Raw genomic sequence first — 56,327 nt, 5'->3', positions numbered from 1 at the left:
CCCGACACGGCCGTCGCCGTCGTGTCCGGACGGGCACTGGGTGTACTGTCGGAGCTGTCGGGCCTGGCCGTGCCGGTGGTTCTGGTGGGCAGTCACGGCAGCGAGTTCGACTCCGGTTTCGCGGTCGAGATCACCGACGACCACCGCGCACTGCTCGAGCGCCTCATTGCCGAATTGCGTTCCATCGCAGCCGATCACCCGGGTTCGACAGTGGAGACCAAACCGGCGAGCACCGTACTGCACGTCCGCAACGCCGCGCCCGCCGACGCCGACGCCGCGCTCGACAGGGCTCGGACGGGCCCGGCCGCGTGGCCGGGCGTCGAGGTCACCGAGGGCAAGGCCGTCATCGAACTCGCGGTCATCGAGACGAGCAAGGGTCACGCGCTCGACGTCCTTCGTGAACGCTTCGGCGCCGACACCGTCGTCTACCTCGGCGACGACGTCACCGACGAGAAGGCCTTCGCCCACCTGCACCCCGACTCCGGTGACGTCGGCATCAAGGTCGGTCAGGGCGACACCTGCGCCGCCTACCGCATCGAGGACACCGACGACGTGGCCACCGTGCTCGAGTTCGTGACCGCCCGTCGTCGAGAGTGGTTGTCCGCCCGGCCCTGACACCGATCCGCGGACCAGGTCCAGCTCCTCGCCGACTGTGCTCTGGATTTCCGCCGACTGTGCCCTGGAATTCGCTGACTGTGCCCTGGTCGGGTCAGGCGGGAGCCGGAGTGTCGACGAGCGGGTCGACGACGGTCGACCGCCGTGCCGACTCCCGGATCACCCGGTGGACGAATCCGAGTTTGCGGACCACTGGTTGCGGGATCTCGAAGGGGTACAGCGGGCGACGACCCATCGCGGCGTTCACCCGATTGAACATGGTGGACAACCATTTCCAATCGTAGAGAAGTCTCTCGATCGGCTCGTCGGCATACGACTCCAAGGGCACGATGTCCCGATTCATCGTGAACCTGACCTGATCACTCTCCAGCATGAGACCGGACTCGCGTGCGGTGTCGATGGTCCCGGTGATGTGTAGGTAATGCGCGAAGCACTCCGCGAAATCCTCCCACGGATGCATCGTGGCGTACTCGGAGATGTAGGACTTGCGCCAGTCGCGCGGCGCCCCGAATCTGTAGTGGCGGTCGATGGCGTCGGCGTAACTCGCCCGCTCGTCACCGAAGATCTCTCGGCACTTGTCGAGGTATTCCGTGGCCCCATTGCCCGTTTCGACGAGGATGTGCTCGTAGTAGTGGCCGACTTCGTGGCGAAAATGGCCGAGCATGGTCCGATACGGTTCGCCGAGATCCACCCGCAGTCGCTCCCGGTAGGCATCGAGCGACTCGGCCAGATCGATGGTGATGACCCCGTTGGCGTGCCCGATCAGCACCTGCTGCCCGGCCGTCTGACTGGACAAGAGATCGAAGGCCAGCCCGCCGTCGGTGCGCCAGAACGGTTCGACCGGCAGACCCAGATCGACGAGCTGATAGATCAGCATCCGCATGTCCCGCGACGTCGAGGTGAGCTTCTCGAGGGCGATCGTGTCGTCGGCGTCGGGGTGACGGCGTACGAGTGATCCCGGAAAGCACCTGCCGCGCAGTCCGATCGAGCTGTCGTCGACCTCTGCCAGCGTCAGCCAGTTGCAGCCGGTGGTGTCCCAGTTCGAGCACCGCACCCAACGTCGGCCGCCGACGTCGACGCCTTCCTCGGACGCGACGAGCAACGAGCGCGACGGCAGATGGACCCCTACGGTGGTCCCGCATTCCGGGCATCGTTGATTGACGAAGCCCGACAACGCATTGCAGATCGGGCACGTGAGCGCATGCATGGCCTCAGCCTATGCTGATGCGCTCCCCTCCGGTGTCCGTCGGCAGATCCCCCCGCACGGTGGCGGTGACCTTGTAATAGTTCAGGTTGATCGTCCCACGATGGTTGTCGAGGAACGCGGTGTCCGCGGCGTCGCGGCCGGTGGCGATGCGCACCAGGCTCTGTCGCGGCGCGAGCCGGGTGGCGTCGACGGCGACCCACTGATCGTCGATGATCGCCTCGGCGACGGCATGGAAGTCCATCGGATCGCAGCCCGGGGCATACACCGCGACCAAGCGCGCCGGGATGTTCAGCGCCCTCAGCAGTGCGACGACGAGGTGGGCGTAGTCGCGGCAGACCCCGGCACCCGCGAGCAGGGTGTCGGCGGCACCGTCGATCGGATCGCTCGCGCCCGGGATGTAGCTGAGCCGGCTCTCGACATACGCGGTCACCTGCTCGAGCAGTGCGGCCGGCGACAGGTCCATGTCGAACTGCCCCGCGACGAAGCCGAAGAACTTGTCCGCCTCCGCATATCGGCTGGGACGCAGGTAGATCGAGCGGTCGGTCTCCGACACCGGGATCGGGTCGGCAGGTGTCTCGACGCTCGCCGTGTAGTCGATCGCGACGAGCCCGGAGTCCACCTGGAAGCGGTGGATGCGGCTGCCGTGGTCGGCGACGATCTCCTCGAGTTCCACCGGCTCGCCGTCGACGCTCACCGTCAGGTCCTCTGTCAGTGTCAGCCCCGGTAGTTTCGCCACGGCGATCTGCAGCTCGAGCTCGGTGGCAGCGGAGACGTACACCTCGAGGGAGGCGGCGACGTCGCGCGGAGGCGTGGTCATGCCCCTACGGTAGGTCATGTCGGCAGCGCGGTCGCGGCGGGAGTGACCGCGACCGGCCGCGTCGCCGTCAATCGAGAACGGTGGCCGCGACCGGGTCGGTGTAGATGACGCTGAGCGCGACGACGACGGCGGCGCTCTCCTGGATCCGAATCCCGAAGCGCGACGGCGCGATCTCGAGCGGACGCCGGATCGTCGTCGCGGAGTCGAAGGCCGCCTGCACGGGGGCGAGCCCGTGCGGATGGGCCGCGAAGGCGTCGCCGGCGACCACGATGGCGTCGGGGTTGATGACGTCGCGCAGCATCGCCACGGCGGTCCCGAGCACCTCGGCCCGCTCGTCGACGATGAGTGACGAGTTCTCCGCCACGCCGAACCGTTCCGCCGCGCGACGCGCCGCCGCACTGCCGACCACCTCCTGCAGGCAGGTACGTCCGCCCGGAGCGAGGTGCGGTGCGTCGACGGGAAGGTGCGCGATCGATCCGGCACCACGCAACGGCATGTGCACCTTGCCGTCGATCGACAGTGCCATGCCGACGGTTTCGCGGGCGTAGAAGAACAGCCCGGTGCCCTCGAACTCCCGCGGATGGGTGAGCATCAGCTCGGCGGCGGCCATCGCCTGCACGTGTTCACACACCGACACCGGTACACCGAGCTGATCGGCGAGCTGCGCGCCGACCGCCACCCGCCTCCATCCCAGCACCGGGTGATCGATGACGCCGGTCGTCGCGTCGACCACACCACCGGAGGCGACACCGGCCCACAACAGCCTCCGGCCACTGAAACGTGCTGCCAGATCCCGCAATTGGGAACACAGATCAGCGACACCGGCGGCGTCGTGCGGGGTGAGCACCGCGTGGCTGTAGAGAGTGCGCCCGCCGAGGTCGGCGATGGCCAGCAACGTCCGGCGGGCACCGATGTGCATCCCGGCGACGCAGAGCCGGTCCCGATCGAGGGTCAGCGGGTTCTTCGGTCTGCCGATGCCGCCGGGGTCGACGAGATCGGGACGTTCGACGACCAGCCCCAGCCGCGACAGCGTGGTGACCTGGCGGTTGATCGTCGCCGGCGACAATGTGGTCGCCGCGGCGAGATGATCGCGCGTCACCGGACCACTCACGCGGATTGCCTGTAGCACCGCCGCCGCGGGGATCGAACCCACTTGGAGCGCCGCGGGCACGACTCCGGTCAACGACATGGGACGAATGTAGCAACGCGCGACCCGTCGTTAAGCTGAACACATGAGCAGCAGCACGGCACAGCCAGGTTCGTCGACGTCCGAGAAGAAGGTCGCTGTGGTGACCGGGGCAAGCTCCGGCATCGGCGCCGCGACTGCCCGCCAGCTCGCCGCGCAGGGCTATCACGTGGTGCTGGGAGCGCGCCGGACCGACCGCATCGAGGAGCTCGCCGCCGAGATCGGCGGCACCGGTCGCCCGCTCGATGTCACCGACGAGACCTCGGTGAATGCGTTCGTGGAGGGTCTCGACACGGTGCACGTCCTCGTCAACAACGCCGGCGGCGCGAAGGGCCTGGATCCCGTGGCGACCGCCGACCTCGACGACTGGCGATGGATGTGGGAGACCAACGTGCTCGGCACCCTCCGGATGACCAAGGCGTTGCTGCCGGCACTGGTCGCGTCGGGAGATGGACTCATCGTGACGATAACCTCCATCGCCGCGCTCGAGGCCTATGACAACGGTGCCGGCTACACCTCGGCCAAGCATGCGCAGGGCGTCATGCACCGGACGCTGCGCTACGAACTTCTCGGAAAACCGGTGCGGCTGACCGAGATCGCACCCGGCATGGTCGAGACCGATTTCTCGCTGGTGCGATTCGAGGGCGATCAGGAGCGCGCCGACGCCGTCTACCAGGGCCTTACCCCGCTGACCGCCGACGACGTGGCCGAGGTGATCGGTTTCGTCGCGTCACGACCGCCCCACGTCGATCTGGATCAGATCATCATCAAGCCGCGCGATCAGGCCTCCGCGCGCCGCAACGTCACGACCGGCTGAGGATCCGAGCGCACGCCACGGGCAGCGACTCGGCACCGAATCACGCTCGGCACCAACGACTTTCCCCCTCAGCCCGCCGGTGCCGGGGCCGGGGCGTTCGAGGTCGGGGCGCCGGACGGCGTGGCGGGAGCGCTCACCTGGTCCGGGTCGCCCTTGATCGCCGACATCCCGGTCCAGGACGACCAGTCGAAGATCCAGTCGAAGATATCGCCGTCGGCCTCCGACAACGCGATCCGCGTGCCGGTCACCTCGACCGGGTCACCATAGATCGCGGACTCGAAGTAGCGCTGCGCGTTCTCCAGCGACAGGTTGACACATCCGTTGGTGACGTTCGACGATCCCTGCACGCCAACGGTTTCCGGGTTCGCATGGATGAACTCACCGTTGTTCGAGATGCGGACGGCGAACCGCTCGCGGATGTTGAAGTACCCCGCGGCGGGGTTGCTCATGAAGAAGTCCTCGTACTTCTCGGTCACCACGTGGATGCCCGATCGCGTGACGTTGCGGTCGAGGTCTCCCCCGCCGTAGCTGCACGGCAGGGTCATCAGCACGTCGCCGTCACGGACGACGACGATCTGGTGCGACGACGCCTCGGCCTTGACGATCTGCGAACGCCCGATGGTGAAGTCGCTCGTGACGTCGGCGGCGCCGTAGGCACCGTCGCCGTGATCCACGCCGTAGAGTTTGGCGTCCATGTGGACCTTGGTGCCGGGCTTGTAGTACTCCTTCGTGCGCCAGTGCGCGCGGGAGCCGTTGTCCTCACCCAGCCACGCCCACGCGCCCTCGGTCGGCGGGTCGGTGGTGACCTCGAGCGCCTTCTCGACGGCTTCCTTGTCCTGGACGGTGTCGTTGAACTTCAGGATGATCGGCGCGGCGATGCCGACCTCCTGTCCGTCTCCGATGTTGACCACGACGTTGATCTGCGACTTCGGCGACAACGTCGTGAACGACCCGCTGATGGGCGTGGAGACGCGGTCGAAGCCGACCGCGCTGCCCTGCCATGTGTACTGGGAGCCGTAGCCCAGCGGTTCGGTGATCGTGAACGTCTTCTGGTCGTCCGACATCGTGCCCGCGACTGCCTTGCCACTCGCATTGAGCAGCTTCACGTCCGGGTTGAGCTGGCCGTTCTCTGCTCGCACCGACACGGTGGCGGTGGGGTTCGGCGCGTCGTCGGAATCCAGGGCTGGCGTGTAGACGATGTCGACGGTCGGCGACTTCGGTGTGCCGTCCTCGGTCGTCGTGCCGCCACGCGAACATGCCGCGGCGGCGAGGCCGACGGCGCCGAGCCCGGCGGCGGTCAGCACGGACCGGCGGGTGAGAGGGGGATTCGCACTCATAACGTCTCCAGCGTACCGATCTGAGCGCCTCGAACCGGCTCTGCCAGCTGTGATGTGTCTGAGTAGTCAGTCGGACACACGACCCGACTTGTCTGGCGGTCATCCGGGGATGTGCACCCGCTCGCCCTCGTGGTCGAAGATCGACACGATCTCGGCGGGCCCGTCGACGGCGGTCATCCCGTGCGGGATCATCGTCGAGAACTCCGCCGCCTGCCCGGGCGGCACCAGGATGACCCGGTCGCCGAGGTAGAGGCGGATGGTCCCGGAGATCACCGTGAACCATTCGCGTCCCGGGTGGACGCCGAGATGATCCGGGTCGACGTGATGCTCCGGGGTGACCCGCATCTTCGCCACGGTCACCCCGCCGGGCGTGTTGTCGCGGGACAGCTTCCACACCGTCATCCCCGACGACGAATGCGGCTCGGGCCGGATCACGACGTCGTCGTCGCCGACGGGTTCGACGAGCTGATCGAGCGACGTTCCCAGCGCACGGGCGATCGGGACCAGCTGGTCGAGCGCGACCCGGCGATGACCGGTCTCGATGCGGCTGAGAGTCGACGGGCTGAGGAAGCATCGGGCCGCCATCGAGTCCAGCGTCCATCCTTTGGCCACGCGTAGGCCCCGAATCCGCTGGCGGACGACTGCATCGATTTCTTGCTCCATACGCAAGAGCGTATGCCCTTGGCGCATTCCGCCGCTAGCCTGACACTCATGGCACACACGCACCACGCCCACACACACGGCCACCCGCACGGCACTCCCGGTCACGACCAGCCCGACGCCGGGTCGATGGCAACGCTGCTCGACCTCGACGCCGCGGTGACCGGCCACTACCTCGACGACGTGGCCGATCGGATCGAGGGGCTCTCCCCGCGTCCCGCGCGCATCATCGACCTGGGTTCGGGCACCGGCACCGGCACCCTCGCGTTGGCCCGTCGGTTCCCGACCGCCGAGGTCGTCGCCCTGGACAACTCGACCGACCTGCTCGAACGGGTGGCGGCAGCGGCGTCCCGCGACGGCATCGCCGACCGGGTGCGCACCGTCACCGCCGACCTCGACAGCGCCCTGCCGGCCGAGGTGTGCGACGTCGACGTCGCGTGGGCCTCGTCGACCATGCATCACTTCGCCGACCCCGGCGCCCTGCTGTCGTCGACCTTCGCAGCGATGCGTCCGGGTGGCGTGCTGGCGGTCGTCGAGATCGACGAACTGCCCACGTTCCTGCCCGCCGGCACCGCCGAGGGCGAGGTGGAGCGCCGACTGCGCGCCACCGCCAACGCTCGCCACTGGAACGCACATCCCGACTGGTCGTCGACCATCGCTGCCGCCGGGTTCGACCTCGTCGACACCGCCGACATCGTGACCCACATCGACAACCCACCGGGCACGTCCCGCGACTACGCAGCGTTCTGGATCGGCCGGGCCCGCGACGGCCTGGCCGACGAGATCCCCGACGACGATCGCGCAGTCCTCGATCGTCTGCTCGGCGACGGTCCGACCTCCCTGGCCGCCCGCGACGACCTCGTCGTGCAGGCGCGCCGCGTCGCTTGGCTGGCCCGTCGGCCGGCCTGACCTGATCCCTTCATCCGAGAGGAAAGCCCATGAGCACCACCAGTTTCGACGTCGCCGTCATCGGCGGCGGACCCGCAGGCCTGAGCGCCTCGACAACCCTCGCGCGCTCCCGCCGATCGGTCGTTGTCATCGACGCAGGCTCCCCCCGCAACGCACCGGCCGGCGCGGACGGGCCCGCTCGCTTCGCTCCCGGCGCCCACGGAGCTCACAATGTCCTCGGCCACGAAGGCATCGGACCGCTGGAACTCCTCGAACGCGGTCGCGCGGAGGCCCGGGCGTACGGGGTGGAGATCCGCACGGGCGAGGTCATCGACGCTGCGCTGTCCGACGACGGCCGCTTCACGGTGACGCTCGCCGACGGCACGGTCATCGACGCGCGTCGTATCCTGCTCGCCGCCGGCCTCGTCGACGAACTGCCCGATGTCCCAGGGGTCGCAGACCTGTGGGGTTCGACCGTCTTGCACTGCCCGTACTGCCACGGGTGGGAGGTCCGCGGGCGACGGATCGGCATCCTGGCGACCGGTCCGATGTCGGTCCACCAGACCCTGATGTTCCGCCAGCTCAGCGACGACGTGACATTCCTGGCACACGACGTCGAACTCGGGGCCGACGAGGCGAAACAGCTCTCGGCGCTCGATGTCCGTGTCGTCGACGGCCCTGTAGATCACCTCGACAGCGTCGACGGCGCACTGCGAGCGGCCGTGCTGTCCGACGGCTCCGAGGTCGAACTGGATGCGGTCGTCGTCGCACCCCGATTCGTCGTCCGGTCCGAACTGTTCACCCGACTCGGCGGCACGCTCGCCGATCACCCGATGGGCGGACAGTACGTCGCCACCGGCCCGATGGGGATCACCGACGTCCCCGGTGTGTGGGCGGCCGGCAACGTGGCGGACCTGGCGGCGACGGTCGCCGTGTCGATGGGTGCCGGGGTGAGCGCGGGCGCCGCCATCAACGCGGACCTCATCGCCGAGGACACCCGCGCAGCGGTCGAGGCCAGGCGGACGCGGGTCGACGCCTGAGGCCTGGTCGAGAGGGTCAGTCCCGGAAGCCGTCGAGCACGGCACGCGAGCCCGACAGTCCGAGGCGGGTCGCACCGGCCGCGATGAGTTCGGCGGCGAACTCCGCGGTCCGGATCCCGCCACTGGCCTTGACCCCGACGCGGTCGCCGACGGCCGCGCGCATGAGGCGGACTGCCTCCACGCTCGCGCCGCCCGACGGGTGGAATCCGGTGGAGGTCTTCACGAATGCGGCGCCGGCCTGCGCCGCCCGCTTGGAGACCTCGGTGACCGTGTCGGATCCGGCCAGCTCCAGTAGCGCCGCGGACTCGATGATGACCTTGAGCACGGCGTCGTCGCCGACGGCCTCCCGGACCGTCAGCACGTCGGCGAAGACCTCGTCGAACCGGCCGTCGACCGCCGCGCCGACGTCGATCACCATGTCGACCTCGTCGGCGCCGGTGTCGACGGCCAGCCGGGCCTCAGCGGCCTTGACCAGCGAATGATGCTTTCCCGACGGGAACCCGGCCACCACGCACGTCTTCTGCGCCCCCGTGTCGATCGGCAGCATCGACGGCGACAGGCAGACCGCGTACACACCGAGGTCGGCCGCCTCGGCGGCGGTGGCCTCGGCGGCCGATCGGGTGGCCTCCGGCTTGAGCAGCGTGTGGTCGACGATGGCCGCGACGTCGCGGCGGGTCAGGTCGGTGGTGATCACACAGACGAGCTTGGCACACTGGCTGTCGTGCCCGTACCAGAGACGACCCGCGCCGAGACGACCGTGACCGACGCTGCCCGATCCGACGCCGACCGCCGCTACGTCCTGACGCTCGGGTGCCCCGACCGCACGGGCATCGTCGCCCGGATCTCCGGTTTCCTCGCCGAGATCGGCGGTTGGATCACCGAGGCCGGCTATCATTCCGATCCCGAGACCGGGTGGTTCTTCACGCGCCAGACCGTCCGCGCGGGGTCGGTCGCGATGGACGTCGACGAGATGCGCGCACGATTCGCCGCCGAGGTCGCGGCCGAACTCGGCGACGGCACAGAGTGGCGGCTCACCGACACCGGCTCCCCGAAGTCGGTGGTGCTGCTGGTCAGCAAGGAGACACACTGCCTGGTCGACCTGCTGGGTCGGGCGCACCGCGGCGAACTGCCGGCCACGGTGTCGGCCGTCATCGGCAACCATCACGATCTCGAGGATCTGGTCACCCGGTTCGACGTGCCGTTTCATCACGTCCCGTTTCCGGCGGGTGAGAAGGGGGCGGCGTTCGAGGAGCTCGCACGCCTCGTCGACGGCTATTCACCCGATGCGGTGGTACTCGCGCGATTCATGCAGATCCTGCCGCCGCAGCTCTGCGAGACCTGGGCGGGACGCGCCATCAACATCCACCACAGCTTCTTGCCGAGTTTCATCGGCGCACGGCCCTACCACCAGGCATTCGCACGAGGGGTGAAGCTGATCGGGGCGACCTGCCACTATGTGACCGCCGACCTCGACGCCGGACCGATCATCGAGCAGGACGTGATCCGGGTCGATCACAGCGATGCGGTCGCCGACATGGTCCGCCAGGGCCGCGACATCGAGACGCTCGTGTTGTCGCGCGGGTTGCGCTGGCACCTCGAGGACCGGGTCCTCGTGCACGGCCGCAAGACCGTCGTCTTCAGTTGAGGCGCAGAACATCTTGGGGCACTAGTCCGCGCGGTGCGCGGACTAGTGCCCTAGTGCCCCAAGATGACGTCAGGTCAGAAGTCGAATCCGCCGAAGTCGCCGCCGCCGTCGAAGAATCCGCCGCCGTCGCCACCGCCGCCGTCGAAGAAGCCTCCACCGTCGCCACCGCCGTCACCACCGGCATCGCCGCCCATGTCGCCGCCGGCATCGCCTCCGTCGCCGCCATCGAGAGCCCCGGCATCCGATCCGTCACCGGCACCGCTCTCGAAGGCATTCGCGTCGTAGTTGACTCCCGCCATGCCCGAGAACATCGCCGAGAACAGGAACATCGAGCCGATACCCCACGCGCCGGCCACGAGCGCCGGCTTCCACCACGGCTCGGAGTACCAGCCGGCGGGGACGGGGCGCCCGGCCACACGGCCGCCCGGATAGTAGTTGGGGGTCCGCTCCGACGGCCCGGGCGACGCCTCGATCTGGCGCCCCTCGAAGTCGACGGTCCGGTCCTCGGTGACAGCACCGGCACTCTTCTGCCCGTCGAGTTCCGGGATGGCGGGACCGGGATCGAGGTTCATCGCCGACCGCGCGGCGCGGATGTAGTAGAGACCCTCGATGGCGGTCTGCTTGGCCAGTCGGGCCTGGGCAGGAGACGTGGCCTGCTCGATCTGGGACCCAGCCGCGGTGTAACGCTCACCCGCGTCGGCCAGGGCCTGCTTGGATGCCGGGCCGTCGCCGACCAGCATGAACACCTGGCCACCGAGACGTTCGATCGCCTGGCGTGCGTCGGCCTTGGCGTCGTCGAGCGATCGGGCGGCATTGGCCCCCGACCTCTGCTGCGACACCACGATGACGCCGACGACGATCACGACCACGAGAGCGATCAGGATCAGTGCGCTCATCTTCTCCTCCGTTGTGGGTACACCTCACCTGTCCCCTCGGGCACCATGCGGGCGGCCCGGCAAGACCGGCAAAATCGGACATCCCCCAGCGTACCGGCGATTCCGTGGGGACCTCGGGGCCGACGATCGGTGCAGGTGGGCGGCCACCGATCGCGAGGATCCGGGAGCGCAGTGTCCGCTAGGCCGCCGAGCACTCCCCGGAGCCGCCGGTGACCTGACCGCTCAGCGCGACGTCGCGGCCGTCGACGGCGAAGTCGACACCCTGGTCGGTGACCTCGAGGTCGGTCACGGTGACGTCGTCGAAGAAGGAGCCGAGCATCGATCCGGACACCTGGTCGACGACCTGCTGCGCGTAGTCGGCGGGGATGCCGAAGATGAACGCGTTGGCCTTGACGACCTCGAAGCGCACCCGGCCGTCCTGCAGCACCGGCTTGATGGTGGTGGAGACCGGGATCGGCAGGAAGGCGAGCTGGACCGCGGAGTCGACCTGGATGGTTCCCTCGGCGGCGTTGCCGGTCACCGACTCGATGGTCGCGCCCTGCATCAGGCCGGAGGCTCCCTCGCCTGTCCCGTTGCCCGGCGACGTCGCGCCGGTCTGCGCCGTCTTGCTCATCGCGACGATGCGCTCGAACGGTACGTACCCGGAGCCGACGAGCGAGCGGATGCTCGACTGGTCACCGTCCTCGTGGATGCCCTCGGCGCGCGCGTGCAGACGCATCTGTCCCGGCTGGTCGACGGTGTCGACCTGGACGAACGGGATGTCGTTGCCGAAACCCTGCAGCAACATCGGTTTCCGGCTCAGCGACACGTTGGTCTCGGTGCCGGTGAGTTCGGTGAAGGCGCTCTCCATGCAATCGGTGGCCTTGTTACGCAGGTACAGTTCGCTGCCGACCGCGGCAATCACGAGAACCAACACGACGGCGGCCGCGATGGCACCGATGATCTTTCCGCGGCTGCGTCGCGACGGTGCGGTCGAGACGACGCCGGGCTGTGTGCCGGTGTGGGCGCCCGGCGGGATCGGCGCGAAGCCGTCGTCATGGCCGAACTGTGCGGTGTGGCCGGGGTCCTGGAACTGTGCCGTGTCGGTCCGACCCACCTGTGAGTATGCGCGCGGCGACTCCTCGGTCGGCGTCGCCGTGTCCATCCGCTCGGTGTTCAGCTTCTCGGTCGCGTCGGTGGGATCGCCGCTCGGCGCCGTTCGCGGGTCCGGCTGCTGATCAGCGTGCCCGGACTGCGCGCCGTCGGCCGGCCCGTTCGGATTGTCGCCGCCACCGGTGGCGTTCTTGTTGGCGTTCTCGCTGTCGTCGGTCATGTCGTGAGGTCCTCAGCTGGTCAAAGGTTCCGAGGCCTGTCGAATAGGCCGTTGATTGGTCAGCACGGCAAGAGCGGCGCGTGCCTTCTCCACTGCGCGGACGTCGACCTCGTGGACTCCGACGTGCACGCCTTCGTCGTATGCGGCGACCACGCTACCGAAGGGATCTGTGAGTTGGCTGTGACCTGTTCCGGTGGGCGCGGACGACTCTCGCACCGAGTCGTCGGCCGGTACCGCCTGTCCGACGGCCGCGACGAACGTCGTGGAATCCAGGGCCCGGGCGGTCGCGAGGACCTCCCACTGGTGCACCTTGCCGGGACCCGCTCCCCATGACGCGGGCACCACGATGACCGCTGCGCCGCGTGCTGCGAGCTCGGTGAACAGCGCCGGGAACCGGATGTCATAGCAGGTCGCCACCCCGACCGTGACCCCGCCGACGTCGAAGGTCACCGGCTCGGCACCGGGGGCGACCGTGCGTGACTCGGCGAACCCGAACGCGTCGTAGAGGTGGATCTTGTCGTAGGAGCCGATTGCGCCGTCCGCTCCGGCGATGATCAGCGTGTTGCGCACGCGATCGCCGTCGGGGGTGAACATCCCGGCGACGACGGTCACCCCGTGCCGCGCGGCGATCGCGGACACCGCGGTCGCCCACGGACCGTCGATCGGTTCGGCGATCGGGCCGAGCGGCACGCCGAACCGGCACATCGTCGCCTCCGGGAACACCACGAGGTCGGCACCGCCGGCGGCGGCCTCAGCTGTCGCGGTCTCCACGATCTCCAGGTTCGCGGTCGGATCGGTGCCCGAGCTGATCTGCGCCATCGCGATTCTCATGCGACTCAGCGTAGTGACGGTCCCCGCCGGGTCACCCGCGTTCTCGCGACGCGAGAGGTCAGCGCGGCGCGACCGCCGGCCACGGCACGGTCAGGATGTTGTCGACGGTGCGGCCGCGGGGGATCGCGACGTCGACACCTCGGTCGCGCAGCAGGGTCAGCGCGTGCCGCCAGCGCAGGCGCGGCCCGTAGGCCGCGTGGGTGGCGGCGACGTCCCAGCAGTGGTCGGCCAGCACCAGCAGTTCATGGATGCGTTCACCGTCGACGTTGCGGTGGATGAGCGCCTTGGGCAGCCGCTCGGCGAGATCGGAGGGACGATCACTGTGATCCGGCGCCCAGCACAGGGTCAGGCTGCGCGGGCCGTCGGCGTCGAGGACGATCCAGCAGCATCGGCGGCCGATCTCGTCGCAGGTGCCCTCGACGATGAGTCCGCCGGGTGCCAGGGCGGACCGCAATTGCGTCCAGGCGGCGTCGACCTCGGATTCGTCGTACTGCCGCAACACGTTGAAGGCGCGCACCAGGTGCGGACTCAGTCCGGCCATCTCGAAGCCGCCGAGGGCGAACCGTACCCCGTCGACGTCGTCAACGACCCGTTCCGGATCGATCTCGAGGCCGACCATCTCCAGGTCAGGGGTAACCCGTCGGAGTCGGCGGGCCATCTCGACGGTGGTGTCGGGACGAGCACCGTAGCCGAGGTCGACGACGAGGGGGCGTGCGACGTCGGTCAGCGCCCGGACGATCCCGGGATCATGTGCCATCCACCGATCCACCCGGCGCAGCCGGTTGATGTTGGTGGTGCCGCGGGTGATGCGGCCGGCCGGTGTGGACCGGCGGGATCGGTTCAGAGGTTCTTCTTCACCCAGTCGGCCGCGTACTCGGCCTCGGCGCGGAACAGGTCGACGAGGTTGACCAGCATGAGCTGTTCGAGCTTGCCGTTGACGAAGGGGATGAAGACCTTGACCTCGGTGGTCTTGCGGATGGTGCATCCCGTGTCGGTGGGGAACAGTTCCTGCCAGCCGTCGAGGCTGCCCGGCCCGGCGGGGATGGAGGCGTTGTAGGTGCCCTTGGTGTTGTCGGTGTCGAACACACCGAACGACTCCTCACGCGTGATGACCATGTCCTTCTTGAGGACGGTCTGCGCGAGCGGCGGCAGCTGATCACGACCGATCGTCTGCTTGAGGACGACCCGCATGCCCGTTTCGTCGGAGACGAAGAAATCGACCTCGCAGTGCGGCGAGATCATCTGGAAGCCCGCCATCATGTCATCCCAGTACTGCCTGGTGTTCTGCGCCTTGTAGAGCGTCTCCGCGGGATGGGTGAAGCGCGCCGAATAGCTGAGCCGTCGTGCCATGGCGACCAGGCTACGTCAGCGATTCGTGTCCTCCCAAGTCGCAGCCTTTCGTGATGCTGCGCTCGTCAGTGATCGAACAGGCGACGCGGAGCCTGCGGAGCGTCGTCACCACCCGCCCCCCGGAGGCGACGCGGAGCCTGCGGAGCGTCGTCACGAAGGGTGCGCCGCCTCCCACGAGATCGTCTGGTCGCTCTCGGAGTCGAGGAGTTCGACGAGCTGGTCGATGATGGCCTTCTCGATCTTGCCGCCGACGAACGGCACGCTGACCTCGACGTCGGCCTTGTACGTCGTCGTCGCGGGATCACCGCTGGTCACCAGGGTGCCGTTCACCGTGGCGGGCGCTCCGGCGACCGTCGCGACGATCTCGCCGGTGATCTGATCGCCGGCGAGGGTGAAGGTGCTGCGGCGTGGGATCTCGAGATCGCCGGGCCGTACCTTGGTGACGATGGAGGGCAACTTCTCCTCGGGGACACCCTGCTGCATGGTGACGGTGATCGTGTCCTCACCGGCCGCGAACGATTCGAGCTTGCCGTGGCTGGAGTTGATCGCCTCGAGGAGATCGCGCCAATACTGTTCGGTCGACAGGACCTGCCAGAGCCGGGGTACCGAGATCGGATAGGACACCGCGTGTTCCATCTTGCTGGCCATGAGGGGAGAGTACCGGAGCGTCCGCGCATGAGGCCCGGTGTGTGAGCAGTGCGGTACGGCTACGGTTACACGGGTGACCCACTCAGGCCTCGACCGCACCACCGCACCGGATCAGGACACGCGCCTCGCCGCGCTGACGACACTGCATCTCGGTGGTCCGGCCCGGGCGATCGTCCGATGCGACGACACCCGCTCCCTGGTCGATCAGATCACCGCACTCGACGACGCCGGCGAGCGGACGCTGCTGATCGGCGGCGGGTCGAACCTCGTCATCGCCGACGAGGGGTTCGACGGCACCGCGGTCGTGATCGAGAGTTCACAGGTCGACTTCGGCACCGGCCGCGAGTCGGGCAGACCACATGTGACCGCCGACGCCGGGGTGAACTGGGATGAACTCGTCGCCGCCACCCTCGACGCAGGTTTCGGTGGGCTGGAATGCCTTTCGGGGATTCCCGGGGCGGCCGGCGCGACACCGGTGCAGAATGTCGGCGCCTACGGCGTCGAGGTCGCCGACCTGCTCCGCAGCGTCCAGGTGCTCGATCGGCGCGCGGGGGTGCTGCGGTGGGTGTCCCCGAACGAGCTCGGCCTGGACTATCGCACGAGCACCCTCAAGCACCGCGACGATCACGTGGTGGTCGCGGTCTCGTTCTGGCTCAACGACTCCCGGACGAGTCAGCCGCTACGCTACCGCGAGTTGTCGTCGACGCTGGGTATCGAACCCGGCGAACGGACCGATGCCGTCGCGGTCCGGGAGCAGGTGCTGGCGCTGCGCAGCGGCAAGGGCATGGTGCTCGACGCCGACGACAACGACACCTGGAGTGCCGGATCGTTTTTCACCAACCCGATCCTGACCGCCGACGACGCCTCCGTCGTGTTGTCGCGCATCCGGGAGAAGGTCGGCCCCGACATCACCGTCCCCACCTACCCGGCCGACGACGGCGTCAAGCTGTCGGCGGGATGGCTGATCGAACGCGCCGGTTATGCGCGCGGATATCCCGGGCCGTCGTCACCCGTACGCCTGTCGACCAAACACACACTCGCCCTGACGAATCGGGGTGACGCCACCACCGACGAACTACTCGACCTGGCGCGCGACGTGCGCGACGGCGTGCGTCAGGCGTTCGGCGTCTCCCTACATCCGGAACCGGTCCTGGTCAACTGCTCGCTGTAGACGTCGCCGAACTCGACACCGGGTCGTCCGTGCGGGTGGTGTCGGCGAGCACGCCGTCGAGCAACTCGTTGTAGCGGACATCGGCCTCGATGCTCGACATGTGCCCGACACCGTCGAGGATCACCAGGTCGCGAAGATTTCCGTTGCGCCGCAGCACATCTGCCATCTGCTCGGAGTGCAGCGGTGGGGTGAGCCGGTCGTCGGTGCCGACGACGACGGTCGTCGGGACGGTGAGTGCCTCGAGACCGGCGGTGACGTCGAGCTTGCCCATTGCCGACCCCCAGCCCGCCCGGGAGCGGGGCGGGCACGCCATGATCATCTCGTCGACGAAGTCCACGTGCGCCTTACGCGCGTTCGGCCCGAGGGCGATGTAGTGCGACAGCCGCGACCCGCGGTTGGTGCGCGGCAGCGGCACCGGCGCCGACGTGACGAGCTTGCCGACAGTCGCCTCGAACGGCTTGGTGTAGCGCGGCAGGTCGACCGGGATGAGCAGGTGATTCTGCATCACCGCCTTGGCCGCCGTGGAAGTGAGGACCACCTCGGACACGAAGCTGCCGACCTTCTCCGGGTGCTGGGCGGCCCAGGACATGATGGTCATGCCACCCATGCTGTGGCCGACGAGGACGGCGCGACGGCCTTCCGGCACGACCTCCGACAACACCGCGTCGAGGTCCTGACCGAGCATCGCGATGGTCGGTCGGGCTCGGCCGAGATCGCTGCTGCCGTGTCCGCGTTGGTCGTAGGCGACGACCTCCCGCTTCGACGCCAGGTGGTTGATCTGTGGGTACCAATACGCGATGTTGCACGTCCAGCCGTGGACCATTACGACGATGTCGCCGTCGGAGGCGGTGTCACCGTCTGTGGAGGTGCCACGGCCGGCGGTGCCGCCGTCTGTCATGTCACCGTCGGGTCCGTACGTCTCGACGTTCAGGCGAGCACCGTCGACGGTCCGCACCCAGCGACGTCGCGGAGCGTCGGCGGGCACCGTCAGCAGATCGTCGGGCCCGTCGTCGACGGCGCGTTCGGCGCGGAAGGCCGCGCGGACCAGTCCCGCGAAAATGGTTCCCACACCCACCGCGACGATCCCGACTCCGACGGCGGCGACCGCGCCCGTCGCGATCGTCGCGGTCTGCCGTGCCGCCGGTCGGGTGGCTCTCGCCCGTTTTCGGCTCTGTCGTGTACTCATCATTCCCCCTCGTGTCTGTCGGTCTCAGTCGGACCGGTCCCCCACGGCTCGTATGTCGTCGGTCGCGTCGCCGACGTCCTGATGGTCGGCGTCCGCCCCGTCGACGCCGGTACCCGGAACCGGGTCGTCGGCACCGGTGTCGTCGGGTGCCGACGCGTCGAAGTAGGTGCTGGCCTCTCCGATAGCCGCCGAGATCTGTTTGTCGAACGCGGTGCGGAACGTCGACTCGACGATCTCGTGCGCCATCGGGCGCACGGTCTGGATCAGCTCGGCCATCTTGCTGACCTGCTCTTCTCCCAGATCGGGCAGCTTCTCGTCGAAGTATTTGTCGGTGATGATCGAGACGAAGCTTCTGGCGACATCCTCGAGGTCGTCCTGCACGCGGACCCAGCGGTCGAGCAGCATGTCGATGTCGATGCCCGCCTTGACCAGCGTCTCGGCACCTTCGAGGAGCTCGGGGTTGCGGATGGCGTAGTGGGCGCCGTCCTTCGCGAGGAGGCCGAGTTTCTGGCTCAGGGCGATCGACCGGTCGCTGGCGTTGAGGGTCTTGCGCAGCTCGGTGATGGTGATCGTGGCGGCACGTTTGAAGTTGCGGAAGCGGCCGCTCTTCGGTGCGCCACGGAAGATCTGTTCCACCCGCATGCCGTGGTGAGCGGCGTGCAGGAGCTCGCTGATCGTCGCGAACGTATAGCCGCGTTCGAGCATGCGGGAGATCAGGTTCAGGCGGACCAGGTGCTCGTCGGAGTACCACCCGGTGCGCCCCCGGATCGTCGGCGGCGGCAACAGTCCGCGGTCCTGATAGACGCGGATGTTGCGCACACTGACCCCGGACGCCTGTGCCAGGTCGTTGATCCGATACTCGGCCACTTCGCCAGTGTATTCACGTCGGATTCCCGACCCCAACGAACCGCGCCGAAGGAGGCGTCGGTCACGCCCGCTTGCTGAACCAGCGCTTGCCTTGGATGTCGTCGACCCGCGGGCGCACATCCACCAGATAGACGAGCATCGCGACGACGCCGATGAGCCCCAGGAAGTTGACCGCGCCGAACAGCCAGATGAACAGCGTTGCCACGGCCAGGATCGAGACCCAGATGACCTTGCTCTGCCGATCGACGGCCGGGAACGCATCGGACCGTTGCAGCGCGGCATGCACCAGGGCCACCGCGGACGCGACACCTGCGACCACCGTGAGGAGGAGCAGGATCAGATTCTGCCCGTAGGCCATGACACTCAGGAGATCCACGCCACCAGCTTAGACATGTCGGCCGCGGGTGCGACCCGGGCGAAGCGGTCAGGCGTTGCGACCTGGCGACTTCTTCGCGGGAGCCTTCTTGGTGGCGGTCTTCGTTGCCACAGTCTTCTTGGCGGCGGTCTTCGTCGCGGCGGTCTTCTTCGCGGCGGTCTTCGTCGCGGCGGTCTTCTTGGCCGGCACCTTCTTCGCAGCTGCCTTCTTGCCGGCAGTCTTCTTCGCAGCGGTCTTCCTCGCAGCGGCCTTCTTCGCGGGCTGCTGGACGGCGGCGGCCTTCTTGGCGGGCGTCTTTTTCGCTGCCGTCTTCTTTGCTACCGCCTTCTTCGCCGGCGCCTTCTTCGCTACCGCCTTCTTCGCCGGCGCCTTCTTTGCTGCCGCCTTCGTGGCGGGTGCCTTCCGTGCCGGATCGAGCGTGACCTCGTCGGGTTTGCCCGACGTCAGACCGGCCAGTACGGCGGCACGTTCGCCGACGGCACGGGTCTGACCGGAGATGGTTCCCAGCGCGTCCTCGGTGAGTCCGACGGCGTCGTTGTACACCTTTTCCAGTTTGGGCAGGTTCTCCTCGACGATGGGCTGAGTCTTGAGCCTCTCGACGACTTCCTCCCCGCGTTCGGACAGCGCGGTCAGCAGACCGGCCGCGACGGCCAGGTATGCCTCGGCCACCTTGCGCAGCTCCTCAGGGCTGAACCGCGTGAACAGGTCATCGATCTCGTCCGGCAGTTCCACCGGCAGGGCCGAGAGCTTGGTGCGCGCCTCCTCGAAGACCGCCAACGCCGACCCGCGGGTCTCGTCGACACGGATCTGCGCCTTGTTCTGCGCCTGGCCGAGGCGCTTCTGCGCCTCTTCGCCGGCGGCCTCACCTCGTGCACGCAGATCGTTCAGCAGTGCGGTGACTTGTTCGATGACGGTGGTCAACGGATTGTCGGGCATGGATTCACTCCTCGACGTCGGCGTTTTCTCTTCGGAACGACTCATAGATCTCGAGCAGCATCTGCTTCTGCCGCTCACTGATCGATCCGTCCGCGAGCAAGGCGTCGCGGACCGGACTGGCCGGGCGTTCCTCGAGAATCCCGGCACGCACGTAGAGCACCTCCGCGGACAATCGCAGGCCCTTGGCGATCTGGGCGAGGACATCGGCCGACGGCTTGCGGAGACCGCGTTCGATCTGGCTGAGGTACGGGTTGCTGACCCCCGCCCGTTCGGCCAGCTGTCGCAGGGACACCTCGGCGGCGACCCGCTGGGAACGGATGAACGCACCGATGTCCTGGACGGCATCCTGAGCGGCGTTCGCAACGGCCTCGACCGGTCCGTTCGAGCTGCCGTCGTCGTCCGACGGCAGCTCGAACCCGTCGACGCGGTCGGGCAGTTCGTTCTCGTCCGGTTCCATCACACTCCCGTTGAAGTTCCTGATGACCAGTATCAGCGGGTGTGCTAACAGGTGCAAGCAGGCTGCTAACCGAATATGAGGACTGACACCGTGTAGATGGTGAGGCCGGCCAGTGCGCCCACCACGGTGCCGTTGATCCTGATGAACTGCAGATCGCGCCCGACCTGCAGCTCGATCTTGCGGCTGGTGTCGTCGGCATCCCAGCCGCGCACGGTCTCGGTGATCACCGAGATGATCTCCTGCGAGTAGTTGACGGCGACGTGACGCGCGGCTCGGGCCACCCAGCCGTTCATCTTCTCCTGCAGCGGCCGGTCGTCGCGGATCCGGGTCGCGAGCTGGATCACCGCGTCCGACAACGAGTTCCGCAGGGTGCTGTTCGGGTCGGTGAGCATCTGCTCGATGACCGCCTTGCCCGTCTTCCATGCCGTCGACGACGCATCCGAGACCTCGTCGCGGCCGATCAGCTCCTGCTTGATGGACTCGAACCGTTCGATCATCGCGGGATCGTGCTGCAGGTCGTCGGCGAACTGCTCGACGAACTGGTGCATCGAACGCCGGAACTGATGGTCCGGATCGGTGCGCACCTTGTAGGTGAAGTCGACGAGTTCGCGGTAGATCTTGTCGCCCAGCAACGCATTGACGAACTTGGGCTTCCACGTCGGCCCGACATCCTGGTCGACGACGCGGTCGATCAGCTCCTGGCTGCCCAGCGCCCACTCGTGGGCCCGGTCGCAGGCCAGCTGGAACACCGGCTCGAGCCGGTTCTCGGCGATCAGCTGTTCGAGGATGCGCCCGAGCGGTTGCGCCCATTCCGGTTCACCCGCCCACTTGATGGCGTACATGATGAGCTTCTCGACGTCTTCGTCGCGGAGCATCTCGGCGGCCAGCGAGATCATCCGGGTCGCCTCGTCGGACACCCGCGGCGCGTTCGCGGGGTCGGCGAGCCAGGTCGAGAGCCGGCGTGGCAATTCGAGACTCGTGGCCCGATGTTCGATCACCTCGGGCGTCATGAAGTTCTCTTCGATGAATCCGCCGAGCTGATCGCCGATGTCGTCCTTCTTCTTGCGGATCAGCGCGGTGTGCGGGATGGGCAGGCCGAGGGGGTGCTTGAAGAGCGCCGTGACGGCGAACCAGTCGGCGAGCGCGCCGACCATGCCCGCTTCCGACGCGGCCCGGACGTAACCGACCCAGGCGCCGACATCGGTTCCGTCACGATGCTCGAGATAGCGGGTGAACAGATAGACGACTGCGGCGAAGAGCAGGAATCCGGTCGCGACGACCTTCATCCGGCGGAGGTCTCGGCGGCGCGACGCGTCGCCCGCCGTGTCGGCACCGAAGCCGAGTGAGGTCCGCGGCGGTTCGACCTCCGACGGCCGTTCCGGCTCACCGGATACGCCCGAAATGACTGTTGATGCCATTGGACCAGTTTTACCCGCCACCCACTACGCTAGCCAGGTGATGGCCAATCGCCCGAGTCCCGCCGCGGCAGCACGCGCCGCCGTGGCGGCCGCCACCAACGTGACGAGGGGGATCGAGCAGGCCCTGCTGAGCACCGTCACGGAGGCGGGCGCGAAGCCGGACGGTCGTCGCCAGCGGTGGGAGAAGCACAAGGCGGCGCGACGTACCGAACTGACCGACGGCACGATGGACGCGGTCCGCAACCTCGGCGCGGACGTCGGTATGGACGAGATCGCCGCGCACATCGGCGTCTCGAAAACCGTTCTCTACCGCTACTTCACCGACAAGAACGACCTCGGGATCGCCACGGCCGTGCGCTTCTTCGAGAAGAACCTGCTGCCGCGGCTCACCGAGGCGATCACCGACGACGTCGACGAGTACACCCTGACCCGCACCGTCATCGGCGTCTATGTGCAAGCCGTCGCCGACGAGCCCAACCTGTACAAGTTCGCGCTGACCGGTCAGCCGGCCGCGGCCGCGACCGCCGACTCGGAGAAATTGGTCGCGCAGTTGATGACCGGCGTTCTGGTGTTGCGGATGACCGAGCGCGATGCCGACATCTCGGGTGCCGAGGTGTGGTCGAACGCGTTGGTCGGCGGCATCCAGCGTGCAGTGGACTGGTGGATGACCGACCGCCCGATCCCGGTCGACGCCCTCATCGACTACCTGACGATGATGTCGTGGAGCTCCATTGTCGGGATCGCCGCGGTCAACGGCTCCCGCGAGGCGTTCACCGCGGACCCTCCGCCGCTGCCGGAGCCACCCGAAGTCGGGGATGATCTCCACCATGACGGGAACGGGGAATCGTGATGGCGCGGACAGCTCTCGTGACCGGCGGCAGTAGGGGTGTCGGACAGGGCGTGGCCACCGCATTGCTCGCAGACGGGTGGACCGTCTACGTGACCTCTCGTCGCGGCACGGGCCCCGACGGCACCATCGCGCTGGCCTGCGACCACACCGACGACGACGCGGTCGCCGGTGTCTTCGAGACGATCGCGCGCGATGCCGGCGGCCTGGACCTGCTCGTCAACAACGCATGGACGTCCCCGGAGGGCTTCGGCGGATTCTCCGACACCTTCTGGGAACGACCCGTCGACGACTGGGACACCCTGATCGGGGTCGGGCTGCGCGCACACTACGTGGCGTCGGTGCATGCGGCGCGGCTGATGGTCCCGACCGGCCGCGGACTGATCGCCTCCATCTCGTCGTTCGGCTCACGCGGACATCTGCATTCGGTGCTCTACGGCATGAGCAAGGCCGCCCTCGACAAGATGGCCTTCGACATGGGCCACGACCTCGACGGGACCGGGGTGACCGCGGTGTCGTTGTGGCCGGGGCTGATCCGCACCGAGTTGTTGCTCTCTCTGGGTGTCGACGAGTTCGCCGGCTTCTCCCTGCAACGCGCCGAGGATCCCGAGTTCGTCGGCCGCGTGATCGCCGCGCTCGCCGATGATCCCGCCCTGGCCGACCACAACGGCCGCACACTGGTGACCGCCGAACTCGGCATCGCTTACGGGGTCACCAACAACGACGGAACACCACCGGACTCCCACCGCGGGGCCTTCGGGGGTGGTCCACTCTTCCCGCCGGACGGTGGACCCGCGAGGGCGATCAGCTGAGCCTCTGTCACCACGCGACAGGGCATCCCACGCATCAGGAGGTCGATCAGATGGGCAAGCACGACGCGGCACACGGCTGGATCACGCCAGCCGCCCGATCCCTGCGGGTGACCGAGACCGGCCCCATCGCCGAGTTCGACCCGGCGTCGACACCGGGTTTCGACGGCGACAAGGTCCGCGGCGCCGACCTTCTCGTCGAACGCGGCGAGACGCTCGCCGATCTGCAGGAGCTCCTGTACGCCAACGGCCGCGCGGGCGATCACCGGTCGGTTCTCCTGGTGCTGCAGGGCATGGACACCGCGGGCAAGGGCGGCATCGTGCGTCACGTCGGCGGTCTCGTCGATCCGCAGGGTCTCGCCATCCGCGGCTTCGGCAAGCCCACTCCCGAAGAGCTGCACCATGATTTCCTGTGGCGCATTCACCGGGCTCTGCCCGCGGGCGGGCGCATCGGGATCTTCGATCGGTCCCACTACGAGGACGTCCTGCCGGTCCGGGTGCACAACCTGGTGCCACAGGCGGAGTGGGAGAAGCGCTACGAGATCATCAATCGATTCGAGCGCGACCTCGTCGCGAACGGGACGACGATCATCAAATGCGCGATGGTCGTGTCGAAGGCGGAGCAGAAGGCACGGCTCACCGAGCGCCTCGACCGCCCGGACAAACACTGGAAATACAACCCCGGCGACATCGACGAACGTGGCTTCTGGGACGAGTATCTCGAGGCCTACCAGGCGATCTTCGATCGCTGCGACGACGATCAGGCACCGTGGTTCCTGATCCCCGCCGACCGCAAGTGGTTTGCCCGCCTGGCCGTCTGCGAACTCCTCATCAGCGCCCTCGAGGGGCTCGAACTGGACTGGCCGAAAGCCGATTTCGACGTCGAGGCGGAGAAGCGGCGGGTCGCCGCCCTGACGGAGTGAGCCCTGACGGAGCGAGTCAGTGCCCGGCGTCGGCAGACCGCCGGCCCGAGTGGAGCACGGCGTGGGCGATCAACCCGATCACGAGTCCCCAGAACGCCCCGCCGATACCGAAGAACGTGACCCCGGAGGCCGCTGCGATGAAGGTCAGGGCGGCGGGCACGCGGGTGCCGGCGGCGGTGAACGCACCGACGACCGCGGCCGCGAAGGTACCCAGGAGCGCCAGTCCCGCAACGGCTTCGATGAGACCACCGGGCGCGATGGCGGCGACGGTGACGAGCACGCCGGACAGCGCCGCGAGGACGAGATAGCTGATCCCGGCGGTGACCGCGGCGATCCAGCGTCGTGAGCGATCCGGCCCGGCCTCCTCCCCCGCGGACAGCGCCGCCGACAGCGCCGCGAGATTGATCGCGTGCCCGCCGAACGGTGCGGCCAGCAGGGTTCCCGCGCCGGTGACGGTCATCGCCGCCCGCCACGGGGTGACGTAGCCGAACGACGACAGCACCGCGACACCCGGGATGTTCTGCGACGCCATGGTCACGATGAACAGGGGCACACCGATGCCGATGACTGCCGCCGGGTCGAACTCGGGGACGGTGACCTCCAGCGTCGGAAGCCAGGTCGCCGACGCCACGTCGGCACCGGCGACCGCCACGTGGATCCCGATCGCCACGAGCGCGGTCAGCACTGCGAGCGGCAACGCCGACCGCGGCACCCATCGCGTCGCGGCCAGCCAGATCACCACCACGGGGATGGCGAGCGCCGGCGCGTCCACGAGCGACCGCATCGGCGCCAGACACAGCGTCAGGAGCACGCCGGCCAGCATGGCCTGCGCGATCGGCGTGGGTATCCGGGAGATCGCCTCCCCGAGCGCCGGCACCAACCCGGTCACGACGATCAGCACACCGACAACGAGGAACGCCCCGACCGCGGCCGGCCACCCCGCGTGATACGAGGCGCCCATGCTGACCAGCATCGCCGCGCCCGGAGTCGACCACGCCAGGGTGATCGGGGCCCGCGTCCGCAGACTCAACACGATGATCCCGAGTCCGAACACCACCGTGAGCGCCAGCAGCCCCGACGCCGCCTGTTCCGCGGTCGCGCCGACGGCCCGCAGACCTGCGACGACCACGGCGAACGACGACGTGAAACCGACGAGCGCGGTCACGATGCCCGCGACGATCGGCTGCTGGCGACCGGTGTGTGCTGTGATGGTCACCCGGGCCACCCTACCGGAATCGTTCTGTAAACAGAACGTTGCGTGTGGCGAGTACCGACGTGGAAGTGAGCACCAGTGACGGTCGAAGAGCGGCGCCGAGCCGTCGGCAGCCGGATCGCGACGATCCGTGGCGATCGCGGGATGTCTCTGTCGGAGCTGGCCCGTCGAGCCGGGATCGGCAAGGGCTCTCTCTCCGAGATCGAGTCGGGTCAGCGCAACCCGACGCTGGACACCCTCTACGCGGTGGCGGGCCCGCTCGGGGTGCCACTCACCGCCCTGCTCGGTGAGGCCGCAGGCACCGAGGGCAGCGGCGAGTTCCTGCATGCGCAGATCCTGCACGTCGAGCACCACGACGACGGCGCCACCACCGAGGTCGTCTGGTTACGAGTCCTACCCGGCGGAGTGCGCACATCCCCGGCGCACGGACCGGGCGTCGTCGAGCACGTCCACGTGGTGACCGGGGATCTGCGCGCCGGTCCCGTCGGTGCCGAACAGGTTGCCACTCAAGGTGAGTCGCTGCAGTGGATCAGCGATCGTGAGCACACCTATCGCAGCGCGGCGGGCGCGACAGCGGTCCTGACCATCCACTCCCCCGGCTGACGTGCCCGCACCATCCCCCGCTCACTCCCGCAAGACGACTCGGTCCCGCCCACCGGGTGTGGTGAGCGGAACCGAAATCCGTTGATGGCTGGGCGATCTCAGATCAGCTGGTCGCCTTCTTGGCCGGAGCCTTCCTGGCCGGAGCCTTCTTGGCGGGGGCCTTCTTGGCGGCGGCGATCTTCTTGGCCGGCGACGCCTTGGCGGTGCGACCCTTGGCCTCGACAGTGCCTGCGGCGCCGTCGATCTCGGAAGCAGCGTCCGCGGCCTCGGCCTTGATGGTCTGTCCGGCCTCTTCGATGTCGGCGGCAACGTCCTCGACGCGGCTGCTGACGCGGCCGGTCAGCTTCGCGGCGCGCTCCCCCACGAGGCGGGTCTGCGACGACACCACGCCGAGGGTGTCCTCGGTGAGGTCGACGGCGTCGTTGTACACCTTCTCCGCACGGTCCAGGTTCTCCTGGACCAGCGGCTGCTGGCGCAGACGCTCGACGGTCTCCTCGCCACGCTCGGCGAGCGAGTTGTAGAACCCGGTGGCCGACTCGAGGTACCCCTCGGCGACCTTGCGCAGCTCATCGCCGGCGAGCTTGCCGCGGAGGTCCTCGATCGACGCCGGGACCTCTTCGGGCAGGGTATTGATGCGGGCACGGGCCTCGTCGAGGCGTGCCTGCGCGTCGCCGCGGGTCTGCTCGAGGCGGGCTTGCGCGGCCTCGGTCGCGGACTCGGTCCGCTCACGCAACTGCGCGACGATGTCGTTGAACTGCGCGACGACGTAGTCGCCGGCACCGACAGCAGCGTAGATCGGGTTGGCCAGGGTGCGGGTGGATTCACTCACAGCGAACTCCTCCAGATAGATTGTGTGTGGTCGATCTTGCGGTCATCGCATCGACAGTTGCCAAAAATGTTGCGGCACAATAACCATCGGATGATCACCCCCCAGACCATCCGGTGCAGCCGGTGTCGGTACCGATGGCGCATCGAGCCATTTCTGTGGTTCCGATACCCAGTATCCACGTTCTGCTAACAAATGCAAGCATTCTGCTAGCGCAGGTGGCACATGTCACCCGGAGTTGATCTGCCGTCTACACGCACGACAAAGGCGCACCGCTGTTCGCGTGCGACGGGTCGTGCGGGAGGGTCAGTCGCCGGAGGCGTTCTCGGCGTGGCGGTAGAAGCCCTGGCCGGTCTTCGTCCCGAGCCGGCCGGCCTCCACCATGCGCAACAACAGGGGCGGCGGCGAGTAGAGCGGTTCCTTGAACTCCTCGTACATCTTGTCGGCGATCGCCTTGACGGTGTCGAGGCCGACGAGGTCGGTGAGTTTCAGCGGCCCCATCGGGTGGGCACATCCGAGGACCATCGCCTTGTCGACGTCCTCCACACTGGCAAAACCGCCCTCCACCATGCGGATCGCGGACAGCAGGTAGGGCACCAGGAGCGCGTTCACGACGAAACCGGAGCGGTCGGCGGACCGCACGACCTGCTTCCCGAGCACGTCATGTGCAAAGGTCTCCGCGCGCTCGCTCACGTCGTCGGACGTCATCGGTGTGGTGACGACCTCGACGAGGGGCAGCACGGGGACCGGGTTGAAGAAATGCATGCCGATGACACGATTCGCATTCTGGGTTGCCATGCCCAGCTTCATGATCGGGATGGACGAGGTGTTCGACGCGAGGACGGCACCGGGGTCGGTGACGACCTTGTCGAGGTCGGCGAAGATCCGCGTCTTGACCGCCTCGTCCTCGACGACGGCCTCGCAGACGAGTTGCCGGTCGGCGAAGTCGCCGAGATCGGAGGTGAACCGCAGGCGCCAGGCCGCCTGTTCGCGTTCACGCTCGGTGAGTTTGCCGCTGGACACGCCACGGTCGAGCGAGCGCAGGATGCGTGCGCGGCCGACGGCCATGAGCTCGCGGCTGGCCTCGTAGACGAGCACGTCGGTCTGCGCCCGGGCACAGACCTCGGCGATGCCCGCCCCCATCTGACCGGCCCCCACCACGCCGACCCTGGCGATCTTCGCGATTGCCATGACGAACTCCTAGTACACAGGCTCACTGAAAAGAGTGACGAGACAACTGATCTGGTGAGTACATGGGTAACTTGCCGGGCACGAACAGAGCCCGTGATATGCCAGCAGGCGGCCCGCAGCGAAAGCCGCGGACCGCCTGACTGGTTCGCCAAAGCCCCGCAGAGGCGGGCAAGTGAGGCGGGCTGGCCCAGCTCCTAGTGGAACTGACCCTCTTCGGTCGATCCCTTGAGCGCGGTGGTCGAGCTCGTCGGGTCGACGGTGGTGGCGATGTTGTCGAAGTAGCCGGCGCCGACCTCGCGCTGGTGCTTGACGGCGGTGAAGCCCCGCTCGTCGGCGGCCTTGAACTCACGGTTCTGCAGGTCGACGAATGCGGTCATCTGCTCACGGGCGTAACCGTAGGCCAGATCGAACATGCCGTAGTTGAGCGAGTGGAAGCCGGCCAGCGTGATGAACTGGAAGGTGAAGCCCATGGCGCCGAGCTCGTTCTGGAACTTGGCGATGGTGCTGTCGTCGAGGTGCTTGCTCCAGTTGAACGACGGGCTGCAGTTGTAGGACAGCAGCTGATCGGGGAACTCGGCCTTGACCGACTCGGCGAACTTGCGAGCCAGCTCGAGGTCCGGGGTGCCGGTCTCCATCCAGATCATGTCGGCGTAGGGCGCGTAGGACTTCGCACGCGCGATGCACGGCTCGATGCCGTTCTTGACGTGGTAGTAACCCTCGGCGGTGCGCTCGCCGGTCACGAACTCCTTGTCGCGGTCGTCGACATCGGAAGTGATCAGGGTGGCGGCCTCGGCGTCGGTGCGCGCGATGACCACGGTCGGGACGCCGGCGACGTCGGCGGCCAGGCGGGCCGAGTTCAGGGTGCGGACGTGCTGCTGGGTGGGGATGAGCACCTTGCCACCGAGGTGGCCGCACTTCTTCTCCGAGGCGAGCTGATCCTCCCAGTGGGTACCGGCTGCACCCGCGGCGATCATGGCCTTCTGCAGCTCGTAGACGTTGAGGGCGCCACCGAAGCCGGCCTCGCCGTCGGCCACGATCGGCACGACCCAGTTGTCGACCGAGTCGTCACCCTCGACGCGGGCGATCTCGTCGGCGCGCAGCAGCGCGTTGTTGATGCGACGCACCACCGACGGCACCGAGTTGGCCGGGTAGAGCGACTGGTCGGGGTAGGTGTGGCCCGAGAGGTTGGCGTCACCGGCGACCTGCCACCCGGAGAGGTAGACCGCCTTGAGGCCGGCGCGCACCTGCTGCACGGCCTGGTTACCGGTGAGCGCACCGAGTGCGTTGATGTAGCTGCCGTCGCCGGCGTTCACGCCCTCCCACAGGATCTCGGCGCCGCGACGAGCAAGGGTCTGCTCCTCGACGACCGAGCCCTGCAGCTGCTCGACCTGCTCGGCGGTGTAGTCGCGCTTGACGTTCTTCCAGCGCGGGTTGCTGTCCCAGTCCTGCTGGATCTCGGCGGCTGTGCGGGGCTTTCCGACGTTGCTCATTGCCTACTTCGCTTTCGTTGTCCTGCCTCGACCCGGTGGCGCCCGAGCCGATCTGCTGACTGACAGCGCCGTTGTGTCCGTAACCGGACGCAAATTGTGCGAACAAATCATCGTTCTCCGGCGGCGTCTGAGACAAGAGTGCCACAGGACAAACCTGCAGGTCCAATCCCTTTCTACTGCAAAACTGGTCCATAGTTCGGCAAAGTCTTGCAAAGTTTGCAAATCTGGATCTGTGAAAAACCGACACCTCGTCGCCAAAAAGTACGCGCGTACTGCATGTTCTCACGGCCGGATAGATGCCCGATCCACCGACCACAGTGACCCCGCGTACGTCGACCGCTGCACGAACTCCAGCGATGGTGTGACCGGGTTCACATCGACGATGCGTGTCCGAGGTCGTTCCCCGGCGCCACGACACGTCGTGCGGGGCCGCGAGGGTCAGCGGGTGGCGGTCGTGACGGCGTCGTCGAAGAGCCCGGAGAAGGTCGCGGCCGGCATCGGCTCGACGCCGTCGGTGGGCGTCGTCGCCGCCGGTGGAGCATCGCCGGACACGGTGAGCTGGACGGTGACCGTCGAGCCGCCCGGTCGGGCGACGATGGCGTACCCCGCGTACCCGATCTGCGAGCTGACCGCCCCGTCGGGCAGTGTCGTCGTGGCCGTCGACCGCACTGCCAGGGATTGTTCGACGGCCGTCGAGTCGTGTGCGAGGCCCCGGGTCGACAGCTCCTCGTACCGCGTGACGATCCGGGTGCCGCGCATCGTGCCCGTGCCGATCACGGTGGTCGTCGTCGAGCAGCGACCGGTGGTCACCCGGATGTCGGACTCGATGTCGCGGCGGGCGGTGGTGACCAGTTCGACCAGTGCCCCCGACCGGGACCTCGCGGCGAGGACCGCGGAGTCATCGGGCCTGACCTGGGAGTTGAGATCGGCGTCGGCGCTCGGTGTGCACTCCGACGGCGTGACCTGCGAGGTGGCCGCGGATTCGATCGGACCGCGATTGCCGGCGACGAGGTCGGCCACCGACAGCTGTGTCGGGGCGAAACCGCCGGGCAGGTCCGCCGGCGACAGCAGGAGATCGGCCGGTACAGCCGAGGATTGCGCCGGAGTGGGTGGCGTGCTCGTGCCACAGGCGGCCAGGGCGGCGAGGACGAGGACTGCGGCGACCGCGACGGTCGGCGCCGAGTGGCGCACCTCCTTCAGACGCACGCGGTCACCGTACCCTGAACATGCAGGCCGGATCCTCCCCGGGACGGCGCCTGCGGTCGGGCGAGGACCCGTGGTCGCGAGCGGACCGAGTCCCCGACGATCGATCGGCCCCGGTGGGAGGGTGGCATGACCAAGACGTACGTCGGATCGCGTCTGCGTCAGCTGCGCTCCGAGCGCGGCCTGTCGCAGGTCGCGCTCGCCCAGTCCCTGTCGATCTCCGCGTCGTACCTCAATCAGATCGAGCACGACGCCCGACCGTTGACGGTTCCGGTGCTGTCGCGGATCACCGAGGTGTTCGGGATCGACGAGGAGTTCTTCGACTCGCAGGACACTGTCCGGCTGGTCGCCGAACTGCGCGAGGTGTTGCTCGACGACGACGTCGAGGCCGCACCCGGCGCCACCGATGCCCACGAGATCAGCGCCGTCGTCGCCGCGCACCCCGAGATCGCCCAGGCGATGGTGAATCTGCATCAGCGCTACCGCATCGCCACCGACCAGCTCGCCGCGGCGACCGACGAACGCGGCGACCGCAGCATGCGTGGCTCCATCACCGCACCCCATGAGGAAGTACGGGATTACTTCTACCAGCGCCGCAACTACATTCACGAGCTGGACGTGGCCGCCGAGGAGATGACCGACCGGATGCGGATGCACTCGGCCGACATCCGTCGCGAGATCTCCAACCGACTCGAGAACGTGCACGGCGTCAGCATCGTGCGCCGCGTGGATCTCGGCGACTACACGCTGCACCGGTTCGACAAGGAGACCCGCCGTCTCGAGTTCTCCGCAGCCCTCTCGGCCGGGCAGCGCACCATGAAGCTGGCCGCAGAACTGTGCTTCCTCGAGTACGGGGAGCTGCTCGAGGGCCTCGCCGACGACGGCAACTTCACCAGCGACGACGCCCGTTCGCTGGCCCTGCTCGGTCTCGCGAACTACTTCGCGGCGGCAGCGGTGTTGCCCTACAGTCAGTTCCACGGTGCGGCAGAGGATTTCCGCTACGACATCGAGCGTCTGTCGGCGTTCTACTCGGTGTCCTACGAGACCGTCTGCCATCGGCTCTCGACGTTGCAGCGGCCGAACCTGCGCGGCATCCCGTTCTCCTTCGTCCGAGTGGACCGAGCCGGAAACATGTCGAAAAGACAGTCCGCCACCGGATTCCACTTCTCGTCCAGCGGCGGCACCTGTCCGCTCTGGAACGTGTACGAGACCTTCGCCTCCCCCGGAAAGATCCTGACGCAGATCGCCGAGATGCCCGACGGCCGCGACTACTTCTGGGTGGCCCGAACCGTCGAGCGGCGTGCCGCACGATTCGGCCAGCCGGGCAAGACCTTTGCCATCGGGCTCGGCTGCGAACTGCGCCACGCCGCGCGCGTGATCTACTCCGACGGCCTCGAGATCGGTCCGCAGGCCCGGATCACGCCGATCGGCGCCGGATGCCGGGTGTGCGAGCGGGTGAACTGCCCTCAGCGCGCGTTCCCCGCTTTGGGCGCCACGCTGACGATCGACGAACACCGCAGCACCGTCTCGCCGTACATGATGAGCTGAGCCGCACCGCTTCCGGCGCAACGCGCGTCGCGGTCGGATGACAGTCGCGGCACCTCTTCGCGCGTCCGGCACGTGCGCCTGTCGCCCTCGTCGTAGCGTGGCGCCAGCGAGACGATCATCGGGGATCTGATCGCGCCCGACCGGAAGTGCTCCATGATGCGAACACGGTCTCCGGCTGCCGCCCAACGCTTCTCCTGCACAACCGCGGCACGTTCGGCGCTCGCCCCACCGACCCGCGCCGTGTCCGGCGCGGTGGTTCTCACGGCCGCGCTCCTGGTCTTCGCCACAGCGGCTCCAGCCCCCGCCGATCCTCCCAACATGCTGCCGGTACCGCCTCAGGTGCCGTCGGCCATCGACTCGGCGATACCGTCGGCACCGTACCCGCGATTGTCCCGCATCCCGATCCGCGGCCACGCCAACGGTTTCGATCAGCGGATGCTCGAGTTCCGCGAGGCCGCACTGCCATCGCACACCGGTGATCCCGATGTTCGACCGGTGGTCCGGTGACCTCGGACGGTTGAGTCCGGGCACGGTCATCTCCACCCGGGACGTCACCCGCACGGCCGCGCCGGTGGTCACCGCGCCCATCTCCTCGGCGCGACTGATCAAGTTCCGCAGCACCGACACGCTCGGCTCGCAAGGCGGGCCGGCTCAACATCTACGTCCCGTCGTCAGAGATCGTGCGACGTTCGGAACAGCCACGATCGTCGTGCCCCGGACACAACGCCGGGGCCCACTGCCGATCCTCGTCAACAACCTCCCGATCGACTCACTGGGGACCGCGTGTACGCCCGGATACGACCTTGCGCATGGCTTTTCGATCGCGACGAACCCCACCGACCTGATCCCACCGACCACCCAGCTCGCCCTGGCGCGCGGCTACGCGGTGCTGATCCCGGATCATCAGGGACCTCGGATGGCCTGAACCGAGCCGGTCGTCGCAGGTCATGTCATCCTCGATGCGATCCGCGCGGCGAGCGCAACAGACGCCGCACGGTTGGGCCGGTCGGGGATCGTGCTGTCGGGATACTCAGGTGGCGCCATCGCAACCAATGGCGCGACGAAACTGGTCGCCGGGTACGCACCCGAGTAGCGCAGGCGGATCGTCGGCGCCGCGCTCGGTGGGGTTCCCGCGGACTTCCGCATGCTCGTCGGGAGCATGAACGCGAACCTGGCGGCAGGCCTGTTCCATGCCGCCACATTCGGCATCGCACGGGAGCGTCCCGAGATCCTCACCATGGCCGACGACCTCGCGCAGTGGATCGCCACCTCGCCACTGAAGAACGTCTGCACCGTGCCGGCAGCGCCTGCGGGACAGACTTTCTGGCCGATGCAGTTGATGTCCCGCGACGCCGACCCGTTCCGCTCCCGGGTCGCCGAACACATCTACCGCGTCACGCGGATGACGGATCGCGTGTCGGCGGTGCCGCTCTACATCTGTCAGGGCACCCACGAATGGTGGATACCCGCGGCGGGTGCTCGCGCCCTTCATCGCGAGCAATGCCGACTGGGGACGCAAGCGTCCTATCGGGAGGTGTGCGGCGAGCACCTCTCCGCCGCGGCGCTCGGCTATCCCGGCGCGCTCGATTGGCTCGACCGGCGTCTGCGCGGTTTGCCTGCGCCGGCCGAATGTCCCGCCTAGGATGCTTGCAACAGGTGTTGAGCAGTGCGACCACGGTGTCACGATGACCGGCAGAGGTGTTCTCGTCCCCGCGTATCGCCGGGACGAGGAGGGCGCAGATGCCGGGGATGGGAGCCGGTGGACGGTTCGGATATGCAGATGCGGGTACGGGAGCAGGGGTGGCGGCGTCGGTCACAGCGTCGTCGAGGTGTCGGGTCGCGGTCCTGAGCGTGATCCTGGCGGCGACACTCACACTCGGTCTCGCACTGATTCCGGCTGTCGGCGGTGCGGCACACGCGGATCCGCCCAACCTGGCCCCGGCACCGGCCCACCTGCCCGCCGATCTCGACGCGATGATCCCCCCGCCGCCGATCCCGCACCTGCGGTCCATACCGGCGCGGTCGGTCACCCCCGACGCCGATCACGAACTGCAGGAGTTCCGCGAGGCCGTGATGCCGTCGCCGAGTGGCGACGCGTTCTTCGACGACTGGCCCGCAGACCTCGCCGACCGTCTACCGGGCGAGATCCTCGCGAACCGCGACGTGACCCGCGTCGCGAGCGTCCTGCTGAAGGCGCGGGTCGGGTCTGCGCGCCAGATCAAGGTGGCCTCCCGCGACGCGCGCGGCCTTCCGTCGTTCGCCACCGCGACCATCCTGGTGCCGCCCACAGCGTGGTCGGGCCCGGGTGCCCGCCCGATCCTGGTGAACAATCTGCCGATCGTCGCCCTCGGCGCCCGCTGCACCGCCGGGTGGATGCTCTCGCACGGCGAGACGCCCGACACCAACAGCACCGACATCCGACCGCCGGTCACCCAGGACGCGCTGGCCCGCGGGTATGCCGTGATCATCCCCGATCACACCGGTCCGCGGATGGCCTACGCCGAACCGTACGTCGCCGCTCACGCGGTGCTCGACTCGATTCGTGGTGCCGCCGGCATCGACACCGACGACTTCGCGCGCGGACCCGTCGCGATGATCGGCTACTCGGGCGGCGCGATCGCGACCAACGCGACCGCCAAGCTGGTGACCTCGTACGCACCGGAGCTCGTTCCGCGGTTCGTCGGCGCGGCGATCGGCGGCGTGCCCGCCGACTACCGGGTGCTGGCGTCGAGCATGAACGCGAACCTGGGTACCGGCGTCTTCCACGCCGCGATCCTCGGCATCGCCCGGGAACGTCCAGAAGTGTTGCCGATGGCCAACAACCTCGCTCGATGGCTGTCGATCAATTCCGTCCTGAAGAACCTGTGCACCAGCACGATGGGATACTTCGGGCTGACGTTCGTCCCGACGCAGGTGTTGTCGACGAGCCCCGACCCGTTCCATTCGCCGGTGGCCGAACGGATCTACACGATCACCGACATGGCCGGCGATGCCGCCGCGATGCCGGTCTACGTCTATCACGGGGCGCAGGAGTGGTGGATTCCGGCGAGTCAGGCGCGCTCACTGTTCGACGAACAATGCCGGCTCGGGGTCAACGCGACGTATCGCGACTATCCGGGTGAACACATGACGACGGTGTTCGTCGCCTTCGAGGACACGATGCACTGGCTCGAGGCCCGCCTGGCGGGTCGTCCGCCGACCGATGGTTGTCCGCGGGCGCCGCGTTAGGCCGGATCAGCAGGTCCGTCGGTCGCTCAGTAGACGAGGACGCGGACGTTCTCGGCGACGCAGGCGGGCTTGTCGGCGCCCTCGATCTCGACGGTGTTCTTGACGACCATGTTCACGCCCGAGCCGGTCTGCTCGACCGAGGTGATGACGGCGTTGGCGCGGATGCGGGAGCCGACCGGTACGGGACTCGGGAAGCGCACCTTGTTCATGCCGTAGTTGATGACGAGCTTCGGGCCGTCGACCGTGAAGATGCTGCCGGCCAGCACCGGGAGCAAGGACAGCGTCAGGAAACCGTGGGCGATGGGCGCACCGAACGGTCCGTCCTTGGCGCGTTCGGGATCCACATGAATCCACTGGTGGTCGCCGGTGGCGTCGGCGAAGGCGTTCACCCGGTCCTGGGTGATCTCCAACCACTCCCCCGAACCGAGGTCCTCCCCGATCGCCGCCTTCATCTCGTCGACACTGGTGAACGTTCGCTGTGTGGTGCTCGTCATAGTCCCGGTAGTCTACCGTGGCACCCATGAGCACTCCTCGGGTCGCACCGGGCGGTCTGCGCGACCTCGGTCCGATCAACTGGATCTTCGCGCGCGGTGCCGCCCGCACGATCGGCGTCGCCGACGCCCACATCTTCTCCACCCTCGGACGCGCCAAGGGTCTGTTCCGCGCGTGGCTGCATTTCGGGGCGCGGCTGATGCCGTTCGGGGCTTTGTCACGGACAGAGAGCGAGATGATCATCATCCGGGTCGCTCATCTGCGCGCATGCGACTACGAACTCGATCACCACCGGCGACTCGGTGCCCGCGCAGGGATCACGGGTGAACTGTTCGACCGGGTGATCGAGGGACCGGACGCCGGCTGGGGCGACCGCGAGCGGTCCCTGCTGCTCGCCACCGACGAGCTCGTCGGCACCCAGGACATCTCGGATCTGACATGGGCGGCCCTCGCGCGACACCTCGACGAGCGCCGGCTCATCGCGTTCGTCCTGCTGGTGGGCCAATACGACATGCTCGCGACGACCATCGGAACGCTACGCGTGCAACGAGATACGCGGGTCTGAACGCATCCCGACCATCGCAGGGGAGGCGAGGCGGTCATGGATTCACCTGCGCAGCAGCTGATGCGCAACCCAGTGTTCTCTCACGTGTACGAGCGGCTATGGCGTCCGGTCTTCACCCGGTTGTTCAGCCTGGGTGGTACCGGCACCGCAGACTTCGACCGCGCCCTCACCGCCTATCTGTCACGCCCGGGTGAGCGGTTGGTGCTCGACGTCGCCTGCGGGCCGGGCAATTACACGCGCCGGGTCGCCGACGGACTGACCGGTGACGGCCGGTGCATCGGAATCGACTTCTCCCCCGCCATGCTGTCCATGGCCGCACGCACCAACGCCGGACCGCGCGCCGGGTACATCCGCGCCGATGCGCACGCGATCCCGTTCGCGGACAACACCTTCGACTCGGTCACCTGCCTGGCCGCCCTCTATCTCATCCCCGATCCGCTGCCGGTGGTCGACGAGCTGGTGCGCGTGGCGCGACCCGGTGGCGAGATCGTCGTCTTCACCTCGGTCAGCACCGAGCTCGACGCGCTGCCCGGTGTACGCGCCGTCGCCGGCGCCTCCGGTTACCGCATCTTCGGGCGACACGAGATCATCGAACGACTCCGGTCGGCCGGAGCCGAGCACGTCGAGCAGACCATCACGGGGCAGGGGCAGTACGTGATCGCCGTCAAACCCGGCTGACCCACCGTCGAGCCGAGCCAGGCGCGTCCCGTCGCCGTCGATGCCGGATCCCGAGGGAGTGGCAGGGCACGGTCGGCGAAGAACCGGGCACGATCGGCGAAAAACTGGGCACGATCGGCAAATTGCGGTGCCTGGGCGTCGTCGGCCCGGGTCGTGACCGCCCCGCAGGTTCGGGTCAGAAGGACCGGTAATCGCGGACGGTCATCCGCGGTCCGCGTCGCTCCGGGCGAGCACCGTGCCGCTCCACCATCCTGATGATCCGTTGGCGTTGTCCCGCATAGGGTTCCAGTAGTTCGAGCATTCCGTCGTCGTCGACCGGTTCGCCGATGAGCGTCAGACCCACCAACGTCGGGATGTGGTAGTCGCCGACGTTGACGACGTCGGGGTCGCCGACCGCCCGCGAACGTGTCTCGGCCTCGGTCCAGCGCCCGACCCCCCGGAGCATCCGTAGTCGGTCCGGATGCCGCTCGACGTCCATCGCCGTCGCGCCCCGGATGGTGCGCATCCGGACCGGTTCGATGCCGCTGCGGTGCCATTCCCAACCGGGGATCCGGGCCCACTCCTCACGCGGGGGTGGAACGCGCATCGTGTCCGGAACCGGTCCGGGCGCCGGGTCACCGAATCTGCGCACCAGGTACCGCCATGCTCGAAACGCCTCCGCCCCCACCACCTTCTGCTCGAGGATCGCCGGCACCAACGCCTCCCAGACGCGGTCGGTGCGGCCGATCCGCAGACCTTCCGAACGCCGGACGAGCTCACCGACGACGGGGTCGCGCGGGGTCAACGCGGCCGGGTCGTCACGGGCGCCGAGCAGATCGGGCATCTGGTCGAGCAGCCACTCCGCACCGGAGCCCCACGCCCGACCGCTGATCGTCGTACCGTCGGACCGGATCGTCAGCGTGCCCGGCCCGTCCGGCGTGTGGACGCCCCGCCAGACCGATCCGTCGCGACCATAGGTGAACGACGGGTCGCCGGCGCCGCGACGCAGCATCCCGACCGTCGCGCCGATGTCGAGCGGCCACGGCGGCACCCAGTCGCGGGTGCGTTCTCCGGTGGCCATCACCTGACGGTACCGAGGTCGGTCATCGGGTGGTCGGCTCACCGCCGCGTCGATCGATCGGAAAGTGGGATCGTGGGCGCCACGCCTCGCCGGCCGGGACACCCTCGTGACACGCGCGCTACAGGTTGATCATGTGCCCGATCGCGCCATGGAACGTTTCTTGCATGGCCTCCGACAGGGTCGGGTGGGTGTGCACGTTGCGGGCCAGTTCCTTGGCGGTGAGGTCCCACTTGTGGGCGAGGGTCATCTCGGGGAGCATCTCGGAGACGTTGTCGCCGACGAGGTGTCCGCCGAGCAACTCGTCGGTGTCCTCGTTGGTCAGCAGCTTGACGAACCCCGCGGTCTCGCCCAGCCCCTGGGCCTTGCCGTTGGCGCTGAACGGGAAGGTCGTCGCCTTGACGTTGAAGCCCTCGTCCTTGGCCTGCGCCTCGGTGAGGCCGAATGATGCGACCTGGGGCTGGCAGAAGGTGGCGCGCGGCATGAAGCGGTAGTCGCCGAGTGTCATCGTCTCGGCACCCGCCATGACCTCCGCGGCGACGACTCCCTGCGCCTCGGCGACGTGCGCGAGCATGAGCTTCGCGGTGACGTCACCGATCGCGTAGATGCCCTCGACATTGGTGCGCATGAAGTCGTCGATCGCGATGGCACCACGGTCGGTCAGCTCGACGCCGGTGTTCTCCAGACCGAAGCCCTCCACGCGCGGGGCGAACCCGACCGACATGAGGACCTTGTCGACGGTGATCTCCCCGTCGTTGTCCTTCGCGTCCTTGTAGCTGACGGTGACGTTGTCGCCGTTGTCGGTGACGGTCTGCACCTTGGTGGAGGTGAGGACCGTGACGCCGAGCTTCTTGTATTCCTTGGCGATGGCCTTCGACGCGTCAACGTCCTCGTTGGGCAGCACGCGGTCGAGGAACTCGACGATGGTGACGTCGACGCCGTAGTTGGCGAGCACGTAACCGAACTCCATGCCGATGGCGCCGGCGCCGACGATGACGATCGACTTCGGCAGCTCACGGGTGAGGATCTGCGTCTCGTAGGTGACGACGTTGTCGGAGAGCTCGACACCCGGCAGCAGCTTGACGGTCGAACCGGTGTTGATGATGACGTTGTCGAAGGTGATCTCGCGATCTCCGACGACGATCGTCTTGGCGTCCTTGAACTTCCCGTACCCGTCGATCTCGGTGATCTTGTTCTTCTTCATCAGGAAGTGGACGCCCTTGACGATCCCCTCCGACACCTTGCGGCTGCGGTCGAATGCCGCGCCGAAGTCGAACGAGACATCCCCGGACATGCCGAAGGTCTTCGCCTGGTGATTGAAGATGTGGGCCAGTTCGGCGTTCCGGAGGAGTGCCTTGGAGGGGATACATCCGACGTTGAGACAAACACCGCCCCAGTACTTCTCTTCGATGACGGCGGTCTTCATGCCGAGCTGGGCGGACCGGATCGCGGCCACATACCCACCTGGACCTGCACCCAATACAACTGTTTGAAAGTGTTCAGCCACGACTGCCAGCGTACGTCGCGGGTCGGTGACACCGCAGGGCGTCCCCCGTACCGAGGAGTAACTTTCCCGGGCCTTTCGCTCCTGCTGACAATCATCAATCAATGATTGAATCGTTGATGGAGCTGTGGTCTGATCGACGGGTGCCCCCAACGCCGTCGCCGACCCGCACCGGCTCCACCCGTATCGCCCTCCTCGCCGCCGCCGAGTCGTTGTTCCTGACCGACGGTTTCGACAATGTCTCCGTCCGTGCGATCTGCGCGGCCGCCGACGCCAACCCCGCGGCGGTCCACTATCACTTCGGCTCGAAGGACCGCCTCGCCGTCGAACTCCTCGAGGACCGCATGGGCCCGATGTGGAGTGATCCGCTCGATCGCTTCGATCCGTCGACGGACGACATCGTCCGATTGGTCGATGTCGTGCTCGCCCCCTTCGTCGACATCCAGCAGGATCCGGTCGGGCGTCTCCATCTCCGGCTGCTGTCCCGATTCGTCCTGTCGCATCCCCAGGCGTCGTGGACCCAGCCGTGGTTCCGGATCGATCAGTGGTCACGCATTCTCCCCCGCCTCGTGGACGGACTCTCCGACGACGACGCACGCCGACGGTGGGGGCTCGCCTTCGAGCTGATCCTCAGCCGGTTCGCCGGCGACCAGCCGCTGTCCGACGCGGCCCTCTCGGCGCTCGGCGACTTCGTCGTCGCCGGATTGTCCGCGCCGGTCCCGATCCGTCCCGCGCCTGCGCACACCGTCGAACCCGACCTTCCCGAGGAGACCTGATGACCGCGCCCGACCCGTTCACCCCGGCCCGGCTCGGCCCGCTGACCCTGCGCAATCGCCTCATCAAGTGCGCGACCTTCGAGGGGGCCACGCCGGATGCACTGGTGACCGACGACCTGATCGACTTCCATCGCGAGGTCGCCGCGGGCGGCGTCGCGATGAGCACCGTCGCCTACTGCGCCGTCTCCCCCGAGGGACGCACCGACCGCCATCAGATCTGGCTGCGCGGCGAGGCGGTGCCCGGACTGACCCGCCTGACCGAGGCGATCCACGCCGAAGGGGCTTTCGCCGCAGCACAATTGGGCCATGCCGGCCCGGTGGCCAACTCGGTGTCCAATCGGCGCAAGGCGCTCGGGCCGTCGCGCATCCCGGCGCCGATGGGGATGTCGGTCACGCGCAAGCTCGATGCCGACGGCATCTCCGAAATGCTCGCCACCTTCCGGCAGGCCGCGCGGATCGCCGTGGACTCGGGATTCGACGGGCTCGAGATCCATTGCGGTCACAACTATCTCATCAGTTGTTTCCTGTCGCCGTTGTTGAATCACCGACGCGACGAATATGGCGGAAGCCTGGTGAACCGCGCCCGATTCGCCCGCGAGGTCGTCGAGGCCGTCCGCGAGGAGGTCGGCGACCAAGCAGCGATCTGGGCGAAGCTCAACATGTACGACGGCGCCGGGCGTCTCGGCTTCGGCGTCGACGAGGCCTGTGCGGTCGCGCAACTCCTGGAGTCCGACGGGCACCTCGACGCCATCGAGCCGACCGCCGGCAGCTCGCTGCTCAATCCGATGTATCTGTTCCACGGCGACCCGCCGCGCGATGAGTTCGCGGATGCGTTCCGCGGCGCGATGCGACTCGGACTCAAGGCGACGGGCCCGATGTTCCTGAAGCACTACGACTATCACGACGCCTATCTGCTGCCACTCGCGCGACAGCTGCGTGCGGCCGTCCGCATGCCGCTGATCCTGTTGGGCGGCATCACGGATCGACCGTCGATGGAGTTGGCCTTGACCGAGGGCTTCGACTTCGTCGCGATGGGGCGCGCACTACTGCGCGAACCCGGCCTGCCCCTGCGCATCCAGTCCGATCCGACCGCGCGCTCGCGGTGCGTGCACTGCAATCTGTGCATGCCGACGATCTATTCGCACACCCGGTGCCCCGTCCGTACCGGGGAGGTGCCGGATCCGCTCGTCGCGGAGGCGACGACGATCAGGAGCGAGTGAACACTCCGTTCGACAGGTCGTCGTCGTAGTACTCGATCGTCATCTGAGGTCCGTCCACGGCGACCTTGGAGATCGAGCCCAGTTCGGCGTTCTCGTTGCGCAGGGGGAACGTGTAGGAGCTGCCGTCCCAGTGGGTGAGTTCGTGGGTCGTCACGCCGCCAGGCCCCATGGCGAGGACGAGTGCGCCGTTCTCCTCCCGGATCACCGCCGGACCGTACACGTCGTTCTGGTAGGTCCCCACCACCGACGCCGCCGGCGGGGCCGGTGCGGGATTCGCCGGCGGCTTCTGCCCGACCAGACTTCCCGACGGCTGCGCCATCGCCTCGTATGCGTCGCCGTACAGGGTGCGCCAGTCGTGGCGCACCTCGCCGAACTGGACCAGGTCCGAGAACTCCCCGCACAGGGCGTCCACCGCACCGATGGGGGATGCGTTGGAGAGTGCGACGATCGCGACGTCGGCGGACGGCAGGACGAGGAAGTTCGTGCCCGCACCCATCGAGAAGGCACCCGCGTGGCTGAAGGTGGTCCGCGCGCCTTCGGTGACGCTGACGTTGAATCCGTAGCCGTAGTAACCGGCGCGGGAGTCCTCGGAATGCGATGGCGACGAGACCATCTCGGGTGTCACCGCCGGGATCAGCGCCTTCTCGGCGACGATCTGCTTCCCGTTGTAGGTGCCGTTGCCGAGAAGCATGGTCAGCCACTTGGCGACGTCGTTCACCGACGACGACACACCGCCGGCCGGTGCCTGCGGGTCGGGATCGCGTTGGGCCGGGGTCTGTACCCAGGTGCCGTCGACCTTGACGTGCCCGACGACCCGGTCGGGCTCTGCCTCGAAATCCCTGAATCGTGAGCTGGTGTGGTTCATCCCCAGCGGACCGTAGATAGCGTTCTCCGACAAGGTCTCCCAGTCGGATCCGGCCTTCCGTGCGACCGACTCGCCCGCGGCGGTGACACCGTAGTTCGTGTAGTTGTACGTGATGCGGAACGGGTCGAGGGGCACGTAGCGCAGCCGGGCGAGGATCTGTTGCCGGTCGTAGCCCATGTCCTCGAGCTTGTCGCCGGCATGGTCGGGCAGGCCCGATCGGTGCGAGTACATGTCGGCGACCGTCACGTTCTGCGTCACGTATTGATCGGAGAGGGCGAATCCGGGGAGATTGGCGACGACGGGGGTGTCCCAGCCGACGACGTTGTCGGTGACCTGCTTGGCGATGACGGTGGAGCCGATCGGCTTGGACATCGAGGCGAGCGGGAAGACGGTGTCCGCGTCGATCTTGTTGTCGCCGGTACCGCCGGAGCCGCTGGTCGGGCTCGCGCCGGCGGCGGTCGAGCGGCTCGCCGAGCCGTTCGAACCTGCGCCGGCAGTCGCACCGATGTCCTTGACACCGATGTCCTTGACACCGAAGCCCTTCGCGTAGACGGTCTTGCCGCCGTGGACGACAGCGACCGCCATGCCCGGGATCTTCGTCGATGACATGAGGGAGTCGACGAGACCGTCGAGCTTGCCCAGCGCGTTGTCGATGGCGTTGTCGGGCAGCGGTTGCGCGACCGCCGCCTGCGGATTGGCCTGGGCCGGCGCAGCAGACGACGATGACGACACCGCATCCGAACCGGTGGAACCCGAGTCGCAGGCGGCGGCCATCACACCGACGGCGATGAGGGACGTCACGGCGGTGACAGCGCGACGACGCCGGGAACGAGTGTGGACGACCATCCGTCGTACCTACTTCCTCGACACGTGCCGCTCGTGGCACTTCACCATCCGACCCGCGCATCAGCGTATCGACCCATCTCCGGCGTGGCATGGCAATCAGGCGGTTGCGGTCGGACGGGAGGCGCGGGGGCCGCGTGTGTCATCCAGTGGGCGGAACGGGCGACGGGAGGCGACGCGGCGCGCAGCGATGGGTGACGGGCAACGGTGGGGTGACGCGCAGCGATAGGGCGACGCGCAGCGATAGGGCGACGCGCAGCGGTAGGGCGACGCGCAGCGATAGGGCGACGCGCAGCGATAGGGCGACGCGCAGCGATAGGGCGGGCAGGTGGGTAACCCGACGCGCAGCGTTGCGGCCGGGGGCAGGCGGTTTACGCGGCTGGTGGTCGGCGGCCGTGCTCGTCGCACAGGCGCGCCGCGCCCGGTCCGTCGAACGCGTCGGCCGACACGGCGCGGCCGGACACCGCGAGCAACAGGTCGATCGCGCGGCTGCGCACCTCGGCGCCCGCAGCGTCGTCGTCGCCGATCGTCGCGCCGGTCTCGGTGACCACGAGGCGCATCCCCCTGACGCGCCGCTTCCCGCCGCCATCGAGACCCGACGCCTCCACCTGGTGGCACAGCGCCTCCACGACCGGCGCCGGCGGGTACCCACCGGTGATCCCGAGTGGCCGGCGGATGTCCTCGCCGTGGACGAAGGCCTCCACCAGCCTCGTCGCGGGTGCCGCGGGTGGAGTCGAGGTCGCGGTGATCACGGCGCGCATCACGTCGAGCCTGCCGGCCGGACCGGCATGCCTGGGTCGGCGGGCCTTCGGGGTTGCGCGTCTGAGTTGTCGCGAACGCACCCGGTATCGTCACCTGCCGCCGCCGACCTCCTCACTCGTGACCCATTAGGGTCGCGGAGGAATGAATCGCACGAAAATGCAGCATGAGAGCGGACGCGCTGAGCACGAGACGTCGCGCCGGATGCCGCGGAAGGGACCCCGATGACGACCGATGCGGCCAACTCTGCTCCTGAGGATCCCTATATCTGGCTGGAGGAGGTCACCGGCGACGATGCGCTCGAGTGGGTGCGTGCGCACAATGACCCCACGGTCTCGGCTCTGAGCTCGGGCAGCCGGTTCCCGGTATTGGAGGCGGAGGCTCTCGAGGTCCTGGACACCGACGACCGGATCCCGTACGTGCGGCGTCGCGGCGGCCATCTCTACAACTTCTGGCGGGACGCCGCCAACCCCAAGGGTCTGTGGCGGCGGACCACCCTGGAGTCGTATCTCACCGATGCACCGGAGTGGGACGTCGTGATCGACGTCGATGCTCTCGCTGCCGCAGAGGAGGAGAACTGGGTGTGGTCCGGGGCGACGGTGTTACGGCCCGAGTACCGGCACGCGCTGGTGTCGCTGTCGCGCGGCGGAGCGGACGCGACGGTGGTGCGCGAGTTCGACCTCCAGACGCGTCGCTGGGTCGAGGACGGTTTCGTGCTGCCGGAGAACAAGTCGTCGATCGGGTGGATCGATCGGGACACCGTCTACGTCGGCACGGATTTCGGTGAGCAGCCCGACGGGACATCGTCGTTGACCACGTCCGGCTACCCGCGCATCACCAAGCGGTGGACGCGTGGAACGCCGCTGTCGGAGGCGGTGGAGGTCTACGCGGGTGAGGTCGACGACGTGTCGGCGGGCGCGGGTTACGACAACACCCCCGGCTACGAGCGCCATTTCGCGAGCCGCTCCACCGATTTCTTCAACGCTCTGCGGTATGAGCTCCGCGACGGTGAGCTCATCCGCATCGACGTGCCGACCGATGCACACTCGGCGGTGCGCTGGGACTGGCTGTTCGTGATGCCGCGGTCGGAATGGGTGATCGGCGACCAGAGTTACGCCGCGGGCACTCTCCTGGTGTTCGAGTACGAGGAGTTCCTCGTCGGCGGTCGCGTTGCAACGGTGTTGTTCGCGCCGGATGCACACACCAGTCTGAGTGACTACTCGTTCACCCGGTCGCATCTGATCCTGACCACGTTGCGCGATGTCCAGACTGAGGTGTCGACGGTGGTCATGGGCACCTGGGAGGAGATCGCGACGACCGGATTGCCGGAACTGGCGACGATATCGGTGCTCGACACCGACCCGGACGATTCGGATGAGGTCTTCTGGTCGGCGAGCTCGTTCACCACCCCGCCGAGCCTGCTGTACGGCGACTCCGGCGATTCCGTCGAGGTGATCAAGCAGTCGCCTGCGTTCTTCGACGCCGATGACGTCGTCGCCGAACAACGATTCGCGACCTCAGATGACGGCACGGCCGTCCCGTACTTCGTCGTCCGACGGTCGGATGTGCAGTCGGGACCGACGCTGCTGTACGGCTATGGAGGATTCGAGAATTCGCTGACGCCGGGCTACATGGCGGTCGCCGGACGCGGTTGGGTGTCCCGCGGGGGGATCTATGTGATCGCCAACATCCGCGGTGGCGGTGAGTACGGCCCGTCGTGGCACACGCAGGCGCAGAAGGCCGGCCGTCACAAGGTGTACGAGGACTTCTCCAGTGTGGCGCGAGCCCTGGTATCGGAGGGATTGACGACACCCGAACAGCTTGGTGCGCAGGGTGGTTCGAACGGCGGTCTGCTGATGGGCGTCATGTTGACCCGTTATCCGGCACTGTTCGGCGCGCTCGTCTGCCAGGTGCCGCTGATCGACATGCGGCGCTATCACCTGTTGCTCGCCGGTGCGTCGTGGATGGCCGAGTACGGTGATCCCGACGATCCGGAGCAGTGGGCGTTCATGAAGCCGTTCTCGCCGTATCAGAACGTTCAGCGCGGCGTCGACTACCCGCATATTCTCGTGACCACGTCCACGCGTGACGACCGCGTGCACCCGGGTCACGCACGCAAACTCGTTGCGCGGCTGGAGGAGCTGGGCCACGAGGTGGCCTACTACGAGAACATCGAGGGTGGGCACGGCGGCGCGGCCGACAACAAGCAGGCGGCGTTCAAGTCGGCGCTGGCCTACGAGTTCTTGTGGCGGACGCTCGCGCCGGAGTGACCCAGGCGCCCCAGCCGACGCGCGGTGGTCAGCGGATCCCACGGCGGCGGTCCATTCGGGTGGCGGGTGATCGGGTACCACGCCAGACCGATGAGCAGTGACGTCAGATGGCCGATCTCAGTGAAGTCGACGTCGACGAGCAGCGGCAGCGCGTACACCCCGAGGATGCCGGCGAGATAGATCCAGCGCCACGGATAGGCGATGTGATACGTCAGGACACCCACGATCGCCGCCAGGAAGTAACTGACACCGACGTCGGTCGTGTTGATAAGAGTGGTACTGGCGGCGTCGTTGCGGATCGCCAGGCCGAGGAGGCCTTCACTGAGATACGTCGCGATGACGTGGGCACTCAGACCGACAATCACCCAGCGTGGAGACCCTAGCCACCGCTCGGCCGGTCGATGGAACAGGCAGAACAGGATGAGGTAGGGCAACCAATACGCGCCGTCGATCCAGAAGAGACTGGTGACGAGGACATCGAGCGGGTCGGTGCTCAGATGGTGAAGATTCGTCGAGCGTTCACCGAGAAGCCGATCGAGTTCGTGCGGGGTGAGTGTTCGCTGGACGATCGTCGTCACCAGCAGCACGGCCAGCCAGAGGAAGGCCAGCGGAGCGCTGCGCAGGTATCGCCACACTGCGACGAACCATCGACGCGGCGTGCGCGCTCGTATGGCCTCGATCATCGGCGGCACCTCTCACCCTCGACCGACCGTGCCCATCGTATGTCGGTTTGGCGTGGGCAACCGAGGTCGGACATCCGAGGTGTGTCACCGGCCGTACCTACCTTTGGCCATCGTCCCCGTCCGGGTTCCTGCCGCAGACCACCGGCCGTCCCCAGAGCGCGATCACCGTGGATACGTCGTCAGCTCGTACCCGGTTCTCGGATCACGCCAGACGATGGTCCGGTCGATACGCATCGTCGGAATCCACAGGCCGAAATGCTTCCGTTGATGATCGGGCAGGCAGAGCGGGATCAGGTTGTCCAGCACCGTCCAACCGCCCGCCAACGGATCGGCATGGTTGAACGGCACCAGATGATCGAGCTGGCACAGATGAGAAGGCTTGGTGCACAACGGATACCGACACGTTCTGTCCGAACACTCCACGTCGCCGCGCAGCCCCGCCGACGGTGCGTACGTCAGCGCACCCGGAGGTGGCTGGGCGAAGCCTCCGTGCCCGGCGGGATCGACCGGCGGCGCCCCGCGGTCGGTGATGATCAGACCGGACGACGCCACCCGCGGTTGCCGCGGGCTGAGGATCGTCGCATGCTCGGCGAGTTCGGCGGCCTTGGCCGGGTCGATGGAACCATATCCGCGGAGCCGTGGCGGGCTTGCTCCGGTGGGATCGACGATGATCGTCAGCGGCGTGGGCTGAACCAGCTCGGAACGCTCGATGGCCGATGAGCTTGCGGCGACCGACTGTCCCGCAATGGCTTCAGCCTCGAGGCGGCCATCGACTGAGGCCTCGGACTGAGCGCATTCGGGAACGCCGGTCGCCACACCGCGGCCGACAGCGGCACCGTCAGCCGTACCGGCGGCAGCACCAGAAGCGCCACGATCACCGACACCGCTGTCAACACCGACACCGACACCGACACCGGCACCGGCACCGGAAACGCGCCCAGCACCAACGCCGGCACCAGCATCGGGATCAGCAACGACACCCGCATGGGCGCCATCACCGCCCCCGCCGCCGCCTTCCCTGCCGGCACCGGTATCGGCCGCACTCGCCCTGGGCTTCCCCGCCCGCGAATCGCCTGTGCGCGCCCCGGTCTCCGCCTCACGCCGAGGTTCTTCCTCACGATTCGCGGCAGCACGACAGTTTCTCCGCCCACACGAGCACGACAGCCGCGCCTCCGGAATCCCGATCAGCTCGGCGAGGGCGATGACCCTGCGCTGTCCGACGGTGCGGGGATCAGCGGGACAGACCCGTTCGGAGACCATCGAGGACAATCGGTTGCCGAGGTGGACACCGTGTTCTGCGGGTGCGCGTGCCTCGATCACAGCGTGCCCCGCGGCGTCCGCGGTGATGACGACGTTCTGCCACTCCTCGGCAAACTCCTCGCGGACCTCGGCGGCACGATCGGGATCGAGGCTGATCACCAGACCGTTGAGCGCGTCGACCAGGTCCGTGTCGGTGATGGGCCGCGACGCCAATTCGAGTGCCAGATCCTCGAAGTCGATGTCCGCCTCGCGGTCGCTGGGACCCGACTCGTCGCCCGAGCCGTCGGCGTCCGCAGCGGATTGGTCCTCGGCAGCGGGATCGCTGGAATCGCTCTCGGCACCAGGCCGGCCCTCCCCGTCGACTACCAGATCGTCCAGTGTCAGCTCCAGACCATCGCTGCCGTCGCCGGCACCGTGGTCGACGTCTCCGCCGCCATCACCTGACGGGGCCTGCTCACCCACCATGTCCTCGGTGATGTCCGCATCCGGCGCGATCTGCGCGGCACGCACCAGCTTCTGCACCCGATGAGTACTGTGATCGCCCTCCAGGTAGGCGGCCAGGATCTTCGGGAACTGTTGCAGCGCCTCACCCAGTGCCAGCCAGGTCCCCGCCTTGGTTCGCGAGATCCCCATCTGCAGGGACACCTCACCGAGGGCCGCCTTCTCGGCAGCCTTCCGCAGCGACATGCGCCCGGTCTGCTGCTGACTGTGCAGCATCTCGTTGTACACCGATTCGCCGATCCGATGGCTCAGGACCACGGCACGGGCCTCGTGACGGCGACTCAGCCGCAGGTGTGTCCGCGCGACCTCATTCGGATCCTCCGACGACAGCAACGCAGTGAGCGCCGCGTCGTCTGCGGGAGCGAACAAGGAGTGCATGCGGCGAGCACCTTCGGCTGGAAGTGACAGGACGTGATCGTGTGTCCGTCATCAATGGCGTGCGCCCGAGTGAGATCAACTGGGCACGAGACTAACCCGTTGAGCCGACAGCACAGCCCGGTATGACGCGTTGTCCACAGGCAGGTTCGCATCCACAGTCCGCGCAACTCCCGGCACACGAGCCACCATCGACATCTACAGGTGCCGCAGATAGCTCCGCGGATCGTCGAGGAATCGTCGCCAGTGCCGGACGAGGTCGAGTTCCTCCCAGTCGGCGTCGACCGGCCCGTCCTCGGACATCTCGATGATCTGTGCGCCCGGCGCGGCGGTCAGGATCGGCGAGTGGGTCGCACAGATGACCTGCGAACCGATCTCCACGAGTTCGGTGAGCGTCACAAGGAACTGCAGTGTGGAGGTGAACGAGAACGCGGACTCCGGCTCGTCGAAGATGTAGATGCCGGGTTCGGTGAGCATCGAGTCCAGGATGCTCATGAATCCCTCACCGTGACTTTGCCGTTCGACGTCGCCGTCCCAGTACCCGCGGACGCCCGCGAATCTGCGGTTCATCTCCACGACCGTCTCGGCGCGGAAGAAGAACCCTTGACGGTCCTCCCGCGGGGCGCGCAACATGCTCTGCCCCGACCAGGTGAGATCGAGCGACATGATCTCACCCAGAGCAGATTTCGGCAGATCCCGGTTCCCGCCGACGATGGCGGCACGCCCGCCACGCGGATCGAGTCCGAACCGTTCGCCGATCGCCTCCACGAGCGTCGACTTCCCGGACCCGTTCTCCCCCACGAAGAATGTGAGCGGCGCGGTGAACTCGATCGGTCTGCCACCGACGACCGCCGCGAGCGCCGGCACCTCGGTCAGCCAGGACGCCGCATCGCCCGATGGCTCGGCCGGTACACGCGCACGGTCAACGAACATCGGCGATCCATCGCGTCACGATCTCCGGCGCCCGCGGATCCCGCGCCCACCCATTGTGTCCGAGTGGCGCGGAAATATGCTGTGCGGCAACGTCACATCGTGTGAACTTCGATGTCAGTGCACGCATCACCCGGGGTGGCGCATCGGTGTCGGCGCCGACGGTGACCGCACACACCGGCATCTCCATGGTGGCCATCGCCTGCTCGTAGTCGACGTCGGCGCCACGCGGCGAGAACCGCCCGTGTCGATTGAGGTAGGTCCAGTCGCGGATCAACACACGTGATTGCCGGCCGTATCCCTCGATCGCGGTTCCCGGCCAGTATCCCAGCGCCTTCGAAACCCGGTGCATGGCCAGCGGACCGACCGTGGCCAGCACACCCATCCCGCCACGATAGAGCTTCCAGTGCGGCACACCGGACGCGATCAGTACCAGGCCGGCGACGTCGTGATCGTGGCGAACCGAATTGCGGGCCACGAACATCGAGGCGATGTGCCCGCCCATCGAGTGTCCGGCGACATACAGGGGCGCCGACGGACAGTACCGGCGGGCCACCTCGACCGCGGCCGGGGTGTCCTCGGACGCGAGAGCGTGATGACCGAACCGGCTCGCTGCGGTCGGCCTCGGCCTGCTGCCACCCTGACCGCGCAGATCGCCGACGACCACGTTGACCCCCAGCCGCCCGCAGTGCGCGGCGAACAGGTCGAAATAGCCTGCGGGCACCCCAAGTCCGGGCCAGAGCACCATGATCGGCCGGTCCGGATCATCGACGACGACACGCAACGGCGTCACGGTTCCGTCGGGCAGTCGGATCTCCTCGATCACCGGCCCGGCGACCGGCCGCTCCTGCGTCATCGACGGGCGGGAGACCCGGCGAAGACCAGTCGCACGATGACACCGAGAACGACCACACCGGCGCCCACACCTCCGACGATGAGCGCCAGATGATGCAGATCGGCCACCGCGCCGTCGACGATCAGCTCGGCGACCTCACGCCCGGACTCCTCGGCTCCCTCGACCTCCTGTTTCGCCCGCTCCGCGAAGAAGACACCGACGGCCCAGGCGAACGCGGCGGACGCGATCAGTCCGATCCCCATCCACGCCAGCACCGTGCCACGCCGGCGCGCGAACAGCAGGGCCAGCACGGCGCCGGCCACCGCGATCACCAGTGACCAGTAGGCGAGTGCCGTGATCTGTTGTCCCACCTCGTGATAACGGCCGGCCTCGAGGCCCGATCCGCCACGGTTGAGCGGCACCACGATCGGTCCGGATACGCGAGCGCTGATCCCGGTCTGCGCGATCACACGATTCACCATGTCGGTGATGTCGAGTTCCATCACCGTCGACGGACCGTCCACCGGGGGCGGGTCGAACAGCCACGCATGCTGCTGGGACACGACGTCGACGAAGTCCGCCTCGAACTGGTCGCTGTGGGTGTACGCCCGCACCGCCGGTTCGATGACCGCGGACGCACCCTGCGCACCCACCTGCTGCGTGACCGACGCCGAGATCTCCCCGGCCAGGTAGTCCTTGATCCGCTCGTCGGAGGCCATCGGCGTCACTGTCGAGACGAACCCTTCCGGGTCGACCAGCCGCTCCTTCACCCACAGTGACGGGAAGGCGACGACGATCGCCACGATCGCCACGAGGGTCAGGAGTCCGCTGAGGAATGTCCGCACGCCCACGAGGCTACCGACGCGACTCCCGCGGCGAGGAGGTGCCTACTCCCCGACCAGATCACGAGCGCGCCCGACGATCAACGGGTCGGGCTCACCGACGAACTCGGGGTTCTTGCCCTCGTAGTCGAAGAGGCTCAGGACGTGGCGCATCGCGTTGAGCCGGGCCCGCTTCTTGTCGTTGCTCTTGACGACCGTCCAAGGGGCGTGGTCGGTGTCGGTGGCCGCGAACATCGTCTCTTTCGCCTGGGTGTAGGCGTCCCACTTGTCGAGCGAGGCCAGATCCATCGGCGACAGCTTCCACTGCCGCACGGGATCGATCTGCCGGATGGCGAACCGGGTGCGCTGTTCGAGCGGGGTCACCGAGAACCAGAACTTGACCAGGTTGATGCCGTCGTCGACGAGCATCTTCTCGAACGCCGGCACCTGTGTCATGAACTGCGAGTACTGCTCGGGGGTGCAGAACCCCATCACCCGTTCGACGCCGGCCCGGTTGTACCAGGAGCGGTCGAAGAAGACCATCTCCCCACCCGCCGGCAGGTGCTGCACGTAGCGCTGGAAGTACCACTCGGTGGATTCGCGCTCACTCGGCTTCTCGAGGGCGATGGTGCGGGCGCCGCGCGGATTGAGATGCTCGTTGAACCGCTTGATGGTGCCCCCCTTGCCGGCGGCGTCGCGGCCCTCGAACACCAGCAGGTGCCGCTGCCCGGTCTGTTTGGACCACTTCTGCAGCTTGAGCAGTTCGATCTGCAGGCGCCGCTTGCTCACCTCGTACTCCCGACGGCTCATCCGCTCGTCGTACGGGTAGTCCTGACGCCAGGTGTCGACGACGTTGCGCTCGGGCAGCGTCAGCAGCACCGGGTCGTCGTCATCGTCGTCGTTGACCGCGAACTGGGTCGTGTTGTGCAGGTCGACGAGTTGCTGCAGCGCCTCCCGACCGTTCAGGACGCTGAAATCGGGCCCGATCGCATCGGAGGTGTTCAGGGCGGGATCATGTAGCTCGGTCACCGTTCAACGATATGCGCATCGCGGAAACAGCGTCTTGCGAAGAGGTGAACGTGAACGCCGCCGGGCCCGCGTGACCACTCGGCGCAGTGACCGGCGGACACCGGCGGCGATCAGTGCTCAGCAAGCAGGTGTGGATGCGACGCAGACGTACGCACCGACCTGCGGATCAGTTGTGCAGATCGATGGAACCCGATCGCAGACAAGCTTTTCCGGTGGTGGAGTCGAAGGCCGTGGAGAACCCGCCCTGGCACACCGCACCGTCGGCTCCGGCGATGGCCTGTCCGCCCCAGCCGCCGACGGCGATGGTCGTGCCGCCGTGCCGTGCCTGCGCGACCGAGAACGCACTCGGTCCGGTGGTCACCGAGTAGGCGGTGCCCCGTGTCGTCGAACCGGCGAGCGCCGTCGAACCGGGCTGAAGATTACGCGCGGTCGAGTTCCCACCCTTGTCGGCGACGGCCACCGCGGTGCCCGCGCCGCTGGACTCCTCGGAGAAGGCCGTGCTGCCCGGACCGGCCTTGGCCCCGCACCCCCCCTTGCCGATGATGTGCTCGACCTGGTGGCCATTGGCCGCCGAACAGGTCGTCGCCGCCTCGGCGGTGCCACCGCCCACGCCGATCAGCCAGGCCATCGCCGACCCGCCGATCACGAATGCCGCGGCTCGAGCCCCAAATTTGTTGATTCGCATAAAGATTGACCTCTCCCCGGTCGCCACGGAACGCAGAGTGCGAGAAGCACTGCTGCACAGGGTACTCATCGACCGGCGGTGGCGGCGTCCGGGGTCGATCAGCGTGTCAGTCGGCGGCGCGGCGTTCGACCTCGGCGGTCAGGCCCTTGCGTGCGGTGTCGACGGCCATCTTCTGTGCGCGCTTCACGATGAGGCCGGGCATCTTGATCTTCAGCTCGACCTCGAGGGTGAACTCGACGTGCGAGCCGTCGCCCTTCGGGGTGACGACATAGGAGCCGTGCTGCTCGCTCAGCTGGTTGGCCTCGATCAGGTCCCAGCTGCAGCTGTTCTCGGTCCAGGTGTAGGTCAGCTTCTGTTCGTCGGAGATCCCGGCCGCGGTGACCACCACGCGGACCTGCTCCGGTGTGCCGTCCTCGTTCTCGACGAGGATCTCGGCCTCTTTGTGCGGGCCGGACCAGTCCGGCAGGGACTCGATGTCCAGCAGCACCTCCATCACGACCGACGGTGGGGCGGCAACATCGAACTCGATCTTCGCGGAGACAGCCATGGGAGAGAACCTACCGTGCCGCCGGACCGTCGATCACCCGAACCATCACCGCGCAGCACGAATCGGGCATTCCGAGCCGACAGTGGGTCAGTCCTCGCGGTCGACGAGCGTCAGCGGCCACGCCTCGTCCGGGATGTCGCGCAGGGTGCAGGCCTGATCGGCTGCGGTGAACCATCCACGGAAGTGCAGGATCTCGCCGATGACAGGATTGCGCACGGTGGCGTCACAGCGGAACCGCTGCCGCGCCTCGTCCCAGCCCTCGATGTACTTCATCTGGGTGGCGAACATGCCACGCATCCCGACCTTCGGCCCACGCCCGAGCCAACGCAGCGGGCCGCTCTCCAGCAGGAGTTCCCCGGACGTCGTGACCGACGGCTCGATCGGATAGAGAAGTTCGGGGCCGTCGCCGAAGTAGTCGACGAGGCCGCTGCGACCGGAGACGAGCAGCGAGTTGATGTTGCGGGTGCCCGTCGTGAAGTCGAAAGCGCGGAGTACGGCGAGACACTCTCGACCGATCTCGTCGACGTAGCAGTAGTGGCCCTGCGTGAACGGGACCATCCGGCTGCTCTTGGGCGGGAGGGCATTGCGTTTGGCGTAGTGCCAGAAGAACAGCGGCGGGAGCGCCGAGGTGACGTAGACGGATTCGTAGATGCCGGTCGCGATCTGCGCGACCCCCGAGGTCGAGTCGATGCTGTACCGCCACGCCACGTTGGGGTGGAGGCGGTCGAAGTCCGAGCCGAGGATCTGCCGATAGACCGGTGTCATGACATCAACTTCCCGACCCCGACCCCACCGTCGGCCTCCCGTCCCGGCGGCAACCACCCGGGAACGCGGTCCCACGCGGCTGCTGTGTGCTTTGGGAGAAGAACCTAGTCGATGACAGTGGCGGCGGTCACGTCGGGATCGCCGTTCAGCCGGCCGCAGCGTCGCACAGACGCGCCAGTTCGGCGATGACGCGGTCGAGAGGGTCCACCGATCGCTGCGTCTGGCACAGCCCGACGGCACCCTCGATCGAGGCGATGATCAGCTGTGCGAGCGAATCGGCACGATCGGCCTCGACGCCCTCGTGGATGAGTCGCGTCGAGATCAACCGCGTCCAGCGGGCGAAGATCTGATCGGACTCCTCGGCGACTTCCGGCTCCGAACGCCGGGCCAGACCGCCTGCGAGAACCGGACAGCCGAACTCGAAGTCGGTGCTGACCAGCATCCGCCGCCACACATCGCCGATCTCGGCGACGGCCTCGGCGGGCGTCGCCGAACTCTCCCGGCTGATGCGGTGCGAGATGAAGTCGCCCGCATAGCGCACGGCCTCGGTCATCAGCTGCGTCTTGCCACCCGGGAAGTGGTGATAGATGGACCCACGCGGCGCCGAACTCGCGGCGATCACGTCACCGATCGAGGTGGCCGCCACACCGTCACGGCCGATCAGGTTCGCCGCATGCACGACCATCCGGTCGCGGGGCCCGCGCGCCGCCGCGCGCTCCCGCGATTCGTCCAGAGACCTCTCCTCCGGCGGTCGGTCGACCGTGCTCATGCCCACTCCCTCAGACGCGATCGTCCGGCCCGCCTATGCAGACCTTCATAATCCGTGCGATCTATGCCATCCTACATAGTCATGAGCATCGATACGACGGAAGTTTCTGATCCCTCGGCACTGAGCGGCCTGCAACTCCTGCGCGCGGCGATGGCCGAACCCGATCCGGATCGTCCCGGCATCTGGCGCCTGCTCGGCATGAGCGCCAAGCAGATCGACGAGGGGCGGGTCTCGTTCGCAGTCACCCCGCAGGCCGACTTCGCCAATCCGCTGGGCACCGTGCACGGCGGCATCTGCGCCACCCTGCTCGACTCGGTGATGGGCTGTGCCGTGCACACCACGCTCCCGGCGGGCGTCGGCTACACCACACTCGAACTGAAGATCAACTACATCCGGTCGGTCGCCGTCGACGCCGGCGAGCTCACCGCGACGGGCACCGTCATCCATGTCGGGGGACGGACCGCGACCGCGGAGGGCAAGGTCTTCTCCGACGACGGCAAGCTGGTCGCGCACGGCACCACGACGTGCATCGTCTTCCGGTGACCGCACACCACTAG

Annotated in this window: 55 protein-coding genes and 2 pseudogenes (1 of these 57 running past the window's edge); 19 read left to right on the top strand and 38 right to left on the bottom strand. The window is 67.7% G+C overall.

Going from position 1 to position 56,327, the window contains the following annotated elements:
• Nucleotides 1-615, top strand: partial view of a trehalose-phosphatase gene (gene otsB, locus QSJ19_RS07370; RefSeq protein WP_286319411.1) — the 3' portion only. Its footprint begins 177 nt before the window's first position; the window shows 615 of its 792 coding nt (coding positions 178-792); its start codon lies beyond the left edge, outside the window; it ends in the stop codon at nucleotides 613-615.
• A 94-nt stretch (nucleotides 616-709) separates the two neighbouring features.
• Here otsB and QSJ19_RS07365 read toward each other — a convergent pair whose 3' ends face one another.
• The 3 genes from QSJ19_RS07365 to QSJ19_RS07355 form a co-directional block, all read right to left on the bottom strand.
• Entirely contained in the window at nucleotides 710-1,822 is a 1,113-nt protein-coding gene (locus QSJ19_RS07365) for a zinc-binding metallopeptidase family protein (protein WP_286319410.1), read from the bottom strand.
• Nucleotides 1,823-1,826: 4 nt separating this feature from the next.
• A complete protein-coding gene (locus QSJ19_RS07360; RefSeq protein ID WP_286319409.1) occupies nucleotides 1,827-2,639 on the bottom strand; it encodes a transglutaminase-like domain-containing protein in 813 nt (270 codons plus the stop codon).
• A gap of 67 nt (nucleotides 2,640-2,706) precedes the next feature.
• Nucleotides 2,707-3,828, bottom strand: a complete 1,122-nt coding sequence (locus tag QSJ19_RS07355; RefSeq protein ID WP_286319408.1) for an ROK family transcriptional regulator — start codon at nucleotides 3,826-3,828, stop codon at nucleotides 2,707-2,709.
• 43 nt (nucleotides 3,829-3,871) lie between these two features.
• Here QSJ19_RS07355 and QSJ19_RS07350 point away from each other — a divergent pair, with 43 nt between their 5' ends.
• The gene (locus QSJ19_RS07350) at nucleotides 3,872-4,642 is read left to right on the top strand and encodes an SDR family NAD(P)-dependent oxidoreductase (RefSeq protein ID WP_286319405.1); all 771 of its coding nucleotides are present in this window, start codon (nucleotides 3,872-3,874) and stop codon (nucleotides 4,640-4,642) included.
• A 68-nt stretch (nucleotides 4,643-4,710) separates the two neighbouring features.
• Here QSJ19_RS07350 and QSJ19_RS07345 read toward each other — a convergent pair whose 3' ends face one another.
• Nucleotides 4,711-5,979: a L,D-transpeptidase gene (locus QSJ19_RS07345; RefSeq protein ID WP_286319404.1), complete on the bottom strand. Its 1,269-nt coding sequence runs from the start codon at nucleotides 5,977-5,979 to the stop codon at nucleotides 4,711-4,713.
• A gap of 99 nt (nucleotides 5,980-6,078) precedes the next feature.
• On the bottom strand, nucleotides 6,079-6,642 hold the full coding sequence (locus QSJ19_RS07340) for a helix-turn-helix domain-containing protein (protein WP_286319403.1): 564 nt from the start codon (nucleotides 6,640-6,642) through the stop codon (nucleotides 6,079-6,081).
• A gap of 48 nt (nucleotides 6,643-6,690) precedes the next feature.
• Here QSJ19_RS07340 and QSJ19_RS07335 point away from each other — a divergent pair, with 48 nt between their 5' ends.
• Entirely contained in the window at nucleotides 6,691-7,548 is an 858-nt protein-coding gene (locus tag QSJ19_RS07335; RefSeq protein ID WP_286319401.1) for a class I SAM-dependent methyltransferase, read from the top strand.
• A 29-nt stretch (nucleotides 7,549-7,577) separates the two neighbouring features.
• Entirely contained in the window at nucleotides 7,578-8,567 is a 990-nt protein-coding gene (locus tag QSJ19_RS07330; RefSeq protein WP_286319399.1) for an NAD(P)/FAD-dependent oxidoreductase, read from the top strand.
• A 16-nt stretch (nucleotides 8,568-8,583) separates the two neighbouring features.
• Here QSJ19_RS07330 and deoC read toward each other — a convergent pair whose 3' ends face one another.
• Complete coding sequence (gene deoC / locus QSJ19_RS07325) at nucleotides 8,584-9,261, bottom strand: deoxyribose-phosphate aldolase (RefSeq protein ID WP_286319398.1); 678 nt, start codon at nucleotides 9,259-9,261, stop codon at nucleotides 8,584-8,586.
• Between the two features lie 63 nt (nucleotides 9,262-9,324).
• On the opposite strand from deoC, the gene purU reads away from it, so the two are divergent.
• Nucleotides 9,325-10,212, top strand: a complete 888-nt coding sequence (gene purU / locus QSJ19_RS07320; RefSeq protein WP_286319660.1) for a formyltetrahydrofolate deformylase — start codon at nucleotides 9,325-9,327, stop codon at nucleotides 10,210-10,212.
• 74 nt (nucleotides 10,213-10,286) lie between these two features.
• Here purU and QSJ19_RS07315 read toward each other — a convergent pair whose 3' ends face one another.
• The 6 genes from QSJ19_RS07315 to QSJ19_RS07290 all read right to left on the bottom strand — a co-directional run bounded on the left by QSJ19_RS07315 (nucleotide 10,287) and on the right by QSJ19_RS07290 (nucleotide 15,249).
• Nucleotides 10,287-11,108, bottom strand: a complete 822-nt coding sequence (locus QSJ19_RS07315) for a DUF1542 domain-containing protein (RefSeq protein ID WP_286319396.1) — start codon at nucleotides 11,106-11,108, stop codon at nucleotides 10,287-10,289.
• 178 nt (nucleotides 11,109-11,286) lie between these two features.
• On the bottom strand, nucleotides 11,287-12,420 hold the full coding sequence (locus tag QSJ19_RS07310; RefSeq protein WP_286319395.1) for an LmeA family phospholipid-binding protein: 1,134 nt from the start codon (nucleotides 12,418-12,420) through the stop codon (nucleotides 11,287-11,289).
• 12 nt (nucleotides 12,421-12,432) lie between these two features.
• Nucleotides 12,433-13,251 (bottom strand): carbon-nitrogen hydrolase family protein, encoded by an 819-nt coding sequence (locus QSJ19_RS07305; RefSeq protein ID WP_286319393.1) that lies wholly within the window; start codon nucleotides 13,249-13,251, stop codon nucleotides 12,433-12,435.
• A gap of 58 nt (nucleotides 13,252-13,309) precedes the next feature.
• The gene (locus QSJ19_RS07300; protein WP_286319659.1) at nucleotides 13,310-14,059 is read right to left on the bottom strand and encodes a class I SAM-dependent methyltransferase; all 750 of its coding nucleotides are present in this window, start codon (nucleotides 14,057-14,059) and stop codon (nucleotides 13,310-13,312) included.
• 32 nt (nucleotides 14,060-14,091) lie between these two features.
• Entirely contained in the window at nucleotides 14,092-14,601 is a 510-nt protein-coding gene (locus QSJ19_RS07295) for a DUF2505 domain-containing protein (RefSeq protein WP_286319392.1), read from the bottom strand.
• A gap of 150 nt (nucleotides 14,602-14,751) precedes the next feature.
• Complete coding sequence (locus tag QSJ19_RS07290) at nucleotides 14,752-15,249, bottom strand: DUF2505 domain-containing protein (RefSeq protein ID WP_286319390.1); 498 nt, start codon at nucleotides 15,247-15,249, stop codon at nucleotides 14,752-14,754.
• A 73-nt stretch (nucleotides 15,250-15,322) separates the two neighbouring features.
• Here QSJ19_RS07290 and QSJ19_RS07285 point away from each other — a divergent pair, with 73 nt between their 5' ends.
• A complete protein-coding gene (locus QSJ19_RS07285) occupies nucleotides 15,323-16,420 on the top strand; it encodes a UDP-N-acetylmuramate dehydrogenase (protein WP_286319389.1) in 1,098 nt (365 codons plus the stop codon).
• On the opposite strand, the gene QSJ19_RS07280 is transcribed toward QSJ19_RS07285, so the two are convergent.
• The 6 genes from QSJ19_RS07280 to QSJ19_RS07255 form a co-directional block, all read right to left on the bottom strand.
• A complete protein-coding gene (locus QSJ19_RS07280; protein WP_286319388.1) occupies nucleotides 16,404-17,606 on the bottom strand; it encodes an alpha/beta fold hydrolase in 1,203 nt (400 codons plus the stop codon). The two genes, QSJ19_RS07285 and QSJ19_RS07280, sit on opposite strands and share 17 nt — an antisense overlap.
• Before the next feature lie 24 nt (nucleotides 17,607-17,630).
• Nucleotides 17,631-18,473: a MerR family transcriptional regulator gene (locus tag QSJ19_RS07275; RefSeq protein WP_286319387.1), complete on the bottom strand. Its 843-nt coding sequence runs from the start codon at nucleotides 18,471-18,473 to the stop codon at nucleotides 17,631-17,633.
• 61 nt (nucleotides 18,474-18,534) lie between these two features.
• Nucleotides 18,535-18,831 (bottom strand): DUF2516 family protein, encoded by a 297-nt coding sequence (locus tag QSJ19_RS07270; protein ID WP_187588856.1) that lies wholly within the window; start codon nucleotides 18,829-18,831, stop codon nucleotides 18,535-18,537.
• Between the two features lie 66 nt (nucleotides 18,832-18,897).
• Nucleotides 18,898-19,785, bottom strand: coding sequence for a histone H1-like repetitive region-containing protein (locus tag QSJ19_RS07265; RefSeq protein ID WP_286319382.1), 888 nt, complete (start codon nucleotides 19,783-19,785; stop codon nucleotides 18,898-18,900).
• A 4-nt stretch (nucleotides 19,786-19,789) separates the two neighbouring features.
• The gene (locus QSJ19_RS07260) at nucleotides 19,790-20,242 is read right to left on the bottom strand and encodes a helix-turn-helix domain-containing protein (RefSeq protein WP_286319380.1); all 453 of its coding nucleotides are present in this window, start codon (nucleotides 20,240-20,242) and stop codon (nucleotides 19,790-19,792) included.
• Nucleotides 20,243-20,307: 65 nt separating this feature from the next.
• On the bottom strand, nucleotides 20,308-21,660 hold the full coding sequence (locus QSJ19_RS07255) for a DUF445 domain-containing protein (protein WP_286319378.1): 1,353 nt from the start codon (nucleotides 21,658-21,660) through the stop codon (nucleotides 20,308-20,310).
• Nucleotides 21,661-21,700: 40 nt separating this feature from the next.
• Between QSJ19_RS07255 and QSJ19_RS07250 the strand changes: the two genes are divergently transcribed.
• The 3 genes from QSJ19_RS07250 to QSJ19_RS07240 are packed head-to-tail and all read left to right on the top strand — an operon-like array spanning nucleotide 21,701 to nucleotide 24,239.
• A complete protein-coding gene (locus QSJ19_RS07250; RefSeq protein ID WP_286319658.1) occupies nucleotides 21,701-22,510 on the top strand; it encodes a TetR/AcrR family transcriptional regulator in 810 nt (269 codons plus the stop codon).
• Complete coding sequence (locus tag QSJ19_RS07245) at nucleotides 22,510-23,319, top strand: SDR family NAD(P)-dependent oxidoreductase (protein ID WP_286319376.1); 810 nt, start codon at nucleotides 22,510-22,512, stop codon at nucleotides 23,317-23,319. The genes QSJ19_RS07250 and QSJ19_RS07245 overlap by 1 nt, the downstream gene beginning before the upstream one ends.
• 50 nt (nucleotides 23,320-23,369) lie before the next feature.
• Complete coding sequence (locus QSJ19_RS07240; protein WP_286319374.1) at nucleotides 23,370-24,239, top strand: polyphosphate kinase 2 family protein; 870 nt, start codon at nucleotides 23,370-23,372, stop codon at nucleotides 24,237-24,239.
• Between the two features lie 16 nt (nucleotides 24,240-24,255).
• Here QSJ19_RS07240 and QSJ19_RS07235 read toward each other — a convergent pair whose 3' ends face one another.
• Entirely contained in the window at nucleotides 24,256-25,455 is a 1,200-nt protein-coding gene (locus QSJ19_RS07235; RefSeq protein WP_286319372.1) for a benzoate/H(+) symporter BenE family transporter, read from the bottom strand.
• Nucleotides 25,456-25,530: 75 nt separating this feature from the next.
• On the opposite strand from QSJ19_RS07235, the gene QSJ19_RS07230 reads away from it, so the two are divergent.
• Complete coding sequence (locus QSJ19_RS07230) at nucleotides 25,531-26,055, top strand: XRE family transcriptional regulator (protein ID WP_286319371.1); 525 nt, start codon at nucleotides 25,531-25,533, stop codon at nucleotides 26,053-26,055.
• 103 nt (nucleotides 26,056-26,158) lie between these two features.
• On the opposite strand, the gene QSJ19_RS07225 is transcribed toward QSJ19_RS07230, so the two are convergent.
• From QSJ19_RS07225 to QSJ19_RS07210, 4 genes are all read right to left on the bottom strand, one after another.
• On the bottom strand, nucleotides 26,159-26,884 hold the full coding sequence (locus tag QSJ19_RS07225) for a heparin-binding hemagglutinin (RefSeq protein WP_286319370.1): 726 nt from the start codon (nucleotides 26,882-26,884) through the stop codon (nucleotides 26,159-26,161).
• Between the two features lie 303 nt (nucleotides 26,885-27,187).
• Nucleotides 27,188-28,072, bottom strand: coding sequence for a 3-hydroxybutyryl-CoA dehydrogenase (locus tag QSJ19_RS07220; RefSeq protein WP_286319368.1), 885 nt, complete (start codon nucleotides 28,070-28,072; stop codon nucleotides 27,188-27,190).
• A 194-nt stretch (nucleotides 28,073-28,266) separates the two neighbouring features.
• Entirely contained in the window at nucleotides 28,267-29,562 is a 1,296-nt protein-coding gene (gene aceA / locus QSJ19_RS07215) for an isocitrate lyase (RefSeq protein ID WP_187588778.1), read from the bottom strand.
• A 438-nt stretch (nucleotides 29,563-30,000) separates the two neighbouring features.
• A complete protein-coding gene (locus QSJ19_RS07210) occupies nucleotides 30,001-30,768 on the bottom strand; it encodes a hypothetical protein (RefSeq protein WP_286319367.1) in 768 nt (255 codons plus the stop codon).
• A gap of 126 nt (nucleotides 30,769-30,894) precedes the next feature.
• Between QSJ19_RS07210 and ramB the strand changes: the two genes are divergently transcribed.
• From ramB to QSJ19_RS07195, 3 genes and pseudogenes are all read left to right on the top strand, one after another.
• The gene (ramB, locus tag QSJ19_RS07205) at nucleotides 30,895-32,313 is read left to right on the top strand and encodes an acetate metabolism transcriptional regulator RamB (protein ID WP_286319366.1); all 1,419 of its coding nucleotides are present in this window, start codon (nucleotides 30,895-30,897) and stop codon (nucleotides 32,311-32,313) included.
• Nucleotides 32,314-32,631: 318 nt separating this feature from the next.
• Nucleotides 32,632-33,955: pseudogene (locus QSJ19_RS07200) on the top strand (lipase family protein).
• Between the two features lie 98 nt (nucleotides 33,956-34,053).
• On the top strand, nucleotides 34,054-35,541 hold the full coding sequence (locus tag QSJ19_RS07195; RefSeq protein WP_286319365.1) for a lipase family protein: 1,488 nt from the start codon (nucleotides 34,054-34,056) through the stop codon (nucleotides 35,539-35,541).
• Between the two features lie 26 nt (nucleotides 35,542-35,567).
• Here the strand turns inward: QSJ19_RS07195 and QSJ19_RS07190 are convergent, their stop codons facing one another.
• Entirely contained in the window at nucleotides 35,568-36,035 is a 468-nt protein-coding gene (locus tag QSJ19_RS07190; protein ID WP_286319364.1) for a MaoC family dehydratase, read from the bottom strand.
• Between the two features lie 26 nt (nucleotides 36,036-36,061).
• Between QSJ19_RS07190 and QSJ19_RS07185 the strand changes: the two genes are divergently transcribed.
• Nucleotides 36,062-36,598, top strand: coding sequence for a carboxymuconolactone decarboxylase family protein (locus QSJ19_RS07185; protein ID WP_286319361.1), 537 nt, complete (start codon nucleotides 36,062-36,064; stop codon nucleotides 36,596-36,598).
• 36 nt (nucleotides 36,599-36,634) lie between these two features.
• Nucleotides 36,635-37,276: a class I SAM-dependent methyltransferase gene (locus tag QSJ19_RS07180; protein WP_286319359.1), complete on the top strand. Its 642-nt coding sequence runs from the start codon at nucleotides 36,635-36,637 to the stop codon at nucleotides 37,274-37,276.
• A gap of 175 nt (nucleotides 37,277-37,451) precedes the next feature.
• On the opposite strand, the gene QSJ19_RS07175 is transcribed toward QSJ19_RS07180, so the two are convergent.
• Nucleotides 37,452-38,336: a DNA-3-methyladenine glycosylase family protein gene (locus tag QSJ19_RS07175; protein WP_286319358.1), complete on the bottom strand. Its 885-nt coding sequence runs from the start codon at nucleotides 38,334-38,336 to the stop codon at nucleotides 37,452-37,454.
• A gap of 118 nt (nucleotides 38,337-38,454) precedes the next feature.
• Nucleotides 38,455-39,840, bottom strand: coding sequence for a dihydrolipoyl dehydrogenase (gene lpdA, locus QSJ19_RS07170; RefSeq protein WP_286319357.1), 1,386 nt, complete (start codon nucleotides 39,838-39,840; stop codon nucleotides 38,455-38,457).
• Between the two features lie 101 nt (nucleotides 39,841-39,941).
• Here lpdA and QSJ19_RS07165 point away from each other — a divergent pair, with 101 nt between their 5' ends.
• Both QSJ19_RS07165 and QSJ19_RS07160 read left to right on the top strand, forming a co-directional pair.
• Entirely contained in the window at nucleotides 39,942-40,613 is a 672-nt protein-coding gene (locus tag QSJ19_RS07165; RefSeq protein WP_286319355.1) for a TetR/AcrR family transcriptional regulator, read from the top strand.
• Nucleotides 40,613-41,833, top strand: a complete 1,221-nt coding sequence (locus QSJ19_RS07160; RefSeq protein ID WP_286319353.1) for an NADH:flavin oxidoreductase — start codon at nucleotides 40,613-40,615, stop codon at nucleotides 41,831-41,833. Before QSJ19_RS07165 ends, QSJ19_RS07160 begins: the two co-directional genes overlap by 1 nt.
• Here QSJ19_RS07160 and QSJ19_RS07155 read toward each other — a convergent pair.
• Nucleotides 41,820-43,544, bottom strand: coding sequence for a serine hydrolase (locus QSJ19_RS07155; RefSeq protein WP_286319351.1), 1,725 nt, complete (start codon nucleotides 43,542-43,544; stop codon nucleotides 41,820-41,822). The genes QSJ19_RS07160 and QSJ19_RS07155 overlap by 14 nt on opposite strands.
• Nucleotides 43,545-43,912: 368 nt before the next feature.
• A complete protein-coding gene (locus tag QSJ19_RS07150; protein ID WP_286319348.1) occupies nucleotides 43,913-44,302 on the bottom strand; it encodes a maleylpyruvate isomerase mycothiol-dependent enzyme family protein in 390 nt (129 codons plus the stop codon).
• Between the two features lie 198 nt (nucleotides 44,303-44,500).
• On the opposite strand from QSJ19_RS07150, the pseudogene QSJ19_RS07145 reads away from it, so the two are divergent.
• Nucleotides 44,501-46,570: pseudogene (locus QSJ19_RS07145) on the top strand (prolyl oligopeptidase family serine peptidase); the annotation flags it as partial.
• On the opposite strand, the gene QSJ19_RS07140 reads toward QSJ19_RS07145, so the two are convergent.
• The 10 genes from QSJ19_RS07140 to QSJ19_RS07095 all read right to left on the bottom strand — a co-directional run bounded on the left by QSJ19_RS07140 (nucleotide 46,534) and on the right by QSJ19_RS07095 (nucleotide 55,686).
• Nucleotides 46,534-47,253, bottom strand: coding sequence for a rhomboid-like protein (locus tag QSJ19_RS07140; RefSeq protein ID WP_286319346.1), 720 nt, complete (start codon nucleotides 47,251-47,253; stop codon nucleotides 46,534-46,536). The pseudogene QSJ19_RS07145 and the gene QSJ19_RS07140 overlap by 37 nt on opposite strands.
• A gap of 162 nt (nucleotides 47,254-47,415) precedes the next feature.
• Entirely contained in the window at nucleotides 47,416-49,392 is a 1,977-nt protein-coding gene (locus QSJ19_RS07135; RefSeq protein WP_286319344.1) for an HNH endonuclease signature motif containing protein, read from the bottom strand.
• Between the two features lie 195 nt (nucleotides 49,393-49,587).
• A complete protein-coding gene (locus QSJ19_RS07130; protein ID WP_286319342.1) occupies nucleotides 49,588-50,322 on the bottom strand; it encodes an AAA family ATPase in 735 nt (244 codons plus the stop codon).
• The gene (locus QSJ19_RS07125; RefSeq protein ID WP_286319340.1) at nucleotides 50,312-51,175 is read right to left on the bottom strand and encodes an alpha/beta fold hydrolase; all 864 of its coding nucleotides are present in this window, start codon (nucleotides 51,173-51,175) and stop codon (nucleotides 50,312-50,314) included. Before QSJ19_RS07125 ends, QSJ19_RS07130 begins: the two co-directional genes overlap by 11 nt.
• A complete protein-coding gene (locus QSJ19_RS07120) occupies nucleotides 51,172-51,999 on the bottom strand; it encodes a Rossmann-fold NAD(P)-binding domain-containing protein (RefSeq protein WP_286319339.1) in 828 nt (275 codons plus the stop codon). Before QSJ19_RS07120 ends, QSJ19_RS07125 begins: the two co-directional genes overlap by 4 nt.
• A 42-nt stretch (nucleotides 52,000-52,041) precedes the next feature.
• Nucleotides 52,042-53,004 (bottom strand): polyphosphate kinase 2, encoded by a 963-nt coding sequence (gene ppk2, locus QSJ19_RS07115; protein WP_286319338.1) that lies wholly within the window; start codon nucleotides 53,002-53,004, stop codon nucleotides 52,042-52,044.
• Nucleotides 53,005-53,170: 166 nt separating this feature from the next.
• Entirely contained in the window at nucleotides 53,171-53,689 is a 519-nt protein-coding gene (locus QSJ19_RS07110; RefSeq protein WP_286319337.1) for a DUF6764 family protein, read from the bottom strand.
• A gap of 106 nt (nucleotides 53,690-53,795) precedes the next feature.
• Entirely contained in the window at nucleotides 53,796-54,236 is a 441-nt protein-coding gene (locus QSJ19_RS07105; RefSeq protein ID WP_286319336.1) for an SRPBCC family protein, read from the bottom strand.
• Between the two features lie 87 nt (nucleotides 54,237-54,323).
• Entirely contained in the window at nucleotides 54,324-55,001 is a 678-nt protein-coding gene (locus QSJ19_RS07100) for a DUF4166 domain-containing protein (RefSeq protein WP_286319335.1), read from the bottom strand.
• A 145-nt stretch (nucleotides 55,002-55,146) separates the two neighbouring features.
• Nucleotides 55,147-55,686: a TetR/AcrR family transcriptional regulator gene (locus QSJ19_RS07095; RefSeq protein ID WP_286319657.1), complete on the bottom strand. Its 540-nt coding sequence runs from the start codon at nucleotides 55,684-55,686 to the stop codon at nucleotides 55,147-55,149.
• Nucleotides 55,687-55,833: 147 nt separating this feature from the next.
• Between QSJ19_RS07095 and QSJ19_RS07090 the strand changes: the two genes are divergently transcribed.
• Nucleotides 55,834-56,313, top strand: a complete 480-nt coding sequence (locus QSJ19_RS07090) for a PaaI family thioesterase (protein ID WP_286319334.1) — start codon at nucleotides 55,834-55,836, stop codon at nucleotides 56,311-56,313.
• The last annotated feature ends 14 nt before the right edge of the window (nucleotides 56,314-56,327 follow it).

This window comes from Gordonia sp. ABSL11-1 (genome assembly GCF_030315685.1).
Taxonomy (GTDB): domain Bacteria; phylum Actinomycetota; class Actinomycetes; order Mycobacteriales; family Mycobacteriaceae; genus Gordonia.
This window is presented reverse-complemented; position numbering and strand designations above follow the sequence as displayed.

Bases quoted from the DNA above. Each gene is read 5' to 3' on its own strand.
- QSJ19_RS07365 (WP_286319410.1), bottom strand. From the start codon at position 1,822: ATGCATGCGCTCACGTGCCCGATCTGCAATGCGTTGTCGGGCTTCGTC.
- QSJ19_RS07360 (WP_286319409.1), bottom strand. From the start codon at position 2,639: ATGACCACGCCTCCGCGCGACGTCGCCGCCTCCCTCGAGGTGTACGTC.
- QSJ19_RS07355 (WP_286319408.1), bottom strand. From the start codon at position 3,828: ATGTCGTTGACCGGAGTCGTGCCCGCGGCGCTCCAAGTGGGTTCGATC.
- QSJ19_RS07350 (WP_286319405.1), top strand. From the start codon at position 3,872: ATGAGCAGCAGCACGGCACAGCCAGGTTCGTCGACGTCCGAGAAGAAG.
- QSJ19_RS07345 (WP_286319404.1), bottom strand. From the start codon at position 5,979: ATGAGTGCGAATCCCCCTCTCACCCGCCGGTCCGTGCTGACCGCCGCC.
- QSJ19_RS07340 (WP_286319403.1), bottom strand. From the start codon at position 6,642: ATGGAGCAAGAAATCGATGCAGTCGTCCGCCAGCGGATTCGGGGCCTA.
- QSJ19_RS07335 (WP_286319401.1), top strand. From the start codon at position 6,691: ATGGCACACACGCACCACGCCCACACACACGGCCACCCGCACGGCACT.
- QSJ19_RS07330 (WP_286319399.1), top strand. From the start codon at position 7,578: ATGAGCACCACCAGTTTCGACGTCGCCGTCATCGGCGGCGGACCCGCA.
- QSJ19_RS07315 (WP_286319396.1), bottom strand. From the start codon at position 11,108: ATGAGCGCACTGATCCTGATCGCTCTCGTGGTCGTGATCGTCGTCGGC.
- QSJ19_RS07310 (WP_286319395.1), bottom strand. From the start codon at position 12,420: ATGACCGACGACAGCGAGAACGCCAACAAGAACGCCACCGGTGGCGGC.
- QSJ19_RS07305 (WP_286319393.1), bottom strand. From the start codon at position 13,251: ATGAGAATCGCGATGGCGCAGATCAGCTCGGGCACCGATCCGACCGCG.
- QSJ19_RS07295 (WP_286319392.1), bottom strand. From the start codon at position 14,601: ATGGCACGACGGCTCAGCTATTCGGCGCGCTTCACCCATCCCGCGGAG.
- QSJ19_RS07290 (WP_286319390.1), bottom strand. From the start codon at position 15,249: ATGGCCAGCAAGATGGAACACGCGGTGTCCTATCCGATCTCGGTACCC.
- QSJ19_RS07280 (WP_286319388.1), bottom strand. From the start codon at position 17,606: ATGAGTACACGACAGAGCCGAAAACGGGCGAGAGCCACCCGACCGGCG.
- QSJ19_RS07270 (WP_187588856.1), bottom strand. From the start codon at position 18,831: ATGGCCTACGGGCAGAATCTGATCCTGCTCCTCCTCACGGTGGTCGCA.
- QSJ19_RS07265 (WP_286319382.1), bottom strand. From the start codon at position 19,785: ATGCCCGACAATCCGTTGACCACCGTCATCGAACAAGTCACCGCACTG.
- QSJ19_RS07260 (WP_286319380.1), bottom strand. From the start codon at position 20,242: ATGGAACCGGACGAGAACGAACTGCCCGACCGCGTCGACGGGTTCGAG.
- QSJ19_RS07255 (WP_286319378.1), bottom strand. From the start codon at position 21,660: ATGGCATCAACAGTCATTTCGGGCGTATCCGGTGAGCCGGAACGGCCG.
- QSJ19_RS07250 (WP_286319658.1), top strand. From the start codon at position 21,701: ATGGCCAATCGCCCGAGTCCCGCCGCGGCAGCACGCGCCGCCGTGGCG.
- QSJ19_RS07245 (WP_286319376.1), top strand. From the start codon at position 22,510: ATGGCGCGGACAGCTCTCGTGACCGGCGGCAGTAGGGGTGTCGGACAG.
- QSJ19_RS07240 (WP_286319374.1), top strand. From the start codon at position 23,370: ATGGGCAAGCACGACGCGGCACACGGCTGGATCACGCCAGCCGCCCGA.
- QSJ19_RS07220 (WP_286319368.1), bottom strand. From the start codon at position 28,072: ATGGCAATCGCGAAGATCGCCAGGGTCGGCGTGGTGGGGGCCGGTCAG.
- aceA (WP_187588778.1), bottom strand. From the start codon at position 29,562: ATGAGCAACGTCGGAAAGCCCCGCACAGCCGCCGAGATCCAGCAGGAC.
- ramB (WP_286319366.1), top strand. From the start codon at position 30,895: ATGACCAAGACGTACGTCGGATCGCGTCTGCGTCAGCTGCGCTCCGAG.
- QSJ19_RS07195 (WP_286319365.1), top strand. From the start codon at position 34,054: ATGCCGGGGATGGGAGCCGGTGGACGGTTCGGATATGCAGATGCGGGT.
- QSJ19_RS07190 (WP_286319364.1), bottom strand. From the start codon at position 36,035: ATGACGAGCACCACACAGCGAACGTTCACCAGTGTCGACGAGATGAAG.
- QSJ19_RS07185 (WP_286319361.1), top strand. From the start codon at position 36,062: ATGAGCACTCCTCGGGTCGCACCGGGCGGTCTGCGCGACCTCGGTCCG.
- QSJ19_RS07180 (WP_286319359.1), top strand. From the start codon at position 36,635: ATGGATTCACCTGCGCAGCAGCTGATGCGCAACCCAGTGTTCTCTCAC.
- QSJ19_RS07175 (WP_286319358.1), bottom strand. From the start codon at position 38,336: ATGGCCACCGGAGAACGCACCCGCGACTGGGTGCCGCCGTGGCCGCTC.
- QSJ19_RS07165 (WP_286319355.1), top strand. From the start codon at position 39,942: ATGATTGAATCGTTGATGGAGCTGTGGTCTGATCGACGGGTGCCCCCA.
- QSJ19_RS07160 (WP_286319353.1), top strand. From the start codon at position 40,613: ATGACCGCGCCCGACCCGTTCACCCCGGCCCGGCTCGGCCCGCTGACC.
- QSJ19_RS07155 (WP_286319351.1), bottom strand. From the start codon at position 43,544: ATGGTCGTCCACACTCGTTCCCGGCGTCGTCGCGCTGTCACCGCCGTG.
- QSJ19_RS07150 (WP_286319348.1), bottom strand. From the start codon at position 44,302: ATGCGCGCCGTGATCACCGCGACCTCGACTCCACCCGCGGCACCCGCG.
- QSJ19_RS07140 (WP_286319346.1), bottom strand. From the start codon at position 47,253: ATGATCGAGGCCATACGAGCGCGCACGCCGCGTCGATGGTTCGTCGCA.
- QSJ19_RS07135 (WP_286319344.1), bottom strand. From the start codon at position 49,392: ATGCACTCCTTGTTCGCTCCCGCAGACGACGCGGCGCTCACTGCGTTG.
- QSJ19_RS07130 (WP_286319342.1), bottom strand. From the start codon at position 50,322: ATGTTCGTTGACCGTGCGCGTGTACCGGCCGAGCCATCGGGCGATGCG.
- QSJ19_RS07125 (WP_286319340.1), bottom strand. From the start codon at position 51,175: ATGACGCAGGAGCGGCCGGTCGCCGGGCCGGTGATCGAGGAGATCCGA.
- QSJ19_RS07110 (WP_286319337.1), bottom strand. From the start codon at position 53,689: ATGCGAATCAACAAATTTGGGGCTCGAGCCGCGGCATTCGTGATCGGC.
- QSJ19_RS07105 (WP_286319336.1), bottom strand. From the start codon at position 54,236: ATGGCTGTCTCCGCGAAGATCGAGTTCGATGTTGCCGCCCCACCGTCG.
- QSJ19_RS07100 (WP_286319335.1), bottom strand. From the start codon at position 55,001: ATGACACCGGTCTATCGGCAGATCCTCGGCTCGGACTTCGACCGCCTC.
- QSJ19_RS07095 (WP_286319657.1), bottom strand. From the start codon at position 55,686: ATGGTCGTGCATGCGGCGAACCTGATCGGCCGTGACGGTGTGGCGGCC.
- QSJ19_RS07090 (WP_286319334.1), top strand. From the start codon at position 55,834: ATGCCATCCTACATAGTCATGAGCATCGATACGACGGAAGTTTCTGAT.